This is a genomic window from Vreelandella halophila (genome assembly GCF_019903425.1).
GTDB classification, from domain to species: Bacteria; Pseudomonadota; Gammaproteobacteria; order Pseudomonadales; family Oleiphilaceae; genus Halospina; species Halospina halophila.
The window spans coordinates 1259299-1316969 of record NZ_JACHUZ010000013.1 but is presented as its reverse complement, the minus strand read 5'-3'; the positions used below and the strand labels follow the sequence as shown (position 1 = coordinate 1316969).

General features: G+C 62.4%; 49 protein-coding genes (2 of these 49 only partly in view). 13 read left to right on the top strand and 36 right to left on the bottom strand.

Features of this window, described 5'->3' with window-relative positions:
- Positions 1 to 662, bottom strand: the 5' portion of a protein-coding gene (locus H4I92_RS10380) for a TRAP transporter large permease (RefSeq protein WP_077531733.1). The gene continues 634 nt to the left of window position 1, outside the view; 662 of the gene's 1296 nt are visible here — the first part of the coding sequence; it begins with the start codon at positions 660 to 662; its stop codon lies off the left edge, out of view.
- 28 nt (positions 663 to 690) lie between these two features.
- Positions 691 to 1608 carry a TRAP transporter small permease gene (locus H4I92_RS10375; RefSeq protein WP_077530519.1) on the bottom strand — a complete coding sequence of 306 codons (918 nt, stop codon included), beginning with the start codon at positions 1606 to 1608 and terminating at the stop codon, positions 691 to 693.
- 167 nt (positions 1609 to 1775) lie between these two features.
- On the opposite strand from H4I92_RS10375, the gene H4I92_RS10370 reads away from it, so the two are divergent.
- From H4I92_RS10370 to H4I92_RS10355, 4 genes are all read left to right on the top strand, one after another.
- On the top strand, positions 1776 to 2894 hold the full coding sequence (locus H4I92_RS10370) for a TRAP transporter substrate-binding protein (protein WP_077530518.1): 1119 nt from the start codon (positions 1776 to 1778) through the stop codon (positions 2892 to 2894).
- 124 nt (positions 2895 to 3018) lie between these two features.
- Positions 3019 to 4098 (top strand): FAD:protein FMN transferase, encoded by a 1080-nt coding sequence (locus H4I92_RS10365; protein WP_077530517.1) that lies wholly within the window; start codon positions 3019 to 3021, stop codon positions 4096 to 4098.
- Between the two features lie 12 nt (positions 4099 to 4110).
- Positions 4111 to 5466, top strand: coding sequence for a magnesium transporter (mgtE, locus tag H4I92_RS10360; protein WP_077530516.1), 1356 nt, complete (start codon positions 4111 to 4113; stop codon positions 5464 to 5466).
- A gap of 10 nt (positions 5467 to 5476) precedes the next feature.
- Positions 5477 to 6640 carry a GNAT family N-acetyltransferase gene (locus H4I92_RS10355; protein ID WP_077530515.1) on the top strand — a complete coding sequence of 388 codons (1164 nt, stop codon included), beginning with the start codon at positions 5477 to 5479 and terminating at the stop codon, positions 6638 to 6640.
- A gap of 4 nt (positions 6641 to 6644) precedes the next feature.
- Here the strand turns inward: H4I92_RS10355 and H4I92_RS10350 are convergent, their stop codons facing one another.
- Both H4I92_RS10350 and H4I92_RS10345 read right to left on the bottom strand, forming a co-directional pair.
- Positions 6645 to 7085: a protein tyrosine phosphatase family protein gene (locus H4I92_RS10350; protein WP_262411580.1), complete on the bottom strand. Its 441-nt coding sequence runs from the start codon at positions 7083 to 7085 to the stop codon at positions 6645 to 6647.
- Positions 7086 to 7435: 350 nt separating this feature from the next.
- Positions 7436 to 7630, bottom strand: coding sequence for a YgaP family membrane protein (locus tag H4I92_RS10345; protein ID WP_077530513.1), 195 nt, complete (start codon positions 7628 to 7630; stop codon positions 7436 to 7438).
- A gap of 211 nt (positions 7631 to 7841) precedes the next feature.
- On the opposite strand from H4I92_RS10345, the gene H4I92_RS10340 reads away from it, so the two are divergent.
- Positions 7842 to 8708 (top strand): MBL fold metallo-hydrolase, encoded by an 867-nt coding sequence (locus tag H4I92_RS10340; protein ID WP_077530512.1) that lies wholly within the window; start codon positions 7842 to 7844, stop codon positions 8706 to 8708.
- Positions 8709 to 8761: 53 nt separating this feature from the next.
- Here the strand turns inward: H4I92_RS10340 and cydC are convergent, their stop codons facing one another.
- The 9 genes from cydC to H4I92_RS10295 all read right to left on the bottom strand — a co-directional run bounded on the left by cydC (position 8762) and on the right by H4I92_RS10295 (position 19768).
- Positions 8762 to 10453, bottom strand: a complete 1692-nt coding sequence (cydC, locus tag H4I92_RS10335; protein WP_077530511.1) for a thiol reductant ABC exporter subunit CydC — start codon at positions 10451 to 10453, stop codon at positions 8762 to 8764.
- Complete coding sequence (gene cydD / locus H4I92_RS10330) at positions 10446 to 12119, bottom strand: thiol reductant ABC exporter subunit CydD (RefSeq protein WP_077530510.1); 1674 nt, start codon at positions 12117 to 12119, stop codon at positions 10446 to 10448. Before cydD ends, cydC begins: the two co-directional genes overlap by 8 nt.
- The gene (cydB, locus tag H4I92_RS10325; protein WP_077530509.1) at positions 12103 to 13104 is read right to left on the bottom strand and encodes a cytochrome d ubiquinol oxidase subunit II; all 1002 of its coding nucleotides are present in this window, start codon (positions 13102 to 13104) and stop codon (positions 12103 to 12105) included. Before cydB ends, cydD begins: the two co-directional genes overlap by 17 nt.
- Positions 13104 to 14516, bottom strand: a complete 1413-nt coding sequence (locus H4I92_RS10320) for a cytochrome ubiquinol oxidase subunit I (protein ID WP_077530508.1) — start codon at positions 14514 to 14516, stop codon at positions 13104 to 13106. Before H4I92_RS10320 ends, cydB begins: the two co-directional genes overlap by 1 nt.
- Positions 14517 to 14589: 73 nt before the next feature.
- Entirely contained in the window at positions 14590 to 16320 is a 1731-nt protein-coding gene (locus tag H4I92_RS10315; protein ID WP_077530507.1) for a SulP family inorganic anion transporter, read from the bottom strand.
- A 23-nt stretch (positions 16321 to 16343) separates the two neighbouring features.
- Positions 16344 to 17606 carry an NAD(P)/FAD-dependent oxidoreductase gene (locus H4I92_RS10310; protein WP_077530506.1) on the bottom strand — a complete coding sequence of 421 codons (1263 nt, stop codon included), beginning with the start codon at positions 17604 to 17606 and terminating at the stop codon, positions 16344 to 16346.
- 23 nt (positions 17607 to 17629) lie between these two features.
- Entirely contained in the window at positions 17630 to 18070 is a 441-nt protein-coding gene (locus H4I92_RS10305) for a protein tyrosine phosphatase family protein (protein WP_077530505.1), read from the bottom strand.
- A 15-nt stretch (positions 18071 to 18085) separates the two neighbouring features.
- Positions 18086 to 18997, bottom strand: coding sequence for an MBL fold metallo-hydrolase (locus tag H4I92_RS10300; protein ID WP_077530504.1), 912 nt, complete (start codon positions 18995 to 18997; stop codon positions 18086 to 18088).
- A 144-nt stretch (positions 18998 to 19141) separates the two neighbouring features.
- A complete protein-coding gene (locus H4I92_RS10295) occupies positions 19142 to 19768 on the bottom strand; it encodes a peroxiredoxin (RefSeq protein ID WP_077530503.1) in 627 nt (208 codons plus the stop codon).
- Positions 19769 to 19977: 209 nt separating this feature from the next.
- On the opposite strand from H4I92_RS10295, the gene H4I92_RS10290 reads away from it, so the two are divergent.
- On the top strand, positions 19978 to 21024 hold the full coding sequence (locus H4I92_RS10290; RefSeq protein WP_077530502.1) for a PA0069 family radical SAM protein: 1047 nt from the start codon (positions 19978 to 19980) through the stop codon (positions 21022 to 21024).
- On the opposite strand, the gene H4I92_RS10285 is transcribed toward H4I92_RS10290, so the two are convergent.
- Together H4I92_RS10285 and H4I92_RS10280 are read right to left on the bottom strand one after the other, a co-directional pair.
- On the bottom strand, positions 21021 to 22268 hold the full coding sequence (locus H4I92_RS10285; protein WP_143512798.1) for an ATP-grasp domain-containing protein: 1248 nt from the start codon (positions 22266 to 22268) through the stop codon (positions 21021 to 21023). The two genes, H4I92_RS10290 and H4I92_RS10285, sit on opposite strands and share 4 nt — an antisense overlap.
- A 134-nt stretch (positions 22269 to 22402) precedes the next feature.
- Positions 22403 to 24334, bottom strand: coding sequence for a hypothetical protein (locus H4I92_RS10280; protein WP_245800870.1), 1932 nt, complete (start codon positions 24332 to 24334; stop codon positions 22403 to 22405).
- Positions 24335 to 24495: 161 nt separating this feature from the next.
- On the opposite strand from H4I92_RS10280, the gene H4I92_RS10275 reads away from it, so the two are divergent.
- The 3 genes from H4I92_RS10275 (at position 24496) to H4I92_RS10265 (ending at position 28305) form a co-directional block, all read left to right on the top strand.
- Positions 24496 to 26835, top strand: coding sequence for a helicase-related protein (locus H4I92_RS10275; protein ID WP_077530499.1), 2340 nt, complete (start codon positions 24496 to 24498; stop codon positions 26833 to 26835).
- Between the two features lie 61 nt (positions 26836 to 26896).
- Entirely contained in the window at positions 26897 to 27853 is a 957-nt protein-coding gene (gene pbpG, locus H4I92_RS10270; RefSeq protein ID WP_077530498.1) for a D-alanyl-D-alanine endopeptidase, read from the top strand.
- The gene (locus H4I92_RS10265) at positions 27850 to 28305 is read left to right on the top strand and encodes a CopD family protein (protein ID WP_218668196.1); all 456 of its coding nucleotides are present in this window, start codon (positions 27850 to 27852) and stop codon (positions 28303 to 28305) included. The genes pbpG and H4I92_RS10265 overlap by 4 nt, the downstream gene beginning before the upstream one ends.
- Here H4I92_RS10265 and H4I92_RS10260 read toward each other — a convergent pair.
- The 15 genes from H4I92_RS10260 to H4I92_RS10190 form a co-directional block, all read right to left on the bottom strand.
- Positions 28296 to 28829 (bottom strand): methyltransferase, encoded by a 534-nt coding sequence (locus H4I92_RS10260; protein WP_077530497.1) that lies wholly within the window; start codon positions 28827 to 28829, stop codon positions 28296 to 28298. The two genes, H4I92_RS10265 and H4I92_RS10260, sit on opposite strands and share 10 nt — an antisense overlap.
- Before the next feature lie 37 nt (positions 28830 to 28866).
- A complete protein-coding gene (locus H4I92_RS10255) occupies positions 28867 to 30204 on the bottom strand; it encodes an MFS transporter (protein ID WP_077530496.1) in 1338 nt (445 codons plus the stop codon).
- On the bottom strand, positions 30204 to 32285 hold the full coding sequence (locus tag H4I92_RS10250) for a TonB-dependent receptor family protein (protein ID WP_179105686.1): 2082 nt from the start codon (positions 32283 to 32285) through the stop codon (positions 30204 to 30206). The genes H4I92_RS10255 and H4I92_RS10250 overlap by 1 nt, the downstream gene beginning before the upstream one ends.
- A complete protein-coding gene (kaiC, locus tag H4I92_RS10245; RefSeq protein WP_077530494.1) occupies positions 32275 to 33765 on the bottom strand; it encodes a circadian clock protein KaiC in 1491 nt (496 codons plus the stop codon). The genes H4I92_RS10250 and kaiC overlap by 11 nt, the downstream gene beginning before the upstream one ends.
- A 26-nt stretch (positions 33766 to 33791) precedes the next feature.
- Positions 33792 to 34070, bottom strand: coding sequence for a circadian clock KaiB family protein (locus tag H4I92_RS10240; RefSeq protein ID WP_077530493.1), 279 nt, complete (start codon positions 34068 to 34070; stop codon positions 33792 to 33794).
- A gap of 27 nt (positions 34071 to 34097) precedes the next feature.
- Entirely contained in the window at positions 34098 to 37493 is a 3396-nt protein-coding gene (locus H4I92_RS10235; protein WP_077530492.1) for an EAL domain-containing protein, read from the bottom strand.
- Between the two features lie 62 nt (positions 37494 to 37555).
- Positions 37556 to 39088 carry a GTPase family protein gene (locus H4I92_RS10230; protein WP_077530491.1) on the bottom strand — a complete coding sequence of 511 codons (1533 nt, stop codon included), beginning with the start codon at positions 39086 to 39088 and terminating at the stop codon, positions 37556 to 37558.
- A complete protein-coding gene (locus H4I92_RS10225; protein ID WP_077530490.1) occupies positions 39085 to 40302 on the bottom strand; it encodes a YcjF family protein in 1218 nt (405 codons plus the stop codon). The genes H4I92_RS10230 and H4I92_RS10225 overlap by 4 nt, the downstream gene beginning before the upstream one ends.
- 82 nt (positions 40303 to 40384) lie before the next feature.
- Positions 40385 to 40765, bottom strand: coding sequence for a monovalent cation/H(+) antiporter subunit G (gene mnhG, locus H4I92_RS10220; RefSeq protein ID WP_077530489.1), 381 nt, complete (start codon positions 40763 to 40765; stop codon positions 40385 to 40387).
- On the bottom strand, positions 40762 to 40998 hold the full coding sequence (locus H4I92_RS10215) for an MrpF/PhaF family protein (RefSeq protein ID WP_422821987.1): 237 nt from the start codon (positions 40996 to 40998) through the stop codon (positions 40762 to 40764). Before H4I92_RS10215 ends, mnhG begins: the two co-directional genes overlap by 4 nt.
- Positions 40999 to 41058: 60 nt before the next feature.
- Positions 41059 to 41532, bottom strand: a complete 474-nt coding sequence (locus H4I92_RS10210; protein WP_077530487.1) for a Na+/H+ antiporter subunit E — start codon at positions 41530 to 41532, stop codon at positions 41059 to 41061.
- Positions 41529 to 43031 (bottom strand): Na+/H+ antiporter subunit D, encoded by a 1503-nt coding sequence (locus tag H4I92_RS10205; RefSeq protein ID WP_077530486.1) that lies wholly within the window; start codon positions 43029 to 43031, stop codon positions 41529 to 41531. Before H4I92_RS10205 ends, H4I92_RS10210 begins: the two co-directional genes overlap by 4 nt.
- Positions 43031 to 43378: a Na+/H+ antiporter subunit C gene (locus tag H4I92_RS10200; protein WP_077530485.1), complete on the bottom strand. Its 348-nt coding sequence runs from the start codon at positions 43376 to 43378 to the stop codon at positions 43031 to 43033. The genes H4I92_RS10205 and H4I92_RS10200 overlap by 1 nt, the downstream gene beginning before the upstream one ends.
- A 15-nt stretch (positions 43379 to 43393) precedes the next feature.
- Positions 43394 to 43831, bottom strand: a complete 438-nt coding sequence (locus tag H4I92_RS10195; protein ID WP_077530484.1) for a Na+/H+ antiporter subunit B — start codon at positions 43829 to 43831, stop codon at positions 43394 to 43396.
- Entirely contained in the window at positions 43828 to 46128 is a 2301-nt protein-coding gene (locus H4I92_RS10190) for a putative monovalent cation/H+ antiporter subunit A (protein WP_179105685.1), read from the bottom strand. Before H4I92_RS10190 ends, H4I92_RS10195 begins: the two co-directional genes overlap by 4 nt.
- 162 nt (positions 46129 to 46290) lie before the next feature.
- On the opposite strand from H4I92_RS10190, the gene H4I92_RS10185 reads away from it, so the two are divergent.
- The gene (locus tag H4I92_RS10185) at positions 46291 to 46950 is read left to right on the top strand and encodes a hypothetical protein (RefSeq protein ID WP_077530483.1); all 660 of its coding nucleotides are present in this window, start codon (positions 46291 to 46293) and stop codon (positions 46948 to 46950) included.
- Here H4I92_RS10185 and H4I92_RS10180 read toward each other — a convergent pair.
- Positions 46947 to 47570, bottom strand: a complete 624-nt coding sequence (locus tag H4I92_RS10180; protein WP_077531730.1) for a YigZ family protein — start codon at positions 47568 to 47570, stop codon at positions 46947 to 46949. The two genes, H4I92_RS10185 and H4I92_RS10180, sit on opposite strands and share 4 nt — an antisense overlap.
- A 48-nt stretch (positions 47571 to 47618) precedes the next feature.
- Between H4I92_RS10180 and H4I92_RS10175 the strand changes: the two genes are divergently transcribed.
- Positions 47619 to 48686: an AI-2E family transporter gene (locus tag H4I92_RS10175; protein ID WP_077530482.1), complete on the top strand. Its 1068-nt coding sequence runs from the start codon at positions 47619 to 47621 to the stop codon at positions 48684 to 48686.
- Here H4I92_RS10175 and H4I92_RS10170 read toward each other — a convergent pair.
- The 5 genes from H4I92_RS10170 to tkt all read right to left on the bottom strand — a co-directional run bounded on the left by H4I92_RS10170 (position 48665) and on the right by tkt (position 56087).
- Positions 48665 to 50452 carry a sensor domain-containing diguanylate cyclase gene (locus tag H4I92_RS10170; protein ID WP_179105684.1) on the bottom strand — a complete coding sequence of 596 codons (1788 nt, stop codon included), beginning with the start codon at positions 50450 to 50452 and terminating at the stop codon, positions 48665 to 48667. The genes H4I92_RS10175 and H4I92_RS10170 overlap by 22 nt on opposite strands.
- 99 nt (positions 50453 to 50551) lie before the next feature.
- Complete coding sequence (gene fba / locus H4I92_RS10165; protein WP_077530480.1) at positions 50552 to 51616, bottom strand: class II fructose-bisphosphate aldolase; 1065 nt, start codon at positions 51614 to 51616, stop codon at positions 50552 to 50554.
- 37 nt (positions 51617 to 51653) lie between these two features.
- Complete coding sequence (locus H4I92_RS10160; RefSeq protein WP_077530479.1) at positions 51654 to 52814, bottom strand: phosphoglycerate kinase; 1161 nt, start codon at positions 52812 to 52814, stop codon at positions 51654 to 51656.
- Positions 52815 to 53052: 238 nt separating this feature from the next.
- The gene (locus H4I92_RS10155; RefSeq protein WP_077530478.1) at positions 53053 to 54066 is read right to left on the bottom strand and encodes a type I glyceraldehyde-3-phosphate dehydrogenase; all 1014 of its coding nucleotides are present in this window, start codon (positions 54064 to 54066) and stop codon (positions 53053 to 53055) included.
- Positions 54067 to 54080: 14 nt separating this feature from the next.
- Entirely contained in the window at positions 54081 to 56087 is a 2007-nt protein-coding gene (gene tkt, locus H4I92_RS10150) for a transketolase (protein ID WP_077530477.1), read from the bottom strand.
- 181 nt (positions 56088 to 56268) lie between these two features.
- On the opposite strand from tkt, the gene H4I92_RS10145 reads away from it, so the two are divergent.
- A complete protein-coding gene (locus tag H4I92_RS10145; protein ID WP_077530476.1) occupies positions 56269 to 57261 on the top strand; it encodes a metalloregulator ArsR/SmtB family transcription factor in 993 nt (330 codons plus the stop codon).
- A 54-nt stretch (positions 57262 to 57315) separates the two neighbouring features.
- Positions 57316 to 57671, top strand: the 5' end (the start) of a protein-coding gene (metK, locus tag H4I92_RS10140; RefSeq protein WP_077530475.1) for a methionine adenosyltransferase. It continues 832 nt past the right edge of the window; the window shows 356 of its 1188 coding nt (coding positions 1–356); the start codon lies at positions 57316 to 57318; the stop codon falls past the right edge of the window.

Genomic DNA, 57671 nt, shown 5'->3' with positions numbered 1-57671 from the left:
GCCCGTTTCAGAGCCACCATCCGCTCTTGCCAACTGGCCTTCGGCAGAACCGGAATGCCCTTCCACACCGAGATGCCGTAACAGTAGATCGCAAACAAGGCCAGGATCAGAAGGCCCGGGCCGATACCAGCAATGAACAGCGCTCCAACGGAGGTACCAGAAACAACACCATAGATGATCATGCCGATGGAGGGCGGAATCAGCAGGGCAATGTCGCTGGCGTTGATGATCAGTGCGATGGCGAAGCGGTCTGTGTAGCCGGCCTCGATCAGCCTGGGCCGCAGCGGCCGCCCCATGGCCACCACCGTGGCTTGGGTAGAGCCGGAGACCGCTCCGAACAGCGTACAGGAGACCGCCGTGGTCACTGGCAGCCCGCCCCGTATGTGGCCCACGAACTTGCTGACCAGATCCAGAAGCCGATTGGCGGTGTGCCCCTTGATCATGACATCGGCGGCAAGGATGAACATGGGTACCGCCACCAGCACCGTCTGCTCCACGCCCCCGATCATCTGCTGGATCAGGGTGGACTCGTTGAGCCCGGAGAACTTGGCCGCCATCAGCAGCAGCGCCCCTGCTGTCAGCGGGACCATCATGGGGTAGCCCATCAGCAGCAGCACGAACATCACGACCCCGACCAGCAACGCGGCATCCGGCGTGCTCATGGAAGCCAGGTTGAGCCATTCAATCAGTTCACCCACGGTCGCGATCCTCCGTCAGGTTCTCTTCGGGATCGAAGCCGCCGGTCATCCCCGGGTCAACGCCCTCTTCCTCGTATTCATCCTTCTGGTACCAGGACAGGTAGTTCTCAGGACTGATCAGGTTGCGGACCCCGGCCAGGAAAAACTGGATGCCCCCGAACAGAAAGCCAAGCGGCACCACCATGTAGTTCAGATAGACCGGAAAACCAGTGGAGGAAGTCACCCGGCAGCTGCCGGAACGGGCTTCAACCATGCCAATGAACAGGTGGAAGGCACTCCAGGCCACAAGTACCAGCACGATCAGCCCCGCCAACAGCACCGCCTGACGCTGCAGGCCCTCGAGGCGGGCAAGCAGGTGCGCGCCATGCTCACTCATCAGCCGGATCAGGTGCCCGCCCAAGGCAAGACCTACGAGCGTTAACAGAATGCCCGCCACCAGAGGCATGGTTCCGAACGGCACCGTGAACAGCCCCAGATCAATGCCTTCCGGGAGCACACGGCAGGTGCGCTGTACCGAGTTCGCGTAGTTCCAGGCGAAATCGGCAAGGGAAAAGAGCAGCCATGCCGTGGTGAAGCTCACCAACACAAGCAGGATCTTCTGGCCCAGATGGGGAAGCAGGTCATGCAGTGCGGAAACCCGGATATGGCGGGCATGGCGGGCCCCGATGCCGATCCCCAGGAAGGTGATTGCCACCAGCAGCATCTGGGCCACGTCGTTGGCAAACTGCAGGCTGAAACCAAACAGGTTGCGGGTGATGACATTGGCAACCGTCACCGCCGCCATGCCACCTACACACAGAATGAGCGCACTGCGCTCAAACCAGTCAAGACCCGAGTCAATCCAGTCAAAGGGCGCCTTAAGGGCGTTACGCCAGCCACCATCGTGGCCGGCTTGGGGTTGGTCCGTCATGGGACTCTCCGCAGGCCGCTCATGCGTAACAATAGTCTGACGATCCGGGGTTCGGCAACATTGCTTTACTCGGATGCGGGAAATTCGCCTTCACCACTTTTGCTTCTGTAAAGATGTGTTATGTTTAATGTGGATCAAAAAGAAAATCCAACAGAGGGAGACAGGGTATGAACCAACCTCGCCAATGGCTTACGGGCCTGATCATGCTGCTCGCCATGGCATTTCTCTACGGCTGCTCCGACGGTGGTGAGTCCACCAGCGACCAGGAAGGCCAGTCGCAGGAGGAAATGGACCGTGACGAAGAGCTGGCGCAAGAGCGGGAGTCCGACACCTGGCGTTTTGCGCTGGAAGAAGTTGAGGGAAGCGTCCAGGACGCCTACGCCCAGGAATTCAAGAGCCGCATTGAGGAGCGCACTGACGGTGAGGTCACAGTTGAGGTCTACCCCTACGGGACCCTCGGCACATCCTCACAGCTGACTGAACTGCTCCAGAACGGTGCTGTTGAGATTGCCTTTGCTTCCCCGGGCCACCTGGCGGACGCCATCCCGGAAGTCGGCATCTTCACGCTGCACTTCGTGCTGTCGGAGAATCCGGACGTGAACCGCCAGGTCCTGTCCGATCCCGAGGTCTACGGCCTTTTCCAGCCGCTGTACAACGAAAAAGACCTGCAGCTGCTGAGTATCGTTCCGGAAGGCTGGATGGTCTGGAGTGGCGACAAGGCCCTGCGCAGCCCGGAGGATTTTGAGGACTTCAAGATCCGCACCATGACCTCTCCGATCCTGGTGGAATCCTACAAGGCCTATGGCGCGAACCCGACCCCGACACCCTACTCCGAGGTCTACAGCGGCCTGCAGCTGGGTCAGATCGACGGTCAGGTGAACCCGATCTTCGCCATCGAGGAAATGAGCTTCTACGAGGAACAGGATGTGCTGACTTCCGCACGCCACGCCCAGTTCATCAGCACTCTGGCGGCAGGCAACAACTGGTTCGAGAACCTGCCGGAAGAGCGCCAGGAACTGATCGAGGACGTGCGTGACAACATGGTCTCCTGGATCGACGAGAAGCAGCGCGAGTACAACGAGGAGCGTCTCCAGGTCATCCTCGACGAGGGCGGTACCGAGTGGGTTGAGCTGACCGAGGAAGAGCGCGACGTCTTCCGCGAAGCCAGCAAGGACGTGCGCCAGATCTATCTGGAGCAATCCGGCGAGAAAGGTCAGGAAATCCTCGACACCATTCTGGAAAAAGTCGAGACAGCGGAAGAGGAAATGGCGGACAGCGACAGCTGATCGCCGCTTTCCTTACGCCACAAAAGCCCGGCTCCGGCCGGGCTTTTTTGTATCCGCCCCCCGGATGTTAAGCCCGCGCGCAGCGGGTATAATGCGCCAAGTCGCTCACCTGCCCGGAGCTGTCATGCAACGTTGCACCGCCCCGCTGTTCGTCCGGTTTGCTGTTCTTTTAGTCGCAGCTGTGCTTTTGACCGCCTGTGGGGAGACCGAAAAAGCGGAAACCAAGGCGCCGGCCGTCACCCAACTTGAAGGGCGGATCTTCGGTACCTTCTACCAGGTCAGTGTTGCCGGCGAACTCCCCGAAAACCGCAGGAAATCCCTGCATAAGGCGGTGCGCAGGGTGCTGGAGAAGGTGGACCAGGGCATGTCCACCTATCGCGATGACTCCGACCTCATGCGCCTGAACAGCACTACGCCGGGCGAATGGGTTGATCTGCCTGAAGGGGTGATCGATGTGCTGCAGGCGGCTGATGACCTTTCGGAACGCACCGGGGGAGCCTTTGATACCACCATCGGCGGGCTGGTCAACCTCTGGAGCTTCGGCCCCGAGGCCCGCCCCACAGAGGTGCCCCCTGATGCCACCATTGAGAAGCGCCTGGAACAGGTCGGCCACGCCCACCTTGAAATCGACCCGGACGCCAGCCGGGCGCGGCGCATGACGGACCTGTTCGTGGATCTTTCGGCCATTGCCAAGGGCGAGGCCGTGGACCGGGTCTCGGACCTGCTGGAAGAGCGTGGCCATAAAAACCACCTAGTAAACATCGGTGGCGACCTGCTGGCCAGCGGGCGCAAGGCGGAGAACACCCCGTGGCGGATCGGCATTGAGGTCCCCCGTGACGGACCGCAGAGCCCACGCCATATACTGCCACTGGCGGATATGGCGCTGGCCACCTCCGGCGATTACCGCAACTATTTTGAAGTGGACGGGCAGCGTTATTCCCATACCATTGACCCGCGCGACGGACGGCCGGTTACGCATTCGCTGGCCTCGGTCAGTGTCTTCCACTCCAGCAGCCGCAGGGCGGACGCACTGGCCACGGCCTTCATGGTGATGGGCGTGGACGACACTCTGGACTACGCCCGGAACCATGATGTTGCCGTGCTGGTGATCGAGCATGCGCAGGAGCGCTTCCGCACCCGGGCATCCCCGGCCCTTGAACAGATGCTCTCCGAGGAGGATCTGGCAGCGCTGAACACCGACTGACCGGAGACGGCCATGACCGAAACCGCCGAACTCGAATCCGAAGTCCGGACGCTGCTCGACCAGGGCGACATTGATGGCGCCGTTGAATTCCTCAATAACCGCCACCCGGCGGAAGTCGGTGGGGTTATTGACGAGCTCGACGGTGAAACAGCCTACGCCCTGTTCGACCAGCTCGACCGCCGCACCCAGGCGCGCATCCTGCCCTACATGCAGCCGTCCCATCAGCTGAGCATGGTCCAGCACCTGGGCCGCCATGCCCAGGCCCGGCTGCTGACGGACATGAACGCCGACGAACGGGCCGACCTCTACCAGGAGCTCCCCGAGGACGTCCAGGAAGCGCTGATGCCCGCCCTGGCCAAGGCCGAGCGCGAGGACCTGCTGCGCCTGACCAGCTACCCCGAGGGTACCGTCGGCTCGGTAATGACCAGCGAGTACGCCACGGTTCCGGCGCACATCAGCGCCCGCCAGGCCATTGAACGGCTGCGCCTGCAGGCGCTGAACAAGGAAACCATCTACGTCGCCTACGTGCTGGATACCGAACGTCACCTGCTCGGCATCGTCACCCTGAGCGGGCTGGTCGTGGCCTCGCCGGGGGATTTGGTCGAGGAACTGATGCAGACCGAGGTGGTCAATGTTCATACGGACTCGCCCAGCGCCGAGGCGGCCCGACTGATCGCCGACTACGACCTGCTGGCCATCCCTGTGGTGGACGACGAGGACCGCATGGTCGGGATCGTAACCCACGACGATGCCATGGACGTGCAGGAGGCCGAGGCCACAGAGGACATCCACAAGGGCGCGAGCGTCGGCGACCTGCCCGGCAGTCTCAAGGAAACCGCCCTGACCACCCTCTACCAGAAGCGCATCATGTGGCTGGTACTGCTGGTGTTCGCCAACGTGTTCTCCGGCGCCAGCATCTCGCTCTATGAGGACACCATCCAGGCCCATGTCGGGCTGGTGTTCTTCCTGCCGCTGCTGATCGCCAGCGCCGGTAACGCCGGCTCCCAGTCCGCCACCCTCATGGTGCGCGCCATCGCCACCGGCGACGTCATCAGCCGCGACTGGTTCCGCATGCTGCTGCGCGAGATCGGACTCGGGCTGATGCTGGGGCTGACCATGGCGGCCGCCGTGGCCGCGATCGGGCTCTACCGGGGCGGCATCGAACTGGCCCATGTGGTGTCTCTGACCATGATCATCGTGGTCCTCAGCGGCAGCCTCATCGGCATGTCACTGCCGTTCGTGCTCAACAAGCTCAACATGGACCCGGCCACCGCCAGCGCTCCCGTGGTTTCCTTCATTGCGGACGTCGCCGGCATCCTGGTCTACTTCGGGCTCGCTTCCGCGCTGCTGACCATACCGGCCCAATAGGGAGGGCATCATGGCGTTCATAGACAGCCTCGGCAGCATTGAGCCGGAGGAGTGGAACCGCCTGCAGGGAACCGATTCCCCCTTCCTCCGCCATGAGTTCCTGTACGGGCTGGAGGCGACCGGCTGCACCGCCACGGCAACCGGCTGGACACCCCACCACTGGATTGAACGGAATGACCAGGGCCAATTGATGGCGGCCCTTCCCTGCTACCGTAAGCACCATTCCTTTGGCGAATACGTCTTCGACTGGGCCTGGGCCGAGGCCTGGGCGCACTACGGGCGGGAGTACTACCCCAAGCTTCTGAGCGCCGTGCCCTTCACCCCCTGCGAGGGCCCGCGCCTGCTGCTGCACCCTGAGGCGGACGGCACCAGCGCCGGATTCCGTGGCACGGAGGCGATTCTGGCTGAAACGGAAGCCGGCTCGGCCTCCAGCTGGCACCTGCTGTTTCCGGACGCCGAATCCCGGCGCTGCCTGGACCGGGACCAGTGGCTCCGCCGGCTGAGCTGCGAATTCCACTGGTATAACCCCGGGTTTGCCGACTTCGAGGCCTTCCTTGCCACCCTGAAATCGCGCAAGCGCAAGCAGATCCGGCGGGAACGGCGCCTGGTGGCGGACCAGGGCATTGAATTCCGCCATTACTCCGGCCACAACGGCATTCCGGAAAACGCCCTGGAAGCCTTCCATGTGTTCTACCAGGCCACCTATCTCAAGCGCGGCCAGCGCCCCTACCTGAACCGGGATTTCTTCCAGTACCTGGCGGATCGCATGCCGGAACAGCTTACCCTGGTCATGGCCGTTCACCAGGGGCACTACGTGGCCGCTGCTCTCTTCCTGCACGATGAGCAGCGCCTCTACGGCCGCTACTGGGGCTGTCTCGAGGAATACGACCAGCTCCACTTCGAGACCTGCTTCTATCAGGGCATTGATCTGTGCATCGAGCGCGGGCTGAGCCGCTTCGATGCCGGCGCCCAGGGCGAGCACAAGCTCAAGCGCGGCTTCCAGCCGGAGCTGTTCGAATCCTTCCACTGGGTGGGCGATGAGCAGCTGAGGCCAGCGGTCGCGGATTTCTGCCGACGCGAGGCGCAAGCCATCAGGGCTTATACTGAAAAGGCAGCTCATGAGCTGCCTTTTGTATCTTCTTCGACCCCTCCCGGGGCCGGGAGTTCGAACTGATCAGCTAGTCAGATGCACCCAGGCCGAGTCGCTCACGCACGCCCGGTTCAAGGCTGTCCTTGAGCCCTACGGCCCTGCCTTCCTCCAGGGCGAGTTCTGCCGGAACGCCGACTTGATGCCGGTACAGGGCCCACATCGCCCCCGCACGGTTACCACTGGCGCAGTGCAGGAGGATGGGGTAATTGCTCTGTTCCGAGACGATTCTGGCGAACTCATCCACCTGGTCCGCCGTGGGTGGCCCGCCAGATACGCTGATGCCGTGGAACCCCAGTCCTGCATCATCGGCCGCGTCACGCTCATCGCTCAGCCCCTCTTCTGGAGTGAGGAGGCTGACCACGGTTCTGAAGCCCATCTGCTTGAGTTCTGGCATGGCACCAGCAGATACACGGCCGCCTGTTCCGATGTACGGCGAGGGCCGGTTGTAATTCGACACAGCCTTTGTCATGACATCGCCGAAAGGCGCCATCCCACTATCAATGCTGGTATCAAACGGCTGTCCTCGCTGCAACGCGCCCTGACTGACGGAGGACTCATCAGGCGACTCATTCCCATAGTGAACATGGGAACAACCTGACACGCCCAGGCTGATGCTGAGCGCCAAACCCAGCATCAAAGCTGGCTTGGTCGACTGGTTCGTCTTCATAGACCTCTTCCTCTCTTTAAAAGTTTGATTAACTCTTTGGCCTCACCAGAGGGAGGCCAATCCGGGGCAGCCAAGCTGGTGCCGCGAGCATGCTGAACACACCCATGAACTTAAATCGGCGCCTGTCCACTGAAACGGGTTAACTCCACGCCTTAACGGTTGCCGGTCTTGCAGGTACTGATCCCGATCAAGCTGTACGCCGGGCAATTGCCCATGGCAGCCGTCGCCAAAGGAATCAGACCGATCAGACCCCACGCACTTTCAGGTCCGGTAAAAACCAGGGCAACCAGAACCACCCCAACGATGGCACGAATGCTGCGATCCAGAGCACCGATATTGACTTTCATGACTCAATCTCCCGAATTTGTAATCCTGCCAAGAATATCATTATTCCTTAAAAGACTATGCTGCGCCTTAATGCTGCGGAATTCAATCCGACTTTCATTGAGCCAAGCTATCAAAGGTAGAGGTTCAATATTTCGATTAAGTCTATCGTTATAATCATTAGAATGTTCTAATTGTGAAATAGGTGATCAACCGTGCAGAGGTGACGACGCTATGAATAGCCCACAGGTACAACACTTTTTCGACGAACCCACAAACACGTTCAGCTACGTGGTTCAGGACCCTGACAGCAGGGCCTGCGCCATCATCGATTCGGTATTGGATTTTGACTACGCGGCGGGACGCACGGACGTGCGGTCGGCTGACGAGATCATCCGTTTCATCAGAGACAATCAGCTAGAAGTTGAATGGATCCTCGAAACCCACGTCCATGCTGACCACCTCTCTGCCGCCCCCTACCTGCATGAGCAGCTGGGTGGCCAGACAGGCATCGGCCATAAGATCATGGAAGTTCAGGATATTTTTGGAAAAGCCTTCAATGCGGGCACTGAGTTCGCCCGTGATGGCAGTCAGTTTGACCGGCTTTTCAGTGAAGGGGACACCTTTACCATCGGCAATCTCGAGGCGCGCGTTCTGCACACCCCGGGGCATACCCCCGCGTGCCTGACATACGTCATTGGCGATGCCGCCTTCGTTGGCGATACCCTCTTTGCGCCTGACGCCGGTACCGCGCGCTGCGATTTCCCGGGGGGAGACGCGCATACCATGTACCACTCCGTCCAGAAGGTCCTGTCTCTCCCAGGAGAAACACGCATTTTCCTCTGCCATGACTATAAGGCACCGGGGCGTGATGAATTTGTCCACGAGACAACGGTTGCGGAACAACGTGAACGCAACATCCACGTCCGCGAAGGCATCAAAGAGGATGAATTCGTGAAAATGAGAACCGAGCGTGACGCGACACTGAACATGCCACGCCTGATCCTGCCCTCAGTTCAGGTCAACATGAGAGCCGGCGAAATGCCACCCGCCGAGGGCAATGGCCAAGTATATCTCAAGGTACCGATCAATCGCTTCTAGTCCATAGCCGTTGGCTAACCACAATGCTGTTAACTGCGAATTCAGGGACGAATTCATTTCGACACGCTGACCTGGGAGCTCAACGCACCACCCACCGTCAGCGAAATGATTCTATCCGCCACAATAAAGGGCATCGAGTCGTGCAGCATAAGCACAACGCTGCAACCGCTGAGCCAGGGCTGAATGCCTTTCCAGACTCGCTCCGCTGTCGCCTCATCAAGCCCAGAAAAAGGCTCATCAAGAATGACGACTGAGGCCGGGCGCAGCAGCACGCGCGCCAGCGCAAGACGTCGCCCCTCACCACCGGAAAGCTGCCCTCCCCCTTCACCAACAGGCGCCTCAAGACCTTGATCAAGCGATGCTACCAGCGGCGCCAGGTCTACCGCTTCAAGAACACGCCACAGCTGGCTGTCACTCGCACCGGTATCTCCCACCCGTAGGTTGGCGGCAATGGACTCATTGAAAAGATGAGCATCCTGAGTCAGCAGGCTGATGCGCTCACGCCACTCCCTGAGCGAAAACAGGGCGCCGTCATTACCATTGACCAGCACCTGTCCCTCATCTGGTGCTGTCAGTCGGGCCGCCAAAGAAGCCAGGGTGGACTTTCCACTGCCCGACGCGCCCGTTATGACCAGTCGCTCTCCGGGTGAGACCGACAGGCTGAAATCCTCGAAAACGGCCGGTACACCTCGTGCAACACCAATGTGGGACCAGGTCAGCGTGAGATGCTGGGGCAAACCAACCTCCGACGGTTGGTCTGATGAGTCTGGCTCGGAACCGCCCTGAGTGTTGAGGCGTTCGGCAGCCGCTTCCGTCGCTCCCCAGCGCACGAACGCCCCGGGTAGCGGCAGGTACCCTTCAGACAGCGCCATGATGACCAGTGGAATAAGGACCATCACGGCCCCCGAGATCTGGCCCGCCTGCCAGGCCTGGGACGCGAACAGCAGCAGGGCCACCACCAGCAGGTGGATCACCAGCGTATTCAGCGCCTGCCCACTGATGGCCGAGGTCTCCTGCTGCATCTGACGGTATCGCTGGGCGTGCTCCTCACCCAGCAGATCATGCTGATCGTGTGACAGCAGTCCCGCTGCGGACAACTCTGCCATCCCTTCAAGTTCGGCAAGCGCGTGACTGCGCAGGCGCTCCGCGGCCTGCATTTCCGCTGCACCATGTCCACGCGTCCACCAGGCTATGCCCAGCGTCACCACGGCAAGCCAGGGCAAGAGAACCCCCAAGACCATCAGTGACAGCCCCGGGGCAAACACAGCAATCAGCCCGGCTGCCCCCAGGCTTGCTGCAAGAGCTACCAGCGGAGGCGCGATCTGACGCAGGTAGAGATTATCGAGCGTGTCCACGTCGCTGACCAGCCTGTTCAGAAAGGCCGCCGACCCCAAACGCTTAGCGCTGTATGCCTCGGCCCTGAGCAGTTTGCGGAAAAGCTCTACCCGGATATCAGCCAGCAGCCGGAGTACCACATCATGATTGACCAGACGCTCAAAATAGCGGCTGGCCGTGCGCGCCAGCGCAAAGAACCGAATCCCCCCTCCCGGCGCATAGAGGTTCAGACTGGCATTCAGCCCGGCGGCCCAGGCCAGTGCCGTAATGGCAGTGGCGGTAATGAACCAGCCAGAGAGAGCGAGAAGCCCCAGGCCCGCCATCAACGTTGCGGCCATCAACACAAAACCCGCCGCCAACTGCCGGCGATGGCGCTGGAGCAGGCGCAGCCAGGGTTGGAGTTCACGCATGATGAGTGCTCCCCAATGCCAGATGCTGGTCTCCCAGCGCGCGCAGCGCCGGCTGATGGGAGGCAATGACACAGAGCCGCTGCCCCCCTATGATCCCTCGCACGCCTTCAATCACCTCAGCCTCGGTTGCCTCATCGAGCCCAGCTGTCGGCTCATCCAGCAGCATCACGGTGGATGAGGTGAGGAAAAGACGAGCCAGTGCCAGACGCCGGGCCTGACCGCCTGAAAGCCCCAGGCCACCCTCGCCGATCCGGGTTGAAAGCCCTTCAGGAAGCCCATCCAGGACAGATCTGAGCCCTACCCGAGCAATCGCCTCCAGCATCGCCGCTTCGCTGGCCTCTGGCGCGGTCAGCCTCAGGTTCTGACGCCAGCTCCCGGGCACCAGCCAGGGCTTCTGCCCCATCCAGCCCACCGGCATCGATCCCGGCGATTGCCCGCGGATTCTCGCGTCTCCCTGTGAGGGGGCCATGAATCCCGCGAGAACCGCCAGAAGCGTGGACTTTCCGCAGCCTGAGGGGCCCGTCACAATAAGCGTCTGCCCGGATGGAAGTTCGAAATCCAGATCACCCAGCACCTCACGCCCACTGGGATAGCGCACGCCCAGTCCAGACACCCGGATGCCCGTGCTGTCAGGCTCCCGGTGTTGTTCCTGCGCCGCCTGCGGGACCAGACTGTCGCTGACAACCAGCCTCGCACTCAGGTGAGCCGCTGCCCCCAACGCGGCGGCCCTGTCGTGGTAGTACTGTGACAGCAGCCTGAGGGGCTGAAAGAACTCCGGCGCCAACAGAAGTACAAAGAGCCCGCTGAACAGGCTCATGTCGTCTGCCGGTCCGAAAGATATCATCCCCAGCAGCGCAAAACCGACATAGATCGCAACCGCCGCAATTGCCACGGAAGCAAAAAACTCCAGCACCGCCGAGGAAAGAAAAGCGACCCGCAAGGTCGCCATGTTCAATCGCCGGTAATGATCGGTGGCCGCCGCGACATCCGCTACGGCATCCGCGCTGCGACCGAAAAGCTGCAGGGTGGTCATGCCACGGATACGGTCCAGGAAGTGGCCGGACAGCCGCGCAAGGGATTCGTAGTGGCGCTGGTTCACACGCTCCGCCCCCATCCCGATCAAGGCCATGAACAGCGGAATCAGGGGAGCGGCAGCCAGCAGGAACAGCGCTGCCAGCCAGTCCTGAGCCGCGACCACGGTGAGAATAATGAGGGGCACGATAACCGCCAGGATCATCTGGGGAAGGAACCGGGCGTAGTAGCCATCGAGCGCGTCAACCTGCTCGGTCCACTCACTGGACAGCCGGCCGGAGTCGCAGCCACTGAGGCCAACCGGCCCCGCACCGGCCCAGGCATTGAGAAGTGCCCGGCGCACCTGGCGCCGTACCCGGTGACTGGCCCGCAGACCGGCCATCTCCTGAGCCCACTGCCCAATGCTGCGCACCAGCACCGCCAGCGCCAGTGCGCCACCGGTGGCGACAAGCGCCACTGGCTGGTCGTGTACGATAAGACGATCCACGAACCAGGCCATCAAACCGAGCTGAACCACCATGGCGAGCGCCTGCACAACGCCCGCGATCACGCCCTGCGCCAGATACCTTCTGGCATCCTGCGCCCAATGGCTCAGCCATCGCGCGCCGGCGCGTGGATCAGTGGTAGCCGTCACCGGCCCTCACCTTGCCCCGGAAAACCCAGTATGTCCAAGCGGTATAGGTGAGCACAATCGGGATCACGAACAGCAGCCCAAGAAGCAGAAACAGTTGCGACTCCCAGGCTGAGGCCGCGTCATAGAGCGTGATCTCTGGAGGAACAACGTAAGGCCACTTACTGACCAGAAGCCCGAGATAGGTGAAGACGAATAACCCCATGGTCGCAACAAACGGCGAGCCCTCGCGCTTGTGCGTGATCCCGTGCCAGATACGCCACGCGAAGAAAAGCGCCAATGCTGGCAGAACCCATATCAGATGCAGATTCGAGAACCAGCGTTCACGGACTGATTCATCCACGAATGGCGTCCACAGGCTGATAATCCCAAAGACGGCCAGGACCACAAGAAGCAACGGCTTTGCCATACGCCGGGCCCATGCCTGGGTCGCGCCCTCTGTTTTCATAACCGTCCAGGTACTGCCCAGAAGCGCGTATCCGGCCACCAGGCCAACCCCTGTCAGCAGCGTAAAGGGCGTCACGAAGTCCAGTGGCCCACCCACGAACACACCGTTGGCGGTATTGATGCCTTCAATGTATTTGCCCACGACCATACCCTGAGCAAACGCGGCCAGTGTCGACCCTCCCGCGAAGGCTATATTCCACAGGTAACGTGACCGGTTGGCCTTGAACCGGAACTCAAAGGCAATACCGCGGAAGATCAGACCCGACAACATCAGGAACACACCAAGGTAAAGGGCGGGCAACATGATCGAATAGACCATCGGGAACGCCGCAAGAAGCCCGGCCCCACCCAGTACCAGCCAGGTCTCATTGCCATCCCAGACGGGCGCGACCGAATTCATCATCAGATCACGTGATTCCTCATCCGGCGCCAGCGGGAACAGAATGCCAACGCCGAGGTCAAAGCCATCCATCAATACATACATGATCACGCCGAATGCGATGATCGCAGCCCAGATCAGGGTCAAATCAAAGGGTTCCATCAGACGCTCCCTCCTTCGTGTTCAAGCGGGACATGAGCGGCGGAAAACGGTCTTTTGGCCCGTTCCACTTCCTCGTGATCGAGGTTGTGGTCGTGACCGGCATCCTCGACACCGCTTTCAAACAGCCGTCCGAGGTAGTAGAGGCCGGCGGTGAAGACCAGGGCGTAGACCACCATGTAACCGATAAGCGTGAAAAGTGCCATGCCGCCGGTCAGAGAGGGTGTTACGCCTTCAGCCTGCGTCATCTGTCCATAGACCAACCAGGGGGCACGGCCGATTTCGGTGACGAACCAGCCCGCGAGTACAGCCACAAACGGTGCCACGCCCATTGGAACAAGCCCTTTGAGGAACCAGCGACTGCGCCAGTAGCGGCCTCCGGGCCGCAACAGAAGGCCCGCAATTGCGAACAGGATCATGAGCATGCCAAGCCCCACCATCACACGGAAGGACCAGAAAACGATCCCCACCGGCGGCTGCTCATCCCTGGGGACCGCTGACACACCAGGCACAACGCCTTCCGTGTCGTGTTTGAGGATAAGGCTTGCCAGGCCGGGGATGCCGATCTCCCAGTGATTGGTCTGAGCCTGCTGATCCGGCCAGGCGAACAGAAGCAGCGGGACGTTGGACGAGGTCTCCCAGTTACCTTCCATCGCGGCAACCTTGGTCGGCTGGTGCTTGAGCGTATTCAGGCCGTGCAGGTCCCCCACCCACAGCTGCGCGGGCGCGATGACCAGCAGCAGCCAGAGGCACATGGACAGAGCGCGCCGGTTGGCTTCAACTTCACGTCCTTTCAGCAGGAACCAGGCACTGAGTGATGCCACTACAAACCCGCCTGTCAGGAATGACGCCAGCCCCATGTGGGTAAACCGGTACCAGAACGATGGATTGAAAATCGCCTCGCTCCAGGAAACCACCTGGTGCATCCCATTTTCCATCACGGTTCCCGCAGGCGTGTGCATCCAACTGTTCGCGGAAAGAATCCAGAATGATGAAATGAAGGTGCCGATGGCCACCATGAACGAGGCAAACAGGTAGATGCCGGCCGGCACCCGGTCACGACCGAAAAGAAGGATGCCAAGAAAAGCGGCCTCAAGGAAAAATGCCGTCACCACCTCATAGCTCAGGACCGGTCCGAGAAAATTGGCCGTAGCCTGAGAGAAGTTACTCCAGTTCGTACCAAACTGGAACGACATGACAATGCCCGAGACCACCCCCATCCCGAAGACCACGGCGAAGACCTTGATCCAGAACTTTGACAGGCGCGTGTAAAGCGAATTGCCCGATGCGTAGGCACACGTCTCAAGGAATGCGATGAACGAGGCCAGCCCTATCGTGAACACAGGGAATATGGCGTGAAATGACACCACGAAGGCGAACTGTATGCGTGACAGAAGTACGGGATCGAGATCCATAAAGCCTCCGGAAGGACGAGATAACAGTGGTTATCGATTTCAATTCTGGCGATGGCGCACGCTGGAAAAAAGGTCAACCAGACGTTTCAGATCCGCCATCACCCCCCAGTGCCTGCCAGGCCTCATAGGTACTCAGGAAGATGCGTCCGCTGAGCTCATGAGGGAATGCGGAGTTCTGGAGCTGGTCCATCACCGGCCCCTTCACCTCAGCCAGGTGCAGGCGAACCCCCGCATCACGAAGGCGGCTGTTGATCGCCTCAAGACTCTCCAGCGCCGAGGCGTCAATGATGTTGACCGCCTGACAGGTCAGCACCAGGTCGCGCAGCTCAGGCCGCCGGGAAACCAGTTCCAGAACCGTATCCTCCAGGTAGCGCGCATTGGCGAAATACAGGCTCTCATCAACCCGCAGCAGTGCCAGATGGCGTTCCGTTTCCACATTGTGGCGCTCAACGTTACGGAAATGCTCAGTTCCGGGAACACGTCCCACCACGGCACTGTGGGGCTGGCTTGTGCGATAAAGATGCAACCCCAGCGACAGCGCCACACCGGTCAGGATGCCGCTCTCGACACCGTGGAAAAGCGTCAGTGCCAGCGTCGCCACCATCGCCACACCGTCCACCCTAGAGTAAGCCCAGGTGCGACGAATAGCGGAAATGTCAATAAGAGTTCCCACAGCCACAATAATTGTGGCAGCAAGCGTCGCCTTGGGCAGAAAGGCCAATGGGGTGGTCAGCATCAGCGTGGAGAGCGCAATACCCACCGCTGTCAGCGCACCGGCCACAGGTGTGACGGCCCCGGCGTCAAAGTTCACTACCGAGCGCGAGAAGCCTCCGGAGACAGGTGACCCACCGCTGACCCCAGCGCCAAGATTGGCAGCCCCCAGAGCAATCAACTCCTTGTTCGGATCGATCCGCTGGCGCCGTTTGGCTGCCAGCGTCTGGGCCACTGACACCGACTCCACGAATCCGACCAGGCTGATCAGAACGGCGGCAGGCAGCAGTGTGGACCAGAGCTCGCCATCCATACTGGGCATCGCCAGTGACGGCAAACCACTGGGAACTTTACCCACCAGTTCCACACCCTCGGCCTTGAGATTGAACCCCCAGGCCAACAGCGTCGTCACGATCACAGCGGAAACCGGGGCAGCCTTGGCCATCAGCTCCGGGGCCTGCCCCGGCAGCCCCAAACGCTCCAGACCACGGCAAAGATGACGCCGGCACAGCACCAGATAGAGCCAGGCACCGCCTCCAATAAGAAGCGTCAGAGCACTGACATTGTCCAGTCCCTGCCACAGTGCGGGGACCAGCTGAAGCAGGTTATGGCCAGAGGCCTCGACGCCAAGGATATGGCGCAGCTGGCTGGCTGCGATCAGGATACCGGAGGCGGTCACGAACCCGGAGATGACAGGATGACTGAGGAAATTGGCAAGAAACCCCAGCCGCAGAAGCCCCATACCGACCAGAATCAGACCGGATAGAGCCGCCAATACCAGGGCGCCGGCAACATACTCCGGCGTGCCCGCCTCCGCGATGCTGCCAAGCGCAGCAGCGGTCATCAGCGAGGCAACAGCCACTGGCCCGACCGCCAGGGTCGCCGAGGTGCCCAGAAGCGCGTAAAGCACCAACGGCAGCATACTGGCGTACAGGCCCACCTCTGGCGGCAGCCCCGCCAGCATCGCATAGGCGAGCGCCTGGGGCACCAGCATGAGGGTTACGATCACAGCCGCTATGGCATCACGCAGGAAGGTATCCTGCGTGTACCCTCGCAGCCAGCTGGCCAGTGGCAGCCATCTTTCCAGATTCATGCCTGTTCAGCTCCCAGTACGGTTCAGGTCGTGTCGCGCCTTGCAGGCTTTGCCAGCCACTCGTGACCTCTCAGCGACAACTGCCAGTAGATCCAGGGCAGCTGACCGGCCTTCAGCCACCAGGCAAGGCGGGTTGGTTTGGTGCCGTCATTGATCCACTTCGGGAAGGTGGGCTGCAGCTCACCACCATAGCCGAACTCCGCCAGCACAATACGCCCACGCTCAACGGTCAGCGGACAGGAGCCGTATCCGAGATAGGCCGCCGACATGGGGTCACCACTGAAGGTGGCCAGAAGGTTCTCCGCCACTACCGGCGCCTGTTTGCGCACCGCCGCGGCCGTTTTGGCGTTGGGCGTGCCACTGGCATCACCCAGCCCGAAGATCGCAGGGTAACTCCGGTGCTGCAGGGTCTCCGGGTCGAGATCCAGCCAGCCTCCGTCATTACCCAGCCCGGACTCGGCAATGAATCCAGGCGCCTTCTGCGGCGGCACGGCATGCAGCATATCAAAGCGCCGTTCCACCAGATGCTCACCGTCATCCCCGTTCACCGCGAACTGCGCGGTCCGTGAGGGGCCATCAACGGCCACCAGGCGATTCTGGAACTGGGTATGGATCCCATACTGATCGACATAGCGCTCCAGGGCTGGGACATAATCCTTCACCCCGAAAAGCACACCCCCTGCGTTGCAGAAATGCACATCAATATCGCTGAGCCGCCCCTGGCGCTGCCAGTAGTGGCAGGACAGATACATGGCCTTCTGCGGCGCACCGGCGCACTTGATCGGCATCGGCGGCTGTGAGAACAGGGCCGTCCCCTTTTTCAGCGACTGCACCAGTGACCAGGTGTAGGGCGCCAGGTCATAGCGGTAGTTGGAGGTGACGCCGTTGCAGCCAAGCGTGCCACTGAGCCCCTCGATCGCATCCCAGTCCAGATCCAGCCCCGGCGCAACAATGAGCCGCCGCCAGCCCAGGATCCGGCCATCACCCAGAGCGACCTGGCGGTTCGCCGGATCAACACGGTGAGCACTGGTGCGATACCAGCTCACCCGATCCGGCATCACACTCGCCATGGGCCTACGCGTGGACTCAGGAGAGAAGACCCCGCCTCCGACCATGGTCCATCCCGGCTGGTAGCTGTGTACCTCCGACGGTTCAACAATGGCGATATCCAGACTGCGCTGGCGCTTGAGCAGACTGGCAGCAACGGAGATACCCGCTGCCCCGCCACCGATGATCACGATCTGGTGGGTCGTTGTAGGCGCCGGCGTTGCGGTGTGGTCACTCATGGGATGTCTCCAGTTGGTTCACGTCATTCCGGCTCGGGACTGCCCCCAGCCGGCTCCAGCAGTGGACGCAGGGTCTCGGGGTCATGGCCCAGAGCCCGCATGCGCTCCAGTACGGTCTCCGGCGGCTCGACGTCATGGCGGATTCGGGCCAGTGCCCAGAGATGGATGGAACGCCGCCCACTGCGACAGAAGATGAGAAGCGGGCGCGGCAGGGTTTCAAGTGCCTCGTGAAAGGCGGCCACATCGGCATCCGAGTACTCGCCGGTCGCCACTGGAATGCAGGTCCACGAAAGCCCCAGACTCTGCGCTTTCCGGGCAAGCGCCTGTTCATCATGCTCCGGCGACTCAGAAGGCCGCCGGTTGCAGATCAACGCCTGAAATCCCTGCTGTTGCGCATTCTCCAGGTCTTCTGCAGTCATGGCGCCGGAAAGTCCGACGCCATCCTCAACCTGTTGGATTGTCATTGCTGCAACCTCCGTTCAATCACCCCAGGCCGCGCCAGAGAGGGTGTCCAGGGGAATCTTGATGTAGCGCCGACCATTGTCTTCCGGCTCCGGGAGACGACCACCACGGGTATTCACCTGCAGCGCGTGCAGGATCAGCTTCGGCATCGGCAGCTGGCTGTCACGCTCGTTGCGCATGGCCACATAGGCCTCCCGGTTCTGGTCCACCAGGTGCTTGTTGGTGCGGCGCTGCTCGCCAACAGTGCTTTCCCACTGCGGCTCGCGTCCGTCGGGCATGTAGTCGTGGCCAGTGAAGACCCTGGTCTCTGCCGGCAGTTCCAGAATGGCCTGGATGGATTCCCAGAGCTGTTCGGCGCTGCCACCGGGGAAATCCGCCCGCGCTGTGCCGAAATCAGGCTGGAACAGGGTGTCGTGAACAAAGGCCGCATCGCCGATCACATAGGTGATGGAGGCCAGTGTATGGCCTGGCGAGAACATCACTTTCGCTTCCATTTCACCCACGGTGAATTGATCACCGTCACTGAACAGGCGGTCCCACTGACTGCCATCAGTTGCCAGGTCCGGGAAGTTGTAGATGTCTTTCCACAGTGCCTGGACCGCGGTCACTTCACTTCCGATCGCGGTGGGTGCGCCGGTTTTGCCCTTAAGGTACTGGGCGGCCGAGAAGTGGTCGGCGTGGGGGTGGGTATCCAGGATCCACTCAACCGTCAGACCCTGGCGTGCCACGTATTCCAGGATTTCATCCGCGTGATGGGTCCCCGTCGCGCCCGATTTCTCGTCGTAATCGAGCACCGGATCAATGATGGCGCACTGGCTGGTTGCGGGATCGGAAACCACGTACTGAATGCTGAAAGTCCGCGTGTCGTAGAACCCGGCCACATCCGGCTTGCCAGCGCCTGTGCTGCTGGAACGCTCGAACGTTTTCATGTCGGCCTCCAAAGGAATCGTGAGCTTAATGAATGATTGCCTATTTGGTTATAACGTTAATACCAAATGACATATAAAGCAATGGGGCGTGGTAGCAGGACCACCCCCGGCCGCTATCGCAGCACCAGGGATGGCCTACCGCCCTCAGAGTTTCGCCATACGCAGATAGGGCCGCAGCTCCTCCCACCCGTTCGGGAAGAGTTCACTCGCGCGCTCGTTTGGAATCGACGGCGGGATGATGACTTCATCGCCCTGATTCCAGTCAGCGGGAAGCGCGCAGGTGCGGTTGTCGCTGGTCTGCAGCGCGTCGATGGCACGCAGAATCTCATCGAAGTTGCGACCCACGGTCATCGGGTAGGTCATGGTCAGACGGATGCGTTTTTCCGGATCGATTATGAATACGCTGCGCACCGCGGCCGTCTCGCTCTCGCCCGGATGGATCATGTCGTAGAGGCGGGCGATGTTGAAATCCGCATCCGCCAGGATCGGAAAGTCGAGGGCGCAGTTCTGTGTGTCGTTAACGTCCTCGATCCACTTCAGGTGTTCCTCGGCGGTCTCGGTGGAAAGCCCGATGGGTTTCACGCACCGGCGCTCGAACTGATCGGCCAGCTGCGCGGTCCGCCCCATTTCAGTGGTGCATACCGGCGTGAAATCCGCAGGGTGGCTGAAGAAAAAAGCCCAGGAGTCCCCAATCCAGTCATGGAAGTGGATGGTTCCCTTGGTGCTTTCCGCTGTGAAATCCGGCGCTGTATCGCCAAGTTGAAGTGTCATGGTGTTTCCCCCGTCTTCTGTGATTGCTGATCGTTTCTGGAGAATCGACGCCGGCTGTCGCTATCTCCAGTACGCAGATCATAGGAGGAAACCTCTTTATATACTATATAAGTATAACGATAGAACTATTAGGTTTTCTCAATCGTGTTGGAACACCGGCAATACCCTCTTCTTGACGCCAGAAGCTGTTTATTTATACAGTTCCAGGAATGAGGGGACGGGCCAGCCAGACCAATATCCCGCACCGGTTCGAGACCCGCGTCAGCGAGCCCTGGATCGATGGGGAATCAGCACCTGAAGCAGACAGGGCAACTCCGACCACCACACGGGCTGTGGCGGCGCGCTCGATCATCAGCCGCAATGAGTCGCCGGATGTGCCTTTCGACCAGTCAGTGAACCCATACCAGGGCTGCGAACACGGCTGTATTTACTGCTTTGCCAGGCCCTCCCATGCCTACCAGGACCTTTCGCCGGGGCTGGATTTCGAGACCCGGATCCAGGCCAAGACCAACGCGCCCGAGAAACTGAGGGCAGCGCTGGATCACCCCCGCTATCAGCCCTCACCGATCGCTCTGGGCGTCAACACCGACGCCTACCAGCCGGCGGAGAAGGCGCACCGGATCACACGCCGTCTGCTGGAGATACTGCTTGAATACCGCCACCCCGTATCCATCATCACCAAAAGCGGCCTGATCCTTCGTGACCAGGATCTGCTCTCGGAGATGGCCGCCATGGGGCTTTGTTCGGTAAGGATCTCACTGACCACCCTGGATAACCGCCTCAAGGGTCAGCTGGAGCCCAGGGCCACCGCAGCGGCCACGCGCCTGCGGGTATTGAGGGAGCTTTCAGAGGCAGGTGTGCCGACAGGGGTTCTGACCGCCCCCATCATCCCGTTCATCAATGACCACGAGATGGAGGCCATGATCAGCGCGGCGGCGGACAATGGTGCACAGCGGGCCAGCTGGGTCCTGTTGCGCTTACCCTACGAGGTGGCACCGTTGTTTGAGGACTGGCTGCAACGTCACTACCCGGACCGGGCGAGCCACGTCATGAACCGTGTCCGTGACCTCAGGGGCGGGAATACCAACAGCAGCGAATGGGGGCAGAGGATGACCGGGACAGGGGTTCTGGCAAAGCTCTACCGGCAGCGGTTCGAGCGTCAATGCCGTGCGGTTGGACTGAATGTGCACGAGGAGGAACCGCTGGACACCGGATTGTTCCGGCGCCCAGGCGGTGAGCAGATGGGACTGTTCTAGACGTAGAAGTGCAGGTCTTCCTGCGCCTTGAGCAGATCCCGCATCTTGATGGGGTCATCCCCAAAGAAGAAGACCAGACCCCAGTGTGTGCCAAACGCTGATCGGTCCGGCACCGTTTCCTCTTTGGGTTCGGTCAGTTCGTGGAACTCGAAGTACGGGTGTTCCGTGGTCTCTTTCGGCATTTCCAGCTTGCTGACGACACGATGGCGTGGGTAAACACCAAAGCATCCGGCGTAGCCCCTGGCATCCTCCACTTCCTTCGGGAAGAAGTTTGCCACCTCTTCCTTGGTGCTCTTGGGATCGAACACCAGCATGGACGCCTGATAGGCGCTGAACCCGTAGGCGCGCTCAATCAGTTCGAACGCCTTGAACCCGGGTGGGCGATAGGCGATCTCGCCAAAGTACATCTCACCATCAGCGGTCACAAAGTACTCCGGGTGGATCAGGCCAAACTGGATATCGAAGGTCTTGATCAGCTTCTCGATCTGCTTGGTGATCGCATTGCGCCAGCTTTCCAGCTCCTTGGTCGCGGGCACAAAGACCGAATAGCCCAGCGTCACGTACTCGGAGATGTTCAGGAACTGGATCTTACCGTCGTGGATCCAGGCCTCGACCGCAAACTCCCAGCCATCCAGGTGGCTTTCCATGAGCAGCGGATACTCTTCGTCCGGTATGTGCTCGATCTCTTCGAGCGTGCGGATCATGCGGTGCCCGAGGCAGCCGGCCTTGTCGAAGGCCTTGACGTGAATCGGGTCATCCGGGTCACCGTCAAGCTTGAGCAGCGTCTGGTTAACGCGCTTCATGAAGCGGATGATGTCGTCCTTTTCGTGGGCTTCCTCGAAGATCCCCACGCGTATACCACCCAACTGGGCGCGGCGCTTCATCAGGGCCTTGTCCCGGAACAGGATGGACTGACCGTACATTCGAGGGTTGTCCATGAGCACTGAGTTGATTGCCCCCGACCACTCAACGGTTTCCTCAAACAGGGGGACGGCGGCATCAACCCCTTCTTTTTTCAACCGCTCGGCAATCTCCAGCGAGCGATCGTTCAGGCGCTCAAAATCCCAGGGAATGAACGGGATCTTGTTGGCTTCACAGAAATCAGCGGCCCACTCGGGCGCTACCACGACGTAGCGGCGATCAAACTTCTGCGCCGCTTTAATCGCATTGACGCTCCAGCCCAGCAGCGCGATGTAGCCCTTATTCGGGTCCTTGGGTGTTTCCGTTCCGCGCACCGAGTCCATCGTCGGGTCGGTCCAGCTGGAAACGTCTTTTTTTTGAGCTTGTGGTTCGTTCGACATTGGTTGTTCTCCTTTTGCGTTTCGCAATAAAGCCGGCGGTCGCATTGGCAACGCCAGCTGTGGGGATTCCGGGCCTGCTAACGCCCTTGAGCCCAACTCGTCCGGGCCAGTTGCATGGCCCGATTGACTTCATCGGTTGGAATATCGGCTGGCTCGCCCTTTTCGAGGGGATCGTAGTGGAACACATACAGTCGTGACGCGAACTCAGCCACCGGCAACGAGGCTTCGCCGTAGAGCTCGCCGTGGCCCTGGGTCGCGGTAACGATCCCCTGGCCCCAGTTCTGCCCGCTGTCGTTATTCGGGTTGAAAAAATAGACACGCATGGTCTGATCCGTATCCAGCGCAAGCCGCTGGATGGTGATCGCGTGCCAGCCGAGAAAGCGCGTGGCACTGTCGGTCACCGCAATGCCGGCGGGTTGTGGATTGATGACCGGAATATTGCCGTTGTAGAAGGGGTGGTAAGACGCGTAAAAGTCGCGGATAAACCCTTCAAAGTCCTTCAGGCCGCCGGTGAACACATCCACTGCTATACGGAATCCGTGACCCACACGATCACCATGGAATTCGGCGTTGACCCACTTGTGCGGATCCTCTCCGCGCCCGGCGCTGCGTCGACCCATTTCGAAGTAGATGCGATCCAGGTGGGGCACGGTCAGCAGCGAAACGGCGTCCACATCCACCGGGGGCTCGGCAGCCAGGCCGGTGCCCAGATCCCGCGACGAAATACTGTTGCCTTCAAAGCGCATCACAACCTCGTCATCACGCGCTGCCCAGGCCAGGATCTGAAGCAGTTCCGCGGGCATATTGTAGGCCCACATGGACAGCGCGCGCGTCGACTGACAGGTCGGATAGTTCCCCTGCCCCACGCCCAGCGGCCGACCCAGCACGTTGAGTACATCAGCGAGCAGAAAGCATTCCGGGGAACGGCTGCTGCCAAAGACGGCTTCAATCTTGCGGGTCGCCGCTTCACAGAGCGACAGTCGTAACTGGCGCCACAGGGACGGTGCCACCGGAGGCGCGTAGAGAATACCCCGCTCGAGCATCATGGCCAGGCCATAGGCGCACTGGCTGGTCTCGGGAAACAGGGCCTCATCAATCAGGGTGTGGATCAACTTCGGATAGCAGTGAAACGCGTCGGCACCGGTGTAACTCAAACCCAGCGCCGTTGGGATCAGGGCATTCCAGCGACCACGCAGGTAGCGTATGAACACCGGCATGTAGGCCGACACCAGACCGGTACTGTGCATGGCCTGCGCAAAGGCGATGGCCTCCTGCAGCAGGGCGGCGTCGTCCATGTCCGCCAGTCGTTCCGAGTAGACCTCGAAGCCGGGATCTTCACGGCACGCTTCAGTGGGGCTGAACACCGCGTTGATCAGTTGCAGTGCGTCGTCGCCGACCTCACCGCCCAGCGCATCCGGTTTCTGCAGACAGACGGCAATCTGCGTCACCATCTGTTTGACGCCCTCCACCTGGACCGGGCGCTGCGCCAGAATCCGCCAGACCTCGGCCACCAGGTGCTCCAGAAGATTCCCATAGCCCAAGTGCTGAAGCAGGTAGTGATAGAGATTCTGAACGGCGTAACCCAGCTCATTGGGTCGCAGCCGGTCGCTCTCCTGCAGATTGCTGACCACCAGATCGAGATTCATCGCCAGCACCTGGGCGAGAAAATGATGGGCATGTTCCGCCGAGATGGAGGGATGGGTGTAGTCGCCCCTGGCCACTGCCAGCAGGCGGATCTGGCTCAGGATTTCGACCAGCGTTGCGGTGGGTTCGCCGTATCGCACCGTGCGCACGGCCAGCGAGGGCACCAGGGTCTGGGGGTAGTCCCAATCACTGCCACCAAAAAAACCGGCCCCCTCAATGGCGGGCACGCGCTGGTAGAGCGCATCCAGGCCTTCGGAACTGAACATCAGGGGCTGTGCGGCCTCGAGCGCCTCGAAAACCGGCGAGACGCCTTCAACGGCATTGATTTCAGCAAGGCGGCTGATGGCCGCGTCGAGTGTTGTCACGAGCGCCTCTGGGGCGCCGTCATACCGCGTTTCGGGTTCATGTTCAGCTCCGTGCACTCCAGGCGCCCCCTTGCCGCCAATTTAGGCCAGCCACTGTTAGAATGGGAGTCGCATTACTATCTGGTCCATTGAACCTGCAAACAGCGCTCGACTGCAACCGAATGCATCAACTACCCATTGATCCCCACCGTACACGCTTCATGGACGCCCTGCAGCAGGGCCACGCCGTTGTTACCGCGGACACGGGCTCCGGCAAGTCCACCCGCCTGCCCGTTTGGGCCTGCGAACAGGGCGCCACCCTGGTGATCGAGCCCCGGCGGGTGGCCTGCACGGCACTGGCCGGCTTCCTCGCCCGGCAACAGGGGACGGCCCTCGGTGAGGGCATTGGCTACGCCGTCCGGTTTGATGTGCGCTGCAACAGCGACACGCCACTGGTTTTCGCCACCCCCGGCATGGCGCTGCGATGGCTGGGCGAAGGCGGGCTGCGGCGATTCCGGACCGTTGTCCTGGACGAATTCCACGAACGGCGCTGGGACACCGACCTGCTGCTCGCCCTGCTCCAACACCGGGGCGAGCATCATCTCGTTGTCACCTCGGCGACGTTCGCGGCGGAGACCGTAGCCCGCCACCTGCAGGCGCCATTGATCGAGGCGGAGGGGCGGCGGTTCCCCGTAACCCTCCAGCATGACGCCAGGGATGAACGCCATATGCCTGAAAGCCGCCATCTGGCGGAGCGCATGGCCCGGGCCATCCAGCGGGCACTGAGGGAAACGTCCGGCCCGGTGCTGGCATTCCTGCCCGGCCGGGGCGAGATCCGTGATACGGAGCAGGCCCTGGGCGATCCCGGCGTCCCGGTACTGACCCTGCATGCCACCGTGGACGCCGACTCCCAGAGACAGGCGCTGGCCGAGGACGACGGCCAGCGTGTCATTCTGGCGACCAACGTGGCGGAGACCTCCCTGACCATTCCCGGGGTAACCGCCGTGGTGGACTCCGGCCTGGAGCGTCGCACCCACCAGCGCAACGGCCGCACGGTGCTCAGCCTGGCCGCCATCAGCCAGGCCTCGGCAGACCAGCGCAGTGGCCGGGCCGGGCGCACCGAAGCGGGCACGGCGATTCGGCTCTGGGGCCGCGGCGCACCGCTGGAGGCCACCACCGCACCGGAGATCCAGCGCGAGGAGCTGACCGAGCTGGTACTGGCCGCCGGCTGCGCCAACGCCCCCGCTCACAGCCTGAGCTTCCCCGACCCACTGCCGCAGAAAGCCCACAGCAAGGCGCTTGAGCAGCTCCAGCGCATGGGTGCCGTGGATGAAGACGGCGTTGCGACCGACTACGGCCAGCGCCTGTTCCAGCTCCCCATCGACAGTTTCTTTGCGCACCTGATCTCGGCCATGCCGGATGCCGAAACCCAGGGCGCCATGGCGGATCTCACGGCCGCACTGAGCACCCGCCCACGCCTGTTCCGCTTCCCGGACAAGGAGGACCAGCGCCGCGCCCTGGGCGACTGGCTGCCCACCCCCTGCGACGCCAGCACCCTGGTGGCCATGCTGCGCACCCGGCCGCCGGCACCGCTCAGCGTGAACGAGCAGGCGCGGCGTGAAGCCCGCCAGCTCGCCGGACGCATCCGGGACGCCCTGGGGCTGCCATCGATTCCGGAGACGCCCCTCGATGACCCTGCTCACCTGCGCCGGGCAATCGCGCAAGCGGCCCCGGAACTGGTCTTCGTCCGGCGCGAGAAACGCCGCCAGGCCATGGGCAACGATGCCCGGGAGGTCCTTCCGGATGACGCCTCCCGACTGCCGGAGGACGCCGAAGCCGCCCTGGTGCTGGACGAATACAGCACCCCGGGTAAACGCGGCCACCGCCAGACCATCACCATCGCCACCTGCCTGGCGCCGGTGTCACTGTCCATACTGGACGAGCTGGATCTGGGCGAGGTGCGCTTCGGGGAGATGCGCCTCGAGGACGGCGAACCCCGCGTCCGCCGCGAGCGCCTCTATGCCAACCGGGTCGTCAGTTCAGCAGACATCACCCCCTCCGGTGCGGACCTGCGCAGCGCCCTCGCGGAGCTGATCCTGCAGGGGCAGCTGCTGACCCCAGTCGGTGAGAGCATCCAGGCGGATATCCAGCAGTGGGCGCTGTACGTGGCCCTGGGACACGGAGAAGGTGACGTTCCGGACTCCCCCAGGCAATGGCTCTGCGAGCGCCTGCAGGCACTGGGCGTGGAGGAGCCCGGGGACGAGAGCCTGATCGAACCCGGGGATCTTGCCTTTGAGGGCATTCCGGAATGGGAGCGCGAGACCTTCGACCGGCGTTACCCCCGCCGCCTGTCCCTGGGGGATCTGGTCATGGATGCAACCTATGAACCTGCCGCCCGGCGCATCACCCTGGACTACCGTCACGGCCCCCGCAAAACGCCGCCCAAACGCTGGGAACTGCCCAGCTGGAAGGGCTGGAAGATCCGCTACCGCCGCGCCAGCAAGGTGGTTACGGTACAGTGAACCCGGTTCCACCCCGGCGCCCAGTGTGGAACAATGACGTCTTTAACGAGGAGGGGGCCCGATGGTAAAACGCTGGCTGACTTGGCTGTTCTGCCTGCTCATCCTGCTTCCGGCAGGAGCGGGTGCATCGCCACTGACAGAAGGACTCGACACCCGAAACCTGGAACTCGCCTCCGTTCACGCAGCCGTGGTTGATCTTGAAACCGGATCCCAGATCCACGGCAAGAATGCCCAGATCCCGGTTCCCATCGCCTCGATCACCAAGATGATGACCGCCCTGGTGGTCCTGGAATCCGACGAGCCACTGGATGAATACCTCACCATCCTGGAGCGGGACCGCCCGGCTCCGGTCAACGCCTATTCCCGCATCCGCATCGATTCCGAGGCCACGCGCCGGGACCTTGTGCGTATTGCCCTCATGGCCTCGGAGAACCTGGCGGCCCACCAGTTGGCGCGCCATCATCCCGGCGGCTACGACGCCTTCATCGAGGCGATGAATCGCAAAGCGACTCTGCTCGGCATGAACAATACCCAGTTCGTGGATCCGGCCGGGCTGTCCTCGAAAAACCAGTCGACCGCCTCGGACCTGACACGGCTGATGCGCGCGGCCTGGAAAAATGAGACCCTGCGCGAGCTGTCGACCACGCGTTATCATACGGTGCACTTCCGCAGCCCGCGCTACCAGCTGCGTTACGGCAACACCAACGTGCTGGTGCATCGGCGGGGCTGGCCGGTGCGTCTGACCAAGACCGGTTACCTGAACGACGCCGGGCGCTGCCTGATGATGGTGACCCGGGTGGATGACCGCCCGGTGGGCATGGTGTTCCTCAACTCCTTCGGGAAGCGCACCCCGCTGGGCGATGCCGGACGCGTGCGGCGCTGGCTGCGTACCGGCAACAGCGGCGCCATTGCCGGCGCCGCCAAACGCTATGAGCACAGACAGGTCCAGGCCCTGCAGGCCCGCGAGACCCAGACCGCCGAGAACACACACAAGGAATCAATGGAGACCGCGCAATGATCGGACTGTCCCTCTCGCTGCATGCCCTCGCCGCCGTGATCTGGGTGGGTGGCATGTTCTTCGCCTACATGGCCATGCGCCCGGCCGTGGTGCGGGTGGTGGATCCCTCCCAGCGGCCACTGCTGTGGTGCCACGCCCTGTCACTGTTCTTCCGCTGGGTCTGGGCCTCAGTGGGCATCCTGCTGGTCACCGGCTACGGCCTGATCCACGCCCTCGGCGGCATGGGCAATGTCGGCGCACACATCCATATGATGCACGGGCTCGGCCTGCTGATGATGCTGCTGTTCCTGCACATATTTTTCGCCCCCTACAAGCGCCTCAAGCAGGCCGTGGACAGTGGCGACATCGAGGAAGGCAAGCGCCGGGTCGGCCAGATCCGCAAGTTCGTGGCCATCAACCTGGTCATCGGCCTGATCGTGGTGGTTATCGCCACCGGCGGGCGTTACTGGTAACGATAGCGGTAGACCCGCGTGGCGTAGAGATCCGGGAGTTCCCTGACCGCCTCGGGCTCGCGCCCACGCAGGGCGAAGCAGTGGCTGATCACCCAGCGCACCGACCCCGGATCGCGCTCCAGCCGCTGCTGCACCGCCTGCATGCCCTCCGGCATCAGATAGCACAACAGCACTTCCACCCCATCCAGATCTGCGGCCCGGAAATCCCGCCGGTGGAAGTTCAGGTTCTCCAGCCGCATCAGCCGCACCAGTAACACCGACACCAGCCAGGGAAAGAACGACACCTCGTAGCCGACCACCCGGGTCCGCGGGAAGCGCCGCGCAAAACGGAGGGCAAGCGTGCCCCAGCCGGAGCCCATATCCACGATGGCACCGTCTGGCTGCTCAGGAACCAGCTCCAGCATCGCTTTCGGCGCCCGGCCCAGACTGGGCATGGGCGGCATGCCCGTGCGCAGGGTCGACCAAAGGATGGACGCCCCCACCACCAGCACCATGGCAAGCGCTACCAGGGCTGCTACCTCCACGGAAGGGCTCCTACCGGCTTCCAGTGCGCCTCAGCACTCATCCGGAGTCCGACTCCCGCCAGTTCTCGGCCACATCCTGCCCCCGGCGCTCATTCACCGGCAGCACCGTCACCATGGCCAGCACGAACAACGCCAGGCAGAACAGAATGGCATCCGCCAGGCCCAGTGCCCACTGGATCAGGCCCAGCCCCAGGATCCCGAATATAGCCGCCAGCTTGGAGGCGGTGCCCCAGAAGCCGAAAAATTCCGCCGCCTTGCCCGTGGGCGTGAGCACGCCCACCAGGGCCCTGCCGGCGGACTGGGCCGACCCCAGACTGAGCCCGGCCAGCACACCGGCCACCAGGAACACCTCCTGGGCCTCAAGCTCGAGCCCGGCTACCCGTTCCAGCAGCAGGGTCATGTTCGGGGTCTGCCAGATGGCCAGTATGGCAACCACCCAGAGCCAGAGCGTGATGAGGTAGGTGCGGCGAGCGCCCCAGTGCCCCTGGAGCCAACCGAACAACAGCGCGCCGATGGCGGCGGTGATCTGGACGGTGATGAACATCAGGGTGCGCGTGGCCTCGTCCCAGCCGATCACCTGGGAGCCGTAGATGAACGAGAAGCTGACGATGATGTAGATCCCGGCCATTGAGAAGAAGATCGAGACCAGCAGCCAGCGCAGGTCCCCGAACTGGTTCACCACCCGCCCCGTGGCCAGAAGGCGGTTGATGCCCAGCCGGGTCAGCGACCAGCCCTCCGGGACCACACGGGCGTCGCCACGCTCACGGACCCAGACGAAGGTGGGGATCGCCGCCAGCAGGAAGAACACTGCCGCAAAGGGCCCAACCCAGCGGATAGTGTCGTAGTTTTCCGCCGTCACATCCCCCAGGAAGGCCAGGGTGAAGGCCGTTGCCACCAGCCCGCCGATGTAGCCGAGGCTCCAGCCCAACCCCGAAATCCAGCCCAGCTCATTGCGCGGGCCCAGATCCGGCAGAAAACTGGAAATGAAGCCCTCGCCGATGGCATAGGCGAAGTTGGAGACAATGATCAGCACCATGGCGATGATGATCCAGCCGGGCTCCACAAAGTACAGCAATGCGGTTGCCCCCACGGTCACAAGGTAGCTGGCAAACAGGAAGCGCTTGCGCGAGCGGGTGTAGTCCATGACCGACCCGCACACCGGGTTGGCCACCACCACCAGCCCATAGCTGACTGCCAGCGCCAGGCTCCAGAGGAAGTTCCCCAGCCGGTAGTCGGGGCCGTCGCCGACGATCACACGGGTGAACAGGTCCCCGAACACCACCGTGATGATCAGCAGCGTGTAGGCCTGGTTGGCGAAGTCGAACATCGCCCAGCCGAAGATCTCACGGCGCGGTGCGCGGGTCTGTGCGTCCATCAGGGTGCCTGGAAGGTCAGCGAAACACTGGCATGAATGGTACGTCCTGGGGCGGGTTCATAGAAAGCGCCGGTACTGGCATCGTCGCTGGCATTGACCCGGATATTGCTGAAATAGTCGCGATCGAACAGGTTCTGGATGCCCGCACCCAGTGTCAGGAGCGACCCACCCAATGACAGCTCGTACTGGCCTCGCAGATGCACCAGCCCGTAGCCGCTGGCGGCCACCTCATTGGCATCACTGACGTAGACATCACTGACCGCCTCGGTTTCCACCGCTGCCATCCAGGGCCCCTGCTCCCAGGCAGCCTCCAGGAACAGGTTGTGTTCCGGCAGCCCCGGGAGGCGGTTGCCTGACAGCCCTTCCGGATGATCCCGGAACCGGAAATCCGACCAGGTGTAGGCGCTGGTCAGGGTCAGGTTCTTCGTGGCAAACGCCTCAGCCCCAAGCTCAATGCCATCGCGGCGGGTTTCGCCGGCATTGCGGTACGTGGCACTGCCATCATCATTCTCGTTGACGACGATCTCATCCTCGGTGGCGACACGATAGGCGGCCAGCTCATAGCGCAGCCGCTCGCTCACGACCCCTTTTAACCCAACCTCCGTGTTGACCGCCTTCTGGGGCTTCAGCTCTGCTTCGGGCTGATTGTTGTTGGCTGTAGCATCAACGAGCTCCGTGAACGTTGGCGTTTCAAACGCCGTCCCGACGTTGGCATACAGCTGATGGCGGGGATGGAAGGACCAGGTGGGCCCCAGGCTGGCACTGAACTCATCGTAGCTGCGGTCATCAAACGCCCCATCACCGCCTCCCCGCTCGTCCACCTGGAACCGGACATGGTCGTAACGCCCGCCGACCATCATGCTGACGGTATCCGTCAGGCCCAGATCCGCCTGACCATAGAGAGCGCTGCTCGTGGCCTGCTCCAGGGCGTCCCGGGCTTTTGTTCCCCGCTCGCCATTGCCGCTTACGTTGAAGCGTTCGCGATCATCGCGCTGCTCCCTGAAGGAGGTCCCCAGCGTCCAGTCCACTGGCAGGCCGGCCAATCGGGCCTGGTCGCGGTATTCCGCGGATGTACCGTAGAAGTCCCGCTCGTAACCAATCAGGCTCGGGCCCGGAAACGGCAGCTGCTGCTCGAAGTCCCGGCGTGCGTAGAAGGTGGTCAGCTCCAGCTCCCCCGGCAGGCTCGCAGTGTCACTGTAGATCAGCCCCAGCCGCTGCTGGTCAACACTCTGGCCGGTATCCAGGGCCTCAGCATCAGGATCAGCCTGACGGCGGTCCGCCCTCACCTGGGCCCGTGTCAGCCCGCCGGGGTCCTCGCCGGTGGGCTGGTCATAGGCGGTAAAGACCGTCTCCAGGCGCCGGCCCGGGCCCAGCTGGTACCCGGCCTTGCTGTTGAGCATCATCTTCTCGGTCCGGCTCTGGTCGCGGTAGCCGTCGTAATCCAGATGCCAGGCACTGACATGGCCGTTCCAGGCGCCGGATGTGCCGCCGCCGCTGGCCGCCACCCGGCGCAGGCCATGGCTGCCACCGGTCACCGAGGCCCGGGGTGGTGCACTGCCCCGTCCGTCCGGTGTCGTCACCGCCAGCATGCCGCCGGCGGCATTGCCGTAGAGGGCCGAGGACGGACCGCGCAGCACCTCCACCCTTTGGGCGCTTTCCAGGTCGATGGTGTCGATCTGGGACTGGCCATCCGGCAGGGTCAGCGGCAGTCCGTCCACACGCAGCCGGATCCCACGAATACCGAAGGCGCCCCGGGCACCGAAGCCGCGCATGGAGATGCGCAGGTTCTGGGCGAAGTTGTAGCGGTTCTGGAAGAAAACGCCGGGGACGCGCTTCAGGCCCTCATCCAGGCCCAAGCGCTCACGCCCATCCTGAAGGGCGGCTTCATCCACCACGGTCACCGCCATGGGAGCTTCCGCGCGGTCCCGGATCAGCCCCGTGGCGGTCACCTCCACCGGCGCCACCCCCATGCTGGTTTCCTGGGCGCCGGCGAGGGGCACGGTCAGCGCAACCACCACTGCCGCCAGTCCGCAGTGCAGGCCCCGGTCCCTTGTTTGCGTTGCTCTACGTTCAGCCAACATCCAGATGCTGCGGGTTCCCCGAGACAATGCCCACCACATTACCGAAACCACGGCCGATGTGCATGCCGGAGCCATCAATGCGGAACTCTTTTACACCCCTGTCATGGGGGGAGCCGCGCATCTTGAGCACGGTGATGCCCCGGCGTATCTCGCCCTCGGTCTCCACATAGCGCAGCAGTATGATGGAGTCGGTGATGGTGGAAATGTGCGATTCGGTCACGGAGCTGCCCCCGAACAGCTGCGGTGTGGCGGCGGTGAACAGGCCCGCGACCTTCTGCTGTTTCACGTAGGATGTGAGCCCGATCACGAACTGGCGGAACCCCCTGATGGTGGCGATGCGTTCCAGGGCGGACAGGCTGTCCACGGCAATGCGATCCGGACGGAACTCATCGATTTCCCGTTTCATGGCCAGCAGATGATCCTCTATGCCCGCGGATTCCGGGTAGTCACAGATGACCCGGAGCTGGTCGCTCTCCTCCATGGCGCGCACATCCATGCCCCAGCCCTGCGCATTGCGGGTGAACTGGTCACGGCTTTCCTCGAAGGCGAACAGCAGGCAGCGCTCTCCCTGGCTGATCCCGCCCTGAAGAAATTCCGTGGCCATGAGCGTCTTACCGGTACCCGTTGCTCCGGAGATAAGAATGATGGAGTCGCGGAAGAAGCCGCCACCGCACATGGTATCCAGGTCCGGGCTTCCGGAGGTAATGCGTTTGCTGGTCGACCCCTGGGAAAGCTCCAGCGCCGAAAGGGGAATGCAGGCCATGCCCTCGCCGTTGACAATGGAGAAGGGGTATTCGCCCTTGTGGTGCTCGGTTCCCCGGAACTTGAGGATCTCGATGGTGCGACGGCGCTTCTCTTCCTCGAGAAGGTTGCGCAGGATGACGACATTGTCAGCCACGAACTCCTCAACGCCGTAGCGGGCAATCTCACCATACTCCTGCCGGCGCTCGGAGGTCATCAGCGCCGTCACGCCGAGTTTTTTCAGGTGCGCGGCCACGCGGAACATCTCACGCCGGGTACTGCTGGTCTGGGCGAACTGGTTGAACACCGCGCCCAGAGAGTCCATGGAAAGGCGGGTCGCGCCCACCCGCTGGACCGCATAGCCCACCCTCGCCATCAGGCCTCCGAGATCATATTCTCCCAGCACCACCGAGCTGATTTCCGGGTCGGGCGAGGCATCCACGAACGCCCACAGGCCCTGCTCCTCCCAGGCCTGGATGTCCCAACCGAAACTGGCGAGGTTGCGGCGCAGGTCCTCGGCACTCTCCTCAAAGGTGACGAAAACGCCAGGCTCGCCGAACTGCTTAATCCCCTCTGCCAGGAACTGCGCCGCCATCAGTGTCTTGGCACTGCCGGCCGATCCGGAGACCAGTGTCGTCCGCCCTGCCGGCAGACCGCCGGATGCAATGTGATCAAAACCCGGGATACCGGTGGCAACCTTGCCGATAGCGCGGTCATGAACCCTGGTTGCATCAGTCATGGATGGATCCTCCATTGAGTATCGGATCAAACGTCGATTTCCAGTGCCGCCAGCACATCATCGGCGTTCGACAGATCCCCGATGACACGACGGTCCGGTACCGGGGATGTTTTGACCAGTGTGGGGGTCGCCATGATCCGGCTCGCCTCCGCACGGTCGGGTTGTTCGAGCACGTCCACTATCTCGTAATGGCATCGATCGGACAGCACTCCGGAACACAGGTTCCTGAGGTTTCCAACAGCCCGCTGCCCCCGGGTGCCATCGCCAGTAATGAACAGAACCAATTGCAGCTGCCCGTTACTCATGACAGTGCTCCATGAACGGAGAAACACCTAGGTAAGCTCATGATCGCCTGCCCCAAGGTAGTCGGCCAGATCGGCGGCCGGGATGGGTTCGCTGAAGTAGAAGCCCTGATAAGCGGAACAGCCGTTATCACGCAGAAAATCCAGATGCTCCCGGGTTTCGACCCCTTCGGCCATCACGCTCAGCCCCATGCTCTGGCCCAGGCGGATGACCGTCTTCGTGATGACCGCATCATTGGGATCATCCAGTACATCACGCACGAATGACTGGTCAATCTTGAGCTGATCCAGCGGCAGGGTCTTGAGATAGAACAGTGACGAGTAGCCGGTGCCAAAGTCGTCCAGCGAAAAGGTGATGCCGAGCTCGCGCAGCGACACCATTTTTGCCACCACCTGTCCCACGTCCTCGAGCAGCAGCGTTTCAGTCACCTCCAGCCGGAGCCGGCGTGGATTGGCCCCGGTTTTCTCCAGCGCCGCACGGATATCGGTGACGAACTCCGGATGGCGGAACTGGCGGGCACTGACGTTCACCGAAAGACTGAGATCGGCCGTATCAGTGCTCCGTGCCCAAATGACGAGCTGCTCACAGGCCTGGGTGAGCACGAGCCTGCCAAGCTCCACGATCAGCCCCGTCTCCTCCGCCAGCGGAATGAACTGCCCCGGAGCGATAATGCCCTGCTTTGGATGCTGCCAGCGGGCGAGCGCCTCAAAACCGATGACGCCATGCTCCACCTCGAGCTGGGGCTGGTAGAACAGAACGAACTCACGCTCCCTGATGGCGCGCCGCAGCTCCTTCTCCCGGGCCGCCCGGTTCGCGACCTCGGATTCCATGTGCTCATCGAAGAACCGTATGGAATTGCGCCCGGATTCCTTGGCCTGGTACATGGCCAGATCCGCCCTCTTGAGCAGCTGGTCCACGCTGCTGGCGCGATCACCGAAGAGCGCGATACCAATGCTCGGGGTGATGAAGAATTCCTGGCCGGAAAGCTCAAAGGGCAAACGGAAGACCTCCAGAATCTTTTCACCGACGATGGCGACCTGCTCGGCGGCGTATGAACTGACCGGATCCATTTCCGGCAGCATCACCACGAACTCGTCACCTCCGAGCCGGGCCACGGTATCGCTGCGGCGCACGGCGTACTGGAGACGCACGGCCACCTGGCGCAGCAGTTCATCCCCCAGGTCATGGCCGAGGGTATCGTTGAGGATCTTGAAGTTGTCCAGATCCAGAAACAGCAGCGCGCCAATCTGCCCGTTACGACCACTGACCACCAGCGCCTGCTGCAGGCGGTCGACCAGCAAGCGGCGGTTGGGCAGCCGTGTCAGTGGGTCGAAGAAGGCAAGTTGCTCGATCTCACGCTCCTGTTCCTTGCGCTGGGTAATGTCGGTGTTGATAACCAGCATCGACTGTGGCCGGCCATCATCATCACGCACCATGGTCCAGCGCCCTTCCACGATCAGGCTGTGGCCGTCGCGATGGCGCTGGGCGATCTCACCCTTCCATTCACCGTCATGGAGCACATTGACGAAGGTTTTTGAGAACTGGTCACGGCTGTCGGCTACCAGCGTCTCCAGCGGCTGTCCGAATGCCTCCTCGGCGCTCCACCCGTACAGCCGTTCGGCGCTCTGGTTCCAGAACAGCACACGCTGATCCATGCCCAGAACGATGATGGCGTCCTGGGCCTTATCGAGCAGCGAGGCCTGGTCGCGGATGCGCACATCCGTGTTACGGCGCTCGATTTCCGCCTCCGCGCGGCTGGCGAAGATCTGAATGGTGTTGTAGACGAAATCCTCTTCCTCCAGCGGCCAGGCGAAGAGGGTGATGAGGAAGCCGATGGGCTGGCCCGCCGCATTGTCGAGACGCCAGATCACGCCAGCGCTCGTATCCGGCCGGTCGCCGCTGTTCAGCGGGAACTCGCTGCCACTGAGCTCATGGAGCACCAGGCTGCCACGATCAAAAGCCTCCAGGCAGGGCGTTTCCGCCAACCGGAACCCGACATTCTCCCGCAGTTCATCGTGAACAATCACCGACAGTGTCTCTGCGGTTGGGTCCTCTCCCATATTCACCCGCGCCACCATGCTGATGACGCTGCCCAGGGCCTGGTTCATGTTCCGTGCCAGCTGTTCAAAAAACTCCGTGCCCACGGTGGCCGATACCCCGGAGGCCACCTTGAGCACGGTCTCCTGCACACGCTGCTTCTCGCTCTCGGTGCGTACGTGCTCAATGCCGAACGCCAGGTTGCGGGACAGGCGCAGGAGCAGGCTCAGTTCCTCATCGGTGACGCGCTGGCAATCACGACCATAGAGCCCCAGGACACCGAAGGCACCACGCTCACTGCACAGCGGCAGATAGATCAGACGGCCGTAGCCGTGCTGGACAGCCGGTTCGACCTCGGCGGAAGCAAGGGGTACCGCCCGGGTATCCTCGTAGACCACCGGCCGGGCCTCCCGGATCGCCTCGCCAGCAGGCGCCAGCCCCGCCCTGAGGCCGGTGTCCCAGCTGAGTTCGGCATCACCGATGAACCCAGCCCCCTGGCCCGCCCAGTGTACCGGTTGGATGGGATGGCCGGGCGACGTCTCGGCCAGCCCCACCCAGACCAGATCGTAACCCCCGATGGTCACAGCGGTGCGACAGATCTGCTCCAGAAGCTCCTGTTCCTCACCAGCGTGGAGCACTGTTTCATTGCAGGCGCTGACCAGTCGCAGGGCCCGGTTACTGGCCTCAAGCGCTTTCTGCGCGTCATAGCGCTCCGTCACATCCCGAAGCGATGCCAGCCATGCTGTGCTGCCGTCCCATTCAATATCGACAACCCGCATCTCCATGACGGTGTAGCCACCATCGCCGTGGGGCACCTCCACCTCGGTGCATTCGCCCGTGGTGAGCGGCAAGCCGAAATCCCGGCTGATCAGGGCATCCTCTCCGATCTGGAACAGCCACAGGGCAGCTTGATTGCACATCCGCACCCGGCCATCACGGGAAACAATGATGATGCCGTCGGCATTACGCTCAATCACCCGCCGGAAACGGGACTCACTGCGCCGCAGCGCATCCTGGGCCCCCTTCAGCTGCAGAAAGCCCTCCACACGGGAAACAAACTCCGAGTCGGAGACCGGGCGGGTAATGAAACCATCGACACAGGAGGGTTCGGCAAGAGCGCCTGACGGCTCTGCCCGACTGGATGAGATCCCGACAACAAAGATTCCCTGCAGTTGCGGCTGCTCGCGAAGGCTGCGGATGAAACCGGAGGCAGGCACGTCTCCCGGCCGGATACCGATCAGTACCAGATCCGGATGATGGCGCTCCACCAGCGCCAGGCAATGATCCGTGTGCGTGGCCTCATGGACCCTGTGCCCCAGCGTCCGCAGCAGTTCCGAGGTTACCGATACCGAGGCGGGATCATGATCGACAACGAGAATACAGCTCATCCAATACCTGCGGTATCCACAGAAAGACTCTCTCCTGGTTACGAGCTTTCGCTGTGATCAGTTCAGTTGCTTTTACGTGTCTTTTCAAAAGCCGCCTGCCCGGCATTGCGGACCTGCCGCCAGAGATAGCGCCAGGTCTCATCGCGCCGGCGTTCACGCAGACACCGCAGAAGCCGGATACGCCGGGCTTCATCCAGCTGGTTCTCCATGAGTTCGACAAGACCGGGGGTCACATTGAAGGGCATATCACCGTTGAGACTCACGGCCACCCGGTGCCGGGCGTCCAGATCAAGCGCCTGACCCACTGCCTCCACAGCAGCGACAATGTTCCGGGCCTTGGGCGTCTCCGTTTCGGCAAGCGCATACGGCGGTGCCCACTCACGGGCGGGACGGACCGCGTCCACGCCCGTCACCACGCCGATCAGCGGCGGCGGGCGACGGGAGGGATCCTCCCGGAACCAGCCCCTGATGCGCTCCAGTACCGCCCGTTCACCCTCACGATCGGCGCGCAGTGCCGGCGTCACCCACAGCACCAGATCCGCCCCCAACACCTCACGGCGCAGGGTAGCGGTATCAAGGGCTTCCCCTTCCACGCCCGGGGTATCGATCAGCAGCACTTCATCGCCGTCACTGCTGCCCCAGCGGTAGGCCTCAATGGCACCGGTTGTTCCGGCGGCACTGTCCACCGCCGCCACCGGTTCCCCTACCAGCGCATTGATCAGGCTGGAACGGCCGCTGTTGGCGCGGCCCAGCAGCAGTATCCGCAACGGCTCGGACGCTTCGGACCGGCCTTCACTCTCCCGCTGCTGCAGCCGGGAGGCCCGTGTCACCGACTCCACGGGGGTTTCCGGCTCCAGCAGCAGACGGCCGCTGTAGAGCTCAATGGCGTAATAGCCCACCTTGCGGATGTATTCGCGCAGCAGCCAGGTCTGGACCTGCTCCGACCCATAACCCAGTACCCGGTTGCCCAGATCCCGGCGCAGCTCGCGGAACACCACGCTCGTGGGGTCCACCGCCGCATGACCCAGGCGGTACAGCCCCTCCAGCCGCACCGCGGTATCCCGCCAGCGCCGCAGCCGGGCCATACTCCCCAGGGTCAGTCGATGGCTGAGCGGCACGTGATCGACAATCTCCGCCCGCAGCTCCCGGCTGGCCCGCTCAATAATCAGCAGCATATGCGGAACAGTGAGCTCCAGAAGCGGCCGTTCACGGCGCGGATGGTAGTGGCGGGCCACATCCTCCACGGTATCGCGCCCCAGCCGGAAAAGCCCGGTGGCATCGCTGAGCGGATACTGCTCCGGTGTGGCCTCGCTGGCGCGGGCCTCAACGTGCTGCCAGGCGTCATGGGAGTCTGGTGGCCAGTGAGCCTCCGGGGCTGTGGCCGGCGGCAGCTGGCTGCGACTGGATACCCTGGACAGCCAGTGAAGCCCGTATCCGAGGAGGCCACAGCCGGCAAGCACCAGGAACCAGATCAGGAGCTGGCCGGAATCCCAGAGCCAGACCAGACCCAGAGCGGGCAGCACCACAAGCGGCAGGAAGGAGACCACCACGGCCACCAGTCTCAGGTAGCCGAACTCGCGCAGCAGCGACTTCATTCGCCGCCCCTGTCGCGGCCAAGGTGGAGGCCCTGCTCGAACGCCTCGCGGTAGAGACGGCGAATGGCCTCCGCCTCGACCGGCATGCCATCGGCTGTGCGCGCCAGATAGAAATCCGCCGCCTTGCCCAGCGCATAGGTCACCGCCGCGCCACTGGAAGCCCCCCAGGCCGCGCCCAGAGTCTGCCCCCAGCCCGGGACCATCTTGACCAGACTGCGCCCGGCCCAACGCAGCCCATAGCCTGCAAGCGCCCCCACGCCCAACAGACCGAAGAACTCCGAACTGCGTCGCATGTCCCAGGGCTGTTGATAGATCCGAGCGAGCGCATGCAGCATCCGAACCTGCAACGCCGGAAGCAGCGCGGCGTCGATCAGCGGCAGGGCACCGGCGCCGGCAGCGGCCATACTGTAGCCGGTGATCTGGGGGTGGGCCGCACGACTGAACAGATCCCGCAGAACCGGATCCTGCTGCAGACGAGCCCGCAGTTCAAAGGTGGCGGTCTCCTCGATCGCCCGCCACAGCCCTTCCAGCCCATAGTCCGCCGTGGTGTAGCCATCCTCTTTCAGGGTGAGATCCACCGCCACTGACACCACCGGGGCATACCCGGGAAGCGCTCGGCCCAGTTCCCGGCGTTCAGCCAGCGCCCGCCGCAGGTCCTCGGGCACTGTCTCCGGCAGAGGCTCACCGTCAAACGGCCAGGGCATGACATGGTCCGACCCCGGCGGGTAGAGCTCGTGGAGGGCCGTGTGCACCAGCACCACAGGCCACTCCGGGTGGCGCCTGCGCACTGTCTCCAGGGCGTCCAGAACTGCCTTCTGATCCGGGTCCGCGATTTTCATCACTGCCATCACCAGATGGGACTGGGATTCGCAGAAGGCCAGGTCCTCGTCCGCATCATAGGCAACCTCGCCCAGACCGCGGGTATCCAGAAAGCGCACCACAGGCGCCTGCTCGGGAAAATCGTAGAAGGAAGCCGTGCGGGTACAGGCCTGGAAGCCATTGCCGATGGTCGCACGCGGACTGCCGGTCAACGCCCGGATGACGGATGTTTTGCCGGACTGCGCCTTGCCCAGCAGCCAGACTACGGGCGGTGGCTGCTGTTCGCGTGCCTGGGCAAGAGCGGCGGTCAGCCGTTCGTCATCCACGCCCGGGCGCAGCAGGGCTTCCCGCAGAACGCCCAGTGACGTCAGGGACCGGGGGAATGAACGCGTCATGGGGTGGCCGATCTCCGGTTGATGTGGACTGCAACCTTTCCAGTCCACCTTACCGGCTCAGCGCTGGGAAGTCAGCAGGCGATCAGAGCCGGGGCTCGTCCTGATCCGCGGCGTCGCTGCGCAGGCCATGGGTGCGGGTATCGTAGTTCTCGCGCAGCTCATCCTTGATGGTGCCGTCCCACAGGGGCACGCCGATAATGTAGCCCGCTCGCCCGATGGCGTGGGCGGCAATGGGCGTGGTCATCATGATAAACAGGACAATAGCCAGCCCCCGCGCCAGCGCCAGCCATTCCGCGAATCCAAGCACCACGCCCACCATGATCAGCATCGCTCCCATGGCGCCAGCCTTGGTTGAGGAGTGCATGCGCGTGGGCAGGTCCGGCAGACGCAGGATTCCAAGCGCCGCCAGCAGCATGAAGGCGGCGCCACTGATCAGGAATACCGCAATGATCAGGTCCATCATTCGCGTGGTCCTCCGCGCTCAATGAAGCGTGCAAAGCCGATGGCCGCCAGAAAGGCCACCAGCGCTACCACGATCGCGACATCCAGGAAACTCAGTACACCGGTATCGAGCGCGTGCACGCCGATGATGCCAACGACCATGGAGCTGATCAGCTCGATTGCCACCACCCGGTCCGGAAGGGAGGGTCCCTTGCCCAACCGGATGGCGGCCATCAGCATGGCCAGCGCCAGCATTGAGTAAACCAGTGTCAGCACAAAGCTGTTCATCGTATCAAGTCCCCGCAGCCGATCACGTTAGCGCAGTACGCGCAGGATCCGGCGTTCCAGCTCATGCAGGCTGTCGCGCAGTTCCTGTTCGTCGGCCATGAACATGGCATGGATATAGAGCACTTTACGGTCGTCCGAGACGTCCAGGCTCAGCGTGCCCGGTGTCAGCGAGATCAGATTCGCCACAAGCGTGATCTCGACATCGCTCTTGGACTCAAGCCGCATGGCAATAACACCCGGCTTCATGTACCAGACCGGGGTGATGACGTCATAGGCCACCCGCACATTGGCCACGAACAGCTCCTTCAGGAAGAAAACAGCAAAGGCCATGAATCGTGGCGCCCTCTGGGAGTAGCCATGGAGCATCGGTATGTGGCGCTGCATTACGGCGAGCGCAAGATAACCGAAAACAAAACCCGCCAGCAGATTGCCCCCGGAAAAGCTGCCGGTGAGCGCAACCCACAGTAATGCCAGAATCACATTCCAGAAAAAAGCGATCATGGGCGCGCCTCCAGTACCGTCTGGATGTAGCGGTCCGGGTTGAGAAGCTGCTCCGCCGCTGTCTCCGCCAGCGCATAGATGGGCTCACCATTGAGACCAATGAACAACGTACAGGCCGCAAGCCCGCCAATGGCCGTATACATCCAGCCCAGTCCAACGGTGCTGCCCTGCCCGGCCGGCTCACCGGATTCCGTCTCGGGTGCCGCTTTCCAGAAAACCTCCGCCCAGATCTTGGTCATTGAATACAAGGTCAGCAGGCCGACCAGCAGCGCCACGGCGGTCACCCCCCAAGCCTCGGCCTCAACACCGGCCCGGATGACGATGAACTTGGCGAAGAACCCGGAAAGCGGCGGCATACCCGCCAGCGAGAAGGCCGGGATCAGGAACAGCACCGACAACATCGGCCGGCTCCGGAAGAAGCCACCCAGATCCTTCAGCTCATGGGTCCCGGCGATGCGGTAGGTGACACCGCTGACAAGGAAGAGCGTGGTCTTAACAATGATGTGGTGCATGATGTAGAAAACACCCCCGATGATTGCCAGGGGCGTATACAGCGCCAGCCCCAGAATCATGTACCCGATCTGGCTGACAATGTGGAACGACAGGATCCGCCGGAATTCATACTGGGCCGCGGCTCCCAGCACCCCGGACAGCATGGTCAGCCCGGCCACCCATATCAGTATCTCATGGGTATAGGCCACGTCATGATCAAAGACGATGGTGAACATCCGGAACAGTGCGTAGACCCCGACCTTGGTCAGCAGACCAGCGAAGAGCGCGGACACCCCCACCAGCGGCGTGTGGTACGACGCCGGCAGCCAGAAGAACAGGGGGAAGGCGGAGGCCTTGATGCCGAAGGCCACCATGAACATCACCGCCACAACATTGATCAGAGCGGTGTTCTCCACTTGGTCGATCTTCTGGGCGATGTCCGCCATGTTCAGAGTGCCGAGCAACCCGTAGAGAATGCCCACGGCCGAAAGGAAAATCGCCGAGGAGAACAGGTTCAGGGTTACGTACTTGATCGCGCCCTCCATCTGGGCGCGCTCGCCCCCCAGGGTCAGCAGCGCGAAGGAGGCGATCAGCATCACTTCGAACCAGACGTAGAGATTGAATATATCGCCGGTTACAAAGGAGCCCGCAACCCCCGCCAGCAGCAGGTGCATCAACGGGTAATAGCCAAAATGCTCGTGGCGCTCGGGGGTGTCGCCCATGGAGAACAACGCGATCGCAAGGCCGGTAATGCCCGTGAGCACCACCATGATCGCGCCAAGCATATCCACAGCGAGGGTGATGCCAAGCGGCGCTGCCCAGCCGCCCATGTGCAGCACCACCATACCCTCCGCGTGCACCACCTGGAGCAGGCGTATGGAAACGGCCAGCAGCGTCAGGGTACCCACCAGCCCCAGCACCCGCTGGGCGATACGGTAGCGCCACAGCGCCAGTGACAGGGCCCCGAAAAGAAGCGGGACCAGAATGGGAGCAACAGCCAGGGACATCAGGTATCGGTATCCTTCATCCGGTCCAGGTCATCCGTACCGACCACCTCATAGGCGCGGTGGATAAGCACTACAGAGAACGCCAGCACGCCGAAGGCGATAACAATGGCGGTCAGGATCAACGCCTGTGGCAGCGGGTCGGCAACCGCCGAAGCCGGCACCTCCGCCCCTTCCGGGACCAGTGGCGGCGCCCCCTGGCGCATGCCTGCCACCGTGAATATCAGCAGGTTGGCCGCATTGCTCAGCAGCATGAGGCCAATCACCAGCTTGACGATGGAACGGCGCAGCATCATGTACACCGCGGCAGCGAACATCGCGCCCACGATATAGGCCATCAGTGTTTCCATCAGCAGCCTCCGCACTCAGGCATCGGATTCCTCCGATTCGGACAGGCCCACCACCATGGTGAGAATGGAACCGATCACGGTCAGATAGACGCCGACATCGAAAATCAGCGGCGTCGAGAACTTGTAGTAGCCGCCACCGGGCAGCGGAATCTCCCACCACTGTGCAGTCATGGCCGGCTGGCCCAGCACCAGCGAGGGGAGGATCGAGGCCAGGCCGATGAGCAGCCCGACCCCCAGAAAATCACGCGGATCCACTCGCAAAAGCTCGCGCGTGGCGCTGACCCCATACGAGAACAGGAACAGCACCACGGCCCCCGAAGCCACCAGCCCGGCGATGAATCCACCACCGGGCTCGTCGTGGCCACGGAGAAGCAGAAAAACCGAGAACAGCAACTGCATGGGCACCAGGACCAGCGCCGCCGTTCGAAGAATCAGTGTATTGGCTTCCCTCATGCTGTCTGATCCTCCGCCTTGAGCCGGATCATGGAGTAGACACCAACGGCAGCCAGGGCCAGTACGAACATTTCGCCCAGGGTATCCAGGGCCCGGAAGTCCACCAGGATCACATTGACAATGTTGCGGCCGTGGCCATCCGTGACACTGCGGGCCACGTGCTCGGCCGAAATGGGTTCAAAGAACTGGACCTCGGTAGCCGCCAGGATCAGTACCGTCATGAGAGCACCCACCAGAACGGCCACGATGATGTCGCGCCAGCGTTCCAGGGGTGAGGACATGCGCGTGAAACCGGGCAGCCGGAACAGCACCAGGACCAGCAGGATCACCGTCAGGGTCTCAACCAGAATCTGGGTGATGCCCAGATCGGGCGCGCTGAAAAGAATGAATATGAGTGCCACGGAAAACCCGACGATACTCATGGCGGCCACGGACCCAAGCCGCGATATGGTCCCCGTGGCGAAGAAGGCGGACACCACCATCAGGAGGGCAATACCGGCCGCGAACCCAGAATCCGGCACCGGCAGGCGCAAAGGCACCCCGTACTGGGTGATCAGTGTGAAGCCGGTGATCCCGACTGTGGTCAGTGCCAGTGTGATCATGTAGTTGCCCATGGTGCCATTCTGCAGCACCCGCGTCTGCCAGGTGGCAATGCGGGTGAGCCACTCCATGATCCGGAAGTAGCCCGCCTCGGGGCCAAAGCGGCCAAGACCCTCACGCAGGACATCCAGCTGCGGCTGGAGACGGCCCCAATAGCGAAGAATCACTGCAGCCACAACCAGACAGGCCAGGGACAGGATCAGTGGCATGTTGATGCCGTGCCAGAGCGCCAGATGCACTTTCTCCGCGGTCCCGCCCAGGGAGGCAACCACCGGCGCAACCAGGGTCTGTTCCGGAATGAACAGGGCCACACCGAACAACAGCGACAGCCCCGCCAGCACCACCGGCCCCGCCAGCATGGAAACCGGCGCCTCATGGGGGTGTTTCGGCGTCTCCTGGCGCTGCCCGTAGAAGGGTTTGATTGCGATGATACCCGCCGCGACCATCACACCGATTCCCGCACCCACCGCCAGCAATGGCAGCAGCATCTGCCAGGCGGGGGCATCAAGTACCGCCTCGAACATCAGCTCCTTGCCCACAAACCCAAGCAGTGGTGGCAGCCCCGCCAGCGACAGCGCCGCCACTGCCGCAGCCACCGCCGTTACCGGCATCAGTGGTGCCAGGCCGCCCATCTCAGCCACATCCTTGGTGCCGGTCTCGTGATCAAGAATGCCGGCAATCATGAAGAGTGCGCCCTTGTACAGCGAATGCGCCACCAGGAAGGTCGCGAACGCCACCAGCGCGTAGTGGGTGCCGATGCCAATCAGCATCACCAGGGTGCCCAGCGCCATGATGGTGGAATAGGCCAGAACCTTCTTTGCCCCGGTGTGGGTGATGGCCATGAAGGCACCAGTGAACATGGTCAGGCCGCCGAAGAGGCTGAGCAGCAGCGTCCACAGCTCAGCCTCGCCCAGCGCCGGGTTCAGCCGCGCCAGCAGATAGACCCCGGCCTTGACCATGGTGGCCGAATGCAGGAACGCCGAAACCGGCGTGGGCGCGGCCATGGCGTTGGGCAGCCAGAAATGGAACGGCACCTGGGCCGACTTGGTGAACGCTCCGGCCAGGATGCACAACAGCATGGGCACCGCCCACTCGTGCCCGATCAGATCCGCATCCGAGGCAAGCACCCCGCTCAGTGAGTATGACCCGGCCACGGTCCCCAGCATGATGAGCCCGGCCATCAGTGCCAGCCCGCCAGCGACCGTCACGAACAGGCCCTGAAGGGCGCTGGCCCGGGCCTTGACGTCCTCGTGGTCAAAACCGATGAGCAGGTAGGAGGTGATGCTGGTCAGCTCCCAGAACACGAAGAGCGTCACCAGGTTGTCCGAAAGCACCAGCCCCAGCATGGAGGCCATGAAACTGAGCATGACCACGTAAAAGCGCCCCAGATAGGGGTGGCCCTTCAGGTACCCGCCGGCATAGATGAGGATGAAGGTGCCGATACCGCTGATCAGCAGGGCGAACATCAGCGACAGGCCATCAATCAGGAAGTCCAGGTTGATCTCCATGGCCGGGAACCATGGATAGCGCACCACCTGGGCGCCGTTTGCCATGACTTCCGGAAGCAGGCCGGCAAAGTAAACGAAAAGCATCGCCGGCAACAGCGCGAACACCCAGCCACACCGGTCACCGGCTACCCTGCAGATCAGGGGGGCAAACAGCGCCAGTATGAATCCGGAGAGAACGGCAGGCAGCATCAGTTGGGGGTGCTCCAAGGGCTGGACATTGCGAAGGAGGATACCGGAGCGCATTGATCGATAGCAAGAAACGCCGGTTCGGTGCAGCCCGTCACATCATCGTGGAAAGTACTTCTCCACAATGCGGCATTCACCTGCAGTCCGACCTGATCCGGAGGTTCCATGGGCCTTTCACAACGCCTGCTGATGACAGCCACTGTACTGGCGGCGGCAGCCACAGCTCCACCCCTTGGTGCCCAGCAACAACCGGACTGGCAGGCCCTGGACCGGGTCATGGCGGAAGGGCTGGACAGCGCACAGACATGGCGCCAGCGCTGGAGCCTGTTCTTTGCCGGTTCCGCTGCGTTCAGTGCCCTGTCCAGTGCCAGCGCCGACACGGACGCGGATGAGTACGACGGGCGTGTGCGCGCGATCACCTCAACACTCGGTCTGTTGGATACCATCATCAAGGCGCCGCCCCACCTGGCGGCCTACCGGGAACACCATGCCATTGATCGCGAGGCTCCCGGCGCGCTGGAGGACGCCCGCCGCAACGCCAGGGCGCTGGCCCGGGCGGAACAGAGCCGCACGGGGTGGCGCGGACGTCTGGGGTCGCTGATCGTCAATGGCGGCGCCTATCACGCCATTGCCGAGGAGGATGGCCGCCATGATGACGCGCTGCAGGTGGCTCTCACCGGGATGCTGGTCAATGAAATCAAGCTCTGGACCTTCCCCCGGACCATGGGCGAATCCAGTGTGATCGGTATCGGGCAGGCGGCGGTAGAGGTGGAAACAGATGTCTACCTCACGGCACAGGGTATCGGTGCCCAGCTTCGTTTCTAGGTTCCTGCCGTGACTTCCAGGCCTCGCGCGGCGGCCCATGAGCTGATGGTATCCCACGCAGCGGCCGGCACCGAGACCCGCACCGAAACACCCTGCCCGTACTCAATGGACTCCAGCTCACCCCCCAGCCGTTCCAGCTCCAGCCGCAGGGGCTGTTCGTCCGCAAATCCGGCCTCAAGCTGAAGGCTCACACGGGGCTCGCGCTGGTCGAGCGCCAGCGACGAGAGCACAGCCTCGGCGGCTCCGGCATACGCACGCACCAGCCCGCCCGCGCCCAGCTTCACACCGCCGAAGTAGCGGATGACGACCACGGCCACATCCCCGATCCCCTTGTGCTCAATCACATTGAGAATGGGCCTGCCCGCCGTGCCGGAAGGTTCCCCATCGTCATTCATGGCGGCACTGGTGGCCCTGCCGGGCGCCCCGATTACATAGGCCCAGCAGTGGTGACGGGCCTCGGGGTGATCCTGCCGAGCCCGCTCGACCACTGCCAGCGCCTCCTCACGGCTGGCAGCCGGGGCCGCCCTGGCGATGAAGCGGCTCTTGCGGACCTGTGTTTCCACCTCCGCTTCACCGGCGGGAACCGGCCAGATAACGCCACTGGTTTGTGCATCGGTCATGGGCCGCAGTATCCTCTGCATCTGATCAATCCGGGAAGGGTCCACACCATGCAGGCACGCCTCGAACAGCGCAGTTTCCTGTTCCTTCTACTCATTGTCACCGCGCTTTTCCTGTACCTGATGCAGCCGTTTTTCGGCGCCATCTTCTGGGCCTGCGCCATCGCGATCATCTTCTTCCCGGCGCAGCGGTATTTTACACGGCTGTGGGGCGAACGGCCGAATCTCACGGCACTGGCCACGCTCGGGTTCTGCCTGACCATTGTGATCCTGCCGACACTGTTTGTGGCTGCCTCCTTTGTGTATGAAGGCGTCAACCTGTACCAGCAGATCCAGGCCGGGGAAATCGACCCACGGGCCTTCATGGACCGTATTGGCGAGACCGTCCCCTTCGTGGGCACGGCCCTGGAATCCTTCGGGGTGGATATCGAGTCCCTGCGCGAGCGCGCGGTCAACGCGGTCATGCAGGGTGGGCAGTTCTTTGCCCAGTCGGCGCTGAACATCGGGCAGAACACCGCGCGCTTCTTCATCCACTTCGGGGTAATGCTCTATCTGGCGTTCTTCCTGCTGCGCGATGGCGACTACCTGCGCGACCTTATCGGCCAGGCCGTGCCGCTGAGCCGGGAGCGCGAACAGCTGCTGCTCGGCAAGTTCGCGGAGGTCACCCGCGCCACCATCAAGGGCAACGTGGTCATCGCCGCCATCCAGGGGCTTCTCGGCGGCTTCATCTTCTGGGCCCTGTCGCTGCCGGCGGCGGTGCTGTGGGGTGTGGTCATGGGCGTTCTGTCGCTGATTCCGGCGGTGGGCGCCGGCCTCATCTGGTTACCGGCGGCCATCTACCTGTTCGCCATCGGCAACTGGATCCAGTCCATTGTGCTGGTGCTGTTCGGAACCGTGGTCATCGGGCTGATCGACAACCTGCTGCGCCCGGTTCTGGTCGGGCGCGACACCAAGCTGCCGGACTACATGGTGCTGCTCTCAACCCTGGGCGGGCTGATCCTTTTCGGAATCAACGGCTTTGTGATCGGGCCCCTGATCGCGGCCCTGTTCACCGCCTTCTGGGGCATCTTCATCCGCGACTTCAAGCATCCCGAAGATCAGAGGGCAAAAGGTCTGTAGACACAGAGCTGATCCCGCCCTGCGGACTTGGCGCGATACAATGCCCCGTCCGCCTCAGCCAGAAGCTGTTCAGGCGTGACGGCCTCGGCATCGCGCTGGATGGTGACGCCACCGCTCAGCGTCATTTGCAGTGTGACCCCGTCGTAGGACACCGACGCTGCGGCCACCTCCTGACGGATCCGCTCCAGAACGCGCATAGCCCCCTCCTCATCCGTCTCGGGCAGGATCATGGCGAATTCCTCGCCGCCATAACGGGCCGCCGTGTCCTGGGGTGAGCGCAGGTTGGCGTGGATGATCTCGCCCACCATCTTCAGCCATTCATCTCCGGTCTGATGGCCATAGGTGTCGTTGACCGGCTTGAAGTGATCGATGTCCAGCATGGCTACGGCCATGGACCGCCCACTGCGCCGCGCCCGGTCCACTTCCTGGCGCAGCTGCTCATCCAGAAAGCGGCGGTTGCGCAGCCCTGTCAGCCCATCGGTAACACTCAGCTCGTTGAGCTTCTGGTTGAGTTCCTCCAGCTCCTGGGTGCGCTCCCGGACCCGGTCTTCCAGTTCCCGGTTAAGCCGCCACGCGGTTTCCAGGGTCTCGGACTGGGCCTGATAGCGGAGCTGACGCTCAACGTTGATCCGCTGGGCCAGTGCGAACGAAAGCAGTACCACCTCGATGATGGAGCCCAGCTGGGCGGCGTGATCGGTGAAGAAATTCGATGGCAGCACTCCCCCCTTGGAAAGCGCCAGGATAGCGCCTCCGGCCAGCACGAACGACCAGGCCATGACGTAATACTTGGCGGTGGTCTGGCCCTGGGACCAGGCATAGACACCGCCTGCAAAAGCCACCATGCAACCGAGCACCACAAGGGGGATCAGCACTGAGATCAGCACAAAATAGCTCAGGAAGAACGACAGAACCGCACAGATACCGCTTGCCGCGATAACCAGCACGGCAAAGCCATTCAGCCAGGGAGACAGGCGATTCAGTTCCAGAAAGCGCCGCGCGAACAGACCGGCGAAGCCAAGAACACCGCTGATGAAGATCAGAATCGCCTGATCGTTCCACTCAGTGGCACCTGGCCACAGATACTGGAAGCCGTAACCGGTGAGCGAGGCCATCAACAGGGCAATACTGAAAACGAAACCAACGTAATACAGATAGTTGCGCTCGCCCAGGGCAAAGAACAGCAGCAGGTTGTAAACGCCGATCACCAGGAAGGCACCGAAGTAGATGCCCTGGAGGATATTGGCGGTAATGTCGTGACTGCGGAAGGTTTCGCGGTCCCAGAGGGTCACGGGAACCTGGACAGAACTGTCGGTACGGACGCGCACGTAGACATCCAGTGTTTCATGCGGTGCCCACTCAAGGGGCACCACAAAAAAGCGGTGATCCACGGGGCGCTGACTGTAGGGGTGATCATGGCCCAACTGCCAGGAGTTGCGCAGCTCGCCGTCGGCCAGCGCATAGACCCTTACATCGCCCAGAACGGGATAGCCAACAGAGAAGAACCGCTCCAGCCCCGTATTCCCACCATTGGTGAGGCTGACCCGCAGCCACCATGCGGAATCCGAGTAGCCACGGTTGAAGGTGCGGCCATCAAGCTGCCGCCAGTCGTCACGCCCGCGCACGTCCTCCAGGCCCTGACTGGCCCCCGGATCCTCCAGAAACTGGAGTTCACCCTCGAGCGGCAGCCGATAATGCTCACGGATGTCCGGGCTCCCGCTGGCGGGTACCGCCACGAGGACGAACGCCGCCAGGATGAGCAGCGCCACAATCTGGTTGGGCGGATTCCATGCACTGTAAGCATGGATAAAGCCTAAACCAGATAGTGACGCCATTCACACCCGGCTTTGTAGCATTAACGTCATCGATCAGTTGACTTTCGGGTCAAGCTCCCCGCTGTCGTAGCGGCTGACCATGTCCTCAAGCTTGATCGGGGTGATCTTGCTGGCGTTCCCCGCTGTGCCAAAAGCCTCATAGCGCTTGACGCAGACATCGTACATGCCGGCCAGCGCTTCCTTCATGAACTTGCGCGGATCAAACTCCGCCGGGTTCTGGGCCAGGAAGCGGCGCACGGAACCGGTGGCCGCCAGACGCAGGTCGGTATCAACGTTCACCTTGCGCACGCCATGGCGGATACCCTCGGCAATCTCCTCAACCGGTACGCCATAGGTCTCCGGGATCTCACCACCGTACTCGTTGATGATGTCCAGCCATTCCTGGGGGACGGAGGAGGAACCGTGCATCACCAGGTGCGTATCCGGGATGCGCGCGTGGATCTCCTTGATACGGTCGATGGCCAGGATGTCGCCCGTGGGCGGACGAGTGAACTTGTAAGCGCCATGGCTGGTGCCGATGGCGATTGCCAGGGCGTCGCAGTGGGTGTCCTTGACGAACTGCGCCGCCTCTTCCGGGTCGGTCAGCATCTGGTCATGGCTGAGCTTGCCGGAGGCGCCCACGCCGTCTTCCTCACCGGCTTCACCGGACTCCAGCGACCCCAGGCAACCCAGCTCGCCTTCCACGGACACGCCGCAGGCATGGGCCATCTCGACGGTCTTGCGGGTCACGCCCATGTTGTAGTCGTAATCCATGGGCGTCTTGCCGTCCTCGCCCAGAGAACCGTCCATCATCACGGAAGTGAACCCAAGCTGGATGGAGCGCTGGCACACCGCCGGGCTGGTGCCGTGGTCCTGGTGCACCGCAATCGGGATGTGCGGCCACTCCTCCGCGGCGCCTTCCATCAGGCGGCGCAGGAAGGGAGCCCCCGCGTACTTGCGCGCGCCGGCGGAGGCCTGGACGATCACCGGGCTCTCCGTCTTGTTCGCGGCCATCATGATGGCACGCATCTGCTCAAGGTTGTTCACGTTGAACGCTGGAACGCCATAACCGTGTTCGGCGGCATGGTCGAGCAGCTGTCGCATGGAAATCAGTGCCATGTCGGCCTCTCCTTAATGTCGGGTTGGGTAACGGCGCTCAGGCGCCGCGTTCCTCGAGTACGGCGACTGCAGGCAGTGTCTTGCCTTCCACAAACTCCAGGAAGGCGCCACCGCCGGTCGAGATGTAGGAAATCCGGTCGCTGAGATCGAATTCATCAATGGCGGATACGGTATCACCCCCGCCTGCCAGAGAAAACGCATCGCTGCTGGCGATGGCATCGCCCAGCTTACGGGTGCCATGGGAGAACGCCTCGATCTCGAACACACCCACCGGGCCGTTCCAGATGATGGTCTTCGCACCCTTGAGTTCCTGGGCCAGCGCGGCGGAAGTTTCCGGACCAATGTCCAGGATCATGTCGTCCCCTGAGACATCCTCCACCTTCTTAGTGGTCGCCTGCGCGTTCTCCGAGACCTCACTGGCCACAACAACATCCGTCGGCTGGGCGATCTCGACCTTCTCCATCAGCGCCCTGGCCTCATCCAGCATGTCATGCTCGCACAGCGACTTACCCACCGACTTGCCACTGGCCGCCAGGAAGGTATTAGTGATGCCACCGCCGACGATCAGCTTGTCCACCACCTTCGACAACTGTTCCAGCACTGTCAGCTTGGTAGAGACCTTGGAGCCACCCACAATCGCCACCACCGGCTTCTGCGGATGCTCCAGCGCCTTGGTCAGCGCATCCAGCTCCCCCGCCAGCAGCGGGCCGGCGCAGGCCTCCGGCGCAAACTTCGCCACACCATGGGTGGAGGCCTGGGCCCGGTGCGCCGTGCCGAACGCATCCATCACGAACACATCGCACAGCGCCGCGTACTTCCGGGCCAGCGCTTCATCATCCTTCTTCTCGCCCTTGTTGAAGCGCACGTTCTCACACAGGACGACCTCGCCCTCGGCGACCTCAACGCCATCCAGGTAGTCATCCAGAACCCGCACCTCCTGGCCCAACAGCTCACCCAGCCGCTTGGCCACCGGCTTGAGGGAATCCTCCTCGGAATACACTCCCTCCTCCGGGCGCCCCAGGTGCGACATGAGCATTACACGCCCACCGGCATCCCGGGCCGCGCGAATCGTCTCCAGAGACGCCCGCAAACGGGCATCCCCCGTCACCACACCCTCCTTGATGGGCACGTTCAGATCCTCCCGGATCAGAACCCGCTTGCCCTTCAGATCCATGTCGGTCATGCGTTTAATGCTCATTGGTGCGATTCCTCAAAAGCGCGATTAATGTTGAATTTTTAATACTCTACCCTGAACCCGCCGTTCCCCGGCGCAGCGGTACCAACAAAGCCGGAGTGACGGAGTGGGGGTGCCCTTTCCGGGAGGCTCGGCGGCAGGAGGCCGCCGCGCCAGCGCCCAGGGATGGGTTCACAGCGGTCCCGGAAAGGGCACCCCCAGTTCGGCACCTGCAATCACATCCCAATCTGGTCGCTGCAAACTAGAGAGAGGCCCAATACCGAGCCACATCCAGCATGCGATTCGCATACCCCCACTCATTATCAAACCAGCACAACACCTTAACCATCCGCCCCCCACTAACCCGGGTCTGCCCCGCATCCACAATCCCCGAGCGCGCGTCATGATTGAAATCCGTACTCGCCAGCAGCTCCTCCGTATACCCGATGATGCCATCCAGCGATGAAGCCGCCGTCTCCTTCAATACCGCGTTCACCGAATCCGTATCCGTCTCCGAACGCACAGCCACCGTCATATCAATCGCCGAAACATTGATGGTCGGCACCCGCACCGCCACCGAACTGAACCGCCCCGCCATCGCCGGCAGTAGCCGCTCAATCCCCCGGGCCAGCCCCGTATCCACGGGCACCATATTGTGAAAGGCGCTGCGGGTGCGGCGAAGATCCTGATGATGGTAGGCATCGATCACAGGCTGATCGTTCATGGCCGAATGGATGGTGGTGGTGGAACCCTGCTCAATGCCGTAGGCCGCATCCAGAGCCTGGATGATGGGCACGATGCAGTTGGTGGTGCAGGACGCATTGGAAACGATGCGGTCATCGGCTGCCAGGGTCTCGTGGTTCACCCCGTAGACCAGGGTCGCATCCAGATCCGGATCCCCCGGCTGGGAGAACAGCACCCGGCCGGCCCCCGCATCCAGGTGCTTCCGGCCCTGCTCCCGTGTGGCACCGAGGCCCGTGCAGTCGAGCACCAGATCAACGCCGATCTCGCCCCAGGGCAGGTTCTGTGCTTCCGGCTCCCGCACGATGCGTATGGCATCACCATCGACCACCAGACCCTCCCCATCGACCTCAACCTCACCGGCAAAGCGGCCATGGGTAGTGTCAAAACGGGTCAGGTGCGCGATGGTCTCCGGGTCGGAAAGCTCATTGATGGCGACGACCTGAAGCCGGTCGCGATAGCCATTCTCGTAGAGCGCACGCAGAAGGCACTGACCGATGCGCCCGTAACCATTGATCGCTACCCGAGCCGCCATCGGTCGTCCTCCGTTCACGCCATGTCGTCCAGCAGGGTTTCGCTGATGGCGAGCAGGTTGTCCACGGTAAAGCCGAAGGCCTCGAACAGCGGGCCTGCCGGCGCCGACTCACCAAAGGTGGTCATGCCAAGCACGCGCCCTTCCAGGCCCACGTACTTGCTCCAGTAATCGGCAATGCCGGCTTCCACCGCCACGCGGCAGGTAACCTCGGCCGGCAGCACCTTCTGGCGGTACTCGGCCGGCTGGGCATCGAAGCGGTCCGTGCTGGGCATGGACACCACCCGTACCTGGCGGCCCTGGCCGCGCAGCTGGGTGGCCGCCTCCTGGGCCAGCGCCACTTCGGAGCCGGTGGCAATCAGGATGATCTCCGGGAAGCCGTCGGAATCCGACAGGATGTAAGCACCGCGCTCGATGTCCGCGACCTGCTGCTCGTCCCGGTCCTGGTGGGCCAGCGCCTGGCGGGTGAACACCAGCGCGGTCGGACCATCGGTGCGCTCAATGGCGGCCTTCCAGGCCACGGCCGTCTCGACCGTGTCACAGGGACGCCACAGGCTCATGTTCGGGGTCTGGCGCAGGGTAGCCAGCTGCTCCACCGGTTGGTGCGTGGGGCCGTCCTCGCCCAGACCAATGGAGTCATGGGTGTAGACCAGGATATTGCGCTGCTTCATGAGCGCCGCCATGCGCGTAGCGTTACGGGCGTATTCCATGAAGATCAGGAAGGTGGCCACATAGGGGATCACGCCACCATGCAGGGCCATGCCACTGCCGATCGCGGTCATGGCGAATTCACGCACGCCGTAGTAGACGTAATTGCCGCTGGCATCGGCGGCCGTGATCGCCCGGCAATCGTCCCAGAGGGTATTGTTGGAGCCGGCCAGGTCCGCTGAACCGCCAACCAGCTCCGGAAGCACCGGCCCATAGGCGTTGAGGGTCTTCTGCGAGGCCTTGCGGGTGGCCATATTCTCACCACCCTCCTGGCACTGCCGGATGTAGTCCTGTGCCTTCTGCGCGAAATCCGACGGCAGCTCACCGGCCAGGCGACGCTTCAGTTCAGCTGCCAGCTCCGGATACGCCTTCTCATAGGCCGCGAAGCGTTCATTCCAGTCCTTTTCGGCGGCCGCCCCGGTCTCGCGGGCATCCCAGCCTTTATACAGCTCGTCCGGAACCTCGAAAGCACCATGGGTCCAGCCGAGGTTCTCACGGGTTGCTGCGATCTCGTCATCACCCAGCGGCGCGCCGTGACTGCTCTCGGAGCCCGCCTTACCGGGGGAGCCGAAGCCGATCACGGTGCGGCAGCAGATCAGCGCTGGCTGTTCGGTGTTGCCCCGTGCCTGTTCGATGGCCTGTTTCACGGCTTCCGGGTCGTGTCCGTCCACGCCCGCAATCACCTGCCAGTTGTAGGCCTCGAACCGCTTGGCCGTATCGTCGGTGAACCAGCCACTCACATCGCCGTCGATGGAGATGCCGTTGTCGTCATAGAACACCACCAGCTTGCCAAGCCCGAGAGTCCCAGCCAGAGACGCCGCCTCGTGGGAAATGCCTTCCATCAGGCAGCCATCGCCAACGATGCAGTAGGTGTGATGATCCACCACCTCATGGCCGTCACGGTTGAACTGCGCCGCCAGGTTCTTCTCCGCCAGCGCCATGCCCACCGAGTTCGCGAAGCCCTGCCCCAGGGGACCGGTGGTGGTCTCAACCCCCGGGGTGTAACCGAATTCCGGATGCCCCGGAGTCCGGGAGTGAAGCTGTCGGAACTGTTTGAGGTCCTCGATGCCCAGATCGTAGCCGGTCAGGTGCAGCAGGCTGTACTGGAGCATGGAACCATGGCCGTTGGAGAGCACGAAGCGGTCGCGATCCGGCCAGGACGGGTTAACCGGGTTGTGTTTCAGGTAATCGTTCCACAGCACCTCGGCAACGTCGGCCAGCCCCATGGGCGCGCCGGGATGACCGGATTGCGCCTTCTGCACGGCGTCCATACTGAGCGCGCGTACCGCGTTGGCAAGGTCTTTACGCGACGGCATCGGAATTGTCTCCCACTGGCTGATTGGTACGACCCGCAACGGGGCCGCTTCAAGAGGCGCGTATTTTCACCGATCGCCACCCGGTTGGGCAAATGTCAGCCGACCTTTTACTCAGCGCTATATCAATTTTTTTTGATATAGCTGTTGACCCCGGTTCAGACCCGACCGTAAAGTAGGGGCAATGAATTCAACGGCACACGTCAAATCCGCAGATACCGAAACAGCGCTGCACACGCTGGGGAGCCTCTACAAGGCCGCCGGCGACCCGCTGAGGCTCGATATCCTTCGGGTCCTGCAACGCGACACCTTCGGGGTTATGGAACTGTGCCGGCTCTTTAACATGCGCCAGTCCGGCATGAGTCACCACCTCAAGGTGCTGACCCAGGCCGGACTGCTTGAACCCCAGCGGGAAGGCAACGCCACCTTCTACCGGCGTCCGCTGCTTCGAGCCGGAGACGAACCACGCTATACCGCCGTTCGCTCCATCTTTGAGGCCGTGGACCAGATCCAGCTCACCGAGGAACTGCTGGACCGGATCCGTGCAATACGGCGTCAGCGTTCGGAACAGTCCCAGGTCTTTTTCGCGCGCTACGCCCGCCATTTCCGGGAACAGCAGGAGCTGATCGCCAATCACCAGCGCTACGCGCAACCGGTGGCGGAACTCATCCACCGGCGCTATCCCTGCGATGGCAGCGGCAATGCGCTGGAGATCGGGCCAGGTGAAGGCCCCTTCCTGCCGGTTCTTGCGAACTGCTTCGGCGAGGTGGTGGCTGTGGACAACGTTCAGGCCATGCTGGACCGCGCCGGACAGTACTGCGAACAGCAGGGCCTCACCAATGTGCGCCTGCTGAACGGGGAGTGCCCTGATGTGATTGAACGCGAGGAAACGTTCAATCTGGTGGTGGCCAACATGGTGCTGCACCACGTGGCCAGCCCCGCGAACATCTTCCGAGACAGCGCCCAGCTGCTGAAACCCGGCGGCCGAATGATCATCAGTGAACTCTGCCGGCACGAGCAGAGCTGGGTCAGGGACAACTGCGGCGACATCTGGCAGGGCTTTGAGCCGGAAGAGCTTACGGGCTGGGCAGCAGACGCCGGCCTGAGTCAGGGCGAAACCCTGTTCATTGGCCTGCGCAACGGTTTTCAGATCCAGGTCAGGGAATTTACGGGCTAGCGAACCGGCTTCCCACTATGACCTTTAATAACCTTCAAAAGGAGGAAAGCAAGCATGAGTGACTACAGTCTCTTTACATCCGAGTCGGTAACAGCCGGTCATCCCGACAAGCTGTCCGACGCCGTATCCGATGCCATTCTCGACCGCATCCTGCAGGACGACCCCTACGCGCGTGTCGCCTGCGAAACCGTGGTCAAGACCGGCATGTGCCTGATCGCCGGCGAGATCACCACCAACACCAACATCGAATTTGAAGAAGTGGCTCGTAAGGCCATCACCGACATTGGCTACAACCACTCCGACGTTGGCTTTGACGGCAACACCTGTGCCTTCATCAACGTTGTCGGCAAGCAGTCCGTCGACATCGCCCAGGGCGTTGACCGCTCCAAGCCGGAAGACCAGGGCGCTGG

Coding starts and splice junctions, on each gene's coding strand:
- H4I92_RS10375 (WP_077530519.1), bottom strand. CDS start 1,608: ATGACGGACCAACCCCAAGCCGGCCACGATGGTGGCTGGCGTAACGCC.
- H4I92_RS10370 (WP_077530518.1), top strand. CDS start 1,776: ATGAACCAACCTCGCCAATGGCTTACGGGCCTGATCATGCTGCTCGCC.
- H4I92_RS10365 (WP_077530517.1), top strand. CDS start 3,019: ATGCAACGTTGCACCGCCCCGCTGTTCGTCCGGTTTGCTGTTCTTTTA.
- mgtE (WP_077530516.1), top strand. CDS start 4,111: ATGACCGAAACCGCCGAACTCGAATCCGAAGTCCGGACGCTGCTCGAC.
- H4I92_RS10355 (WP_077530515.1), top strand. CDS start 5,477: ATGGCGTTCATAGACAGCCTCGGCAGCATTGAGCCGGAGGAGTGGAAC.
- H4I92_RS10350 (WP_262411580.1), bottom strand. CDS start 7,085: ATGACAAAGGCTGTGTCGAATTACAACCGGCCCTCGCCGTACATCGGA.
- H4I92_RS10345 (WP_077530513.1), bottom strand. CDS start 7,630: ATGAAAGTCAATATCGGTGCTCTGGATCGCAGCATTCGTGCCATCGTT.
- H4I92_RS10340 (WP_077530512.1), top strand. CDS start 7,842: ATGAATAGCCCACAGGTACAACACTTTTTCGACGAACCCACAAACACG.
- cydC (WP_077530511.1), bottom strand. CDS start 10,453: ATGCGTGAACTCCAACCCTGGCTGCGCCTGCTCCAGCGCCATCGCCGG.
- cydB (WP_077530509.1), bottom strand. CDS start 13,104: ATGGAACCCTTTGATTTGACCCTGATCTGGGCTGCGATCATCGCATTC.
- H4I92_RS10320 (WP_077530508.1), bottom strand. CDS start 14,516: ATGGATCTCGATCCCGTACTTCTGTCACGCATACAGTTCGCCTTCGTG.
- H4I92_RS10315 (WP_077530507.1), bottom strand. CDS start 16,320: ATGAATCTGGAAAGATGGCTGCCACTGGCCAGCTGGCTGCGAGGGTAC.
- H4I92_RS10310 (WP_077530506.1), bottom strand. CDS start 17,606: ATGAGTGACCACACCGCAACGCCGGCGCCTACAACGACCCACCAGATC.
- H4I92_RS10305 (WP_077530505.1), bottom strand. CDS start 18,070: ATGACAATCCAACAGGTTGAGGATGGCGTCGGACTTTCCGGCGCCATG.
- H4I92_RS10300 (WP_077530504.1), bottom strand. CDS start 18,997: ATGAAAACGTTCGAGCGTTCCAGCAGCACAGGCGCTGGCAAGCCGGAT.
- H4I92_RS10295 (WP_077530503.1), bottom strand. CDS start 19,768: ATGACACTTCAACTTGGCGATACAGCGCCGGATTTCACAGCGGAAAGC.
- H4I92_RS10290 (WP_077530502.1), top strand. CDS start 19,978: ATGAGGGGACGGGCCAGCCAGACCAATATCCCGCACCGGTTCGAGACC.
- H4I92_RS10285 (WP_143512798.1), bottom strand. CDS start 22,268: ATGGACTCGGTGCGCGGAACGGAAACACCCAAGGACCCGAATAAGGGC.
- H4I92_RS10275 (WP_077530499.1), top strand. CDS start 24,496: ATGCATCAACTACCCATTGATCCCCACCGTACACGCTTCATGGACGCC.
- pbpG (WP_077530498.1), top strand. CDS start 26,897: ATGGTAAAACGCTGGCTGACTTGGCTGTTCTGCCTGCTCATCCTGCTT.
- H4I92_RS10265 (WP_218668196.1), top strand. CDS start 27,850: ATGATCGGACTGTCCCTCTCGCTGCATGCCCTCGCCGCCGTGATCTGG.
- H4I92_RS10255 (WP_077530496.1), bottom strand. CDS start 30,204: ATGGACGCACAGACCCGCGCACCGCGCCGTGAGATCTTCGGCTGGGCG.
- H4I92_RS10250 (WP_179105686.1), bottom strand. CDS start 32,285: ATGTTGGCTGAACGTAGAGCAACGCAAACAAGGGACCGGGGCCTGCAC.
- kaiC (WP_077530494.1), bottom strand. CDS start 33,765: ATGACTGATGCAACCAGGGTTCATGACCGCGCTATCGGCAAGGTTGCC.
- H4I92_RS10240 (WP_077530493.1), bottom strand. CDS start 34,070: ATGAGTAACGGGCAGCTGCAATTGGTTCTGTTCATTACTGGCGATGGC.
- H4I92_RS10235 (WP_077530492.1), bottom strand. CDS start 37,493: ATGAGCTGTATTCTCGTTGTCGATCATGATCCCGCCTCGGTATCGGTA.
- H4I92_RS10230 (WP_077530491.1), bottom strand. CDS start 39,088: ATGAAGTCGCTGCTGCGCGAGTTCGGCTACCTGAGACTGGTGGCCGTG.
- H4I92_RS10225 (WP_077530490.1), bottom strand. CDS start 40,302: ATGACGCGTTCATTCCCCCGGTCCCTGACGTCACTGGGCGTTCTGCGG.
- mnhG (WP_077530489.1), bottom strand. CDS start 40,765: ATGATGGACCTGATCATTGCGGTATTCCTGATCAGTGGCGCCGCCTTC.
- H4I92_RS10215 (WP_422821987.1), bottom strand. CDS start 40,998: ATGCTGGCGCTGGCCATGCTGATGGCCGCCATCCGGTTGGGCAAGGGA.
- H4I92_RS10210 (WP_077530487.1), bottom strand. CDS start 41,532: ATGATCGCTTTTTTCTGGAATGTGATTCTGGCATTACTGTGGGTTGCG.
- H4I92_RS10205 (WP_077530486.1), bottom strand. CDS start 43,031: ATGTCCCTGGCTGTTGCTCCCATTCTGGTCCCGCTTCTTTTCGGGGCC.
- H4I92_RS10200 (WP_077530485.1), bottom strand. CDS start 43,378: ATGGAAACACTGATGGCCTATATCGTGGGCGCGATGTTCGCTGCCGCG.
- H4I92_RS10195 (WP_077530484.1), bottom strand. CDS start 43,831: ATGAGGGAAGCCAATACACTGATTCTTCGAACGGCGGCGCTGGTCCTG.
- H4I92_RS10190 (WP_179105685.1), bottom strand. CDS start 46,128: ATGCTGCCTGCCGTTCTCTCCGGATTCATACTGGCGCTGTTTGCCCCC.
- H4I92_RS10185 (WP_077530483.1), top strand. CDS start 46,291: ATGGGCCTTTCACAACGCCTGCTGATGACAGCCACTGTACTGGCGGCG.
- H4I92_RS10180 (WP_077531730.1), bottom strand. CDS start 47,570: ATGACCGATGCACAAACCAGTGGCGTTATCTGGCCGGTTCCCGCCGGT.
- H4I92_RS10175 (WP_077530482.1), top strand. CDS start 47,619: ATGCAGGCACGCCTCGAACAGCGCAGTTTCCTGTTCCTTCTACTCATT.
- fba (WP_077530480.1), bottom strand. CDS start 51,616: ATGGCACTGATTTCCATGCGACAGCTGCTCGACCATGCCGCCGAACAC.
- H4I92_RS10160 (WP_077530479.1), bottom strand. CDS start 52,814: ATGAGCATTAAACGCATGACCGACATGGATCTGAAGGGCAAGCGGGTT.
- H4I92_RS10155 (WP_077530478.1), bottom strand. CDS start 54,066: ATGGCGGCTCGGGTAGCGATCAATGGTTACGGGCGCATCGGTCAGTGC.
- tkt (WP_077530477.1), bottom strand. CDS start 56,087: ATGCCGTCGCGTAAAGACCTTGCCAACGCGGTACGCGCGCTCAGTATG.
- H4I92_RS10145 (WP_077530476.1), top strand. CDS start 56,269: ATGAATTCAACGGCACACGTCAAATCCGCAGATACCGAAACAGCGCTG.